General features: G+C 42.1%; 45 protein-coding genes, 1 rRNA gene and 1 pseudogene (1 of these 47 running past the window's edge). 39 read left to right on the top strand and 8 right to left on the bottom strand.

Features of this window, described 5'->3' with window-relative positions; genetic code table 11:
* Positions 1–822: pseudogene (locus ABIA61_RS13840) on the top strand (helix-turn-helix domain-containing protein) (its annotated part extends 54 nt beyond the left edge of the window); the annotation flags it as partial.
* Between the two features lie 340 nt (positions 823–1,162).
* Positions 1,163–1,522 carry a BLB8/JUQZ-1 family protein gene (locus ABIA61_RS13835; RefSeq protein ID WP_404580886.1) on the top strand — a complete coding sequence of 120 codons (360 nt, stop codon included), beginning with the start codon at positions 1,163–1,165 and terminating at the stop codon, positions 1,520–1,522.
* A 69-nt stretch (positions 1,523–1,591) separates the two neighbouring features.
* On the opposite strand, the gene ABIA61_RS13830 is transcribed toward ABIA61_RS13835, so the two are convergent.
* Both ABIA61_RS13830 and ABIA61_RS13825 read right to left on the bottom strand, forming a co-directional pair.
* A complete protein-coding gene (locus ABIA61_RS13830) occupies positions 1,592–2,728 on the bottom strand; it encodes a DUF4179 domain-containing protein (RefSeq protein WP_404580885.1) in 1,137 nt (378 codons plus the stop codon).
* Entirely contained in the window at positions 2,700–3,275 is a 576-nt protein-coding gene (locus ABIA61_RS13825; protein ID WP_404580884.1) for an RNA polymerase sigma factor, read from the bottom strand. The genes ABIA61_RS13830 and ABIA61_RS13825 overlap by 29 nt, the downstream gene beginning before the upstream one ends.
* A 298-nt stretch (positions 3,276–3,573) precedes the next feature.
* Between ABIA61_RS13825 and ABIA61_RS13820 the strand changes: the two genes are divergently transcribed.
* Positions 3,574–4,947 carry a helix-turn-helix domain-containing protein gene (locus ABIA61_RS13820; protein WP_404580883.1) on the top strand — a complete coding sequence of 458 codons (1,374 nt, stop codon included), beginning with the start codon at positions 3,574–3,576 and terminating at the stop codon, positions 4,945–4,947.
* A gap of 310 nt (positions 4,948–5,257) precedes the next feature.
* Here ABIA61_RS13820 and ABIA61_RS13815 read toward each other — a convergent pair whose 3' ends face one another.
* Positions 5,258–5,629 carry a helix-turn-helix domain-containing protein gene (locus ABIA61_RS13815; RefSeq protein WP_404581041.1) on the bottom strand — a complete coding sequence of 124 codons (372 nt, stop codon included), beginning with the start codon at positions 5,627–5,629 and terminating at the stop codon, positions 5,258–5,260.
* 257 nt (positions 5,630–5,886) lie between these two features.
* On the opposite strand from ABIA61_RS13815, the gene ABIA61_RS13810 reads away from it, so the two are divergent.
* Both ABIA61_RS13810 and ABIA61_RS13805 read left to right on the top strand, forming a co-directional pair.
* Positions 5,887–7,308 (top strand): DNA-binding protein, encoded by a 1,422-nt coding sequence (locus ABIA61_RS13810; protein WP_404519472.1) that lies wholly within the window; start codon positions 5,887–5,889, stop codon positions 7,306–7,308.
* A gap of 210 nt (positions 7,309–7,518) precedes the next feature.
* Positions 7,519–7,743, top strand: coding sequence for a Spo0E family sporulation regulatory protein-aspartic acid phosphatase (locus ABIA61_RS13805; RefSeq protein WP_404580882.1), 225 nt, complete (start codon positions 7,519–7,521; stop codon positions 7,741–7,743).
* A gap of 231 nt (positions 7,744–7,974) precedes the next feature.
* Here ABIA61_RS13805 and ABIA61_RS13800 read toward each other — a convergent pair whose 3' ends face one another.
* Together ABIA61_RS13800 and ABIA61_RS13795 are read right to left on the bottom strand one after the other, a co-directional pair.
* A complete protein-coding gene (locus tag ABIA61_RS13800; protein WP_404519473.1) occupies positions 7,975–8,787 on the bottom strand; it encodes a flagellar motor protein MotB in 813 nt (270 codons plus the stop codon).
* The gene (locus ABIA61_RS13795) at positions 8,771–9,598 is read right to left on the bottom strand and encodes a flagellar motor protein (protein WP_404519474.1); all 828 of its coding nucleotides are present in this window, start codon (positions 9,596–9,598) and stop codon (positions 8,771–8,773) included. The genes ABIA61_RS13800 and ABIA61_RS13795 overlap by 17 nt, the downstream gene beginning before the upstream one ends.
* Before the next feature lie 208 nt (positions 9,599–9,806).
* Between ABIA61_RS13795 and uvrB the strand changes: the two genes are divergently transcribed.
* From uvrB to ABIA61_RS13780, 3 genes are all read left to right on the top strand, one after another.
* A complete protein-coding gene (gene uvrB / locus ABIA61_RS13790; protein WP_404580881.1) occupies positions 9,807–11,798 on the top strand; it encodes an excinuclease ABC subunit UvrB in 1,992 nt (663 codons plus the stop codon).
* A gap of 169 nt (positions 11,799–11,967) precedes the next feature.
* The gene (uvrA, locus tag ABIA61_RS13785) at positions 11,968–14,829 is read left to right on the top strand and encodes an excinuclease ABC subunit UvrA (RefSeq protein ID WP_283653502.1); all 2,862 of its coding nucleotides are present in this window, start codon (positions 11,968–11,970) and stop codon (positions 14,827–14,829) included.
* Between the two features lie 408 nt (positions 14,830–15,237).
* Entirely contained in the window at positions 15,238–16,452 is a 1,215-nt protein-coding gene (locus tag ABIA61_RS13780; RefSeq protein WP_404580880.1) for a hypothetical protein, read from the top strand.
* A 157-nt stretch (positions 16,453–16,609) separates the two neighbouring features.
* Here the strand turns inward: ABIA61_RS13780 and ABIA61_RS13775 are convergent, their stop codons facing one another.
* Positions 16,610–18,235 carry a nitrite/sulfite reductase gene (locus ABIA61_RS13775; protein WP_283653500.1) on the bottom strand — a complete coding sequence of 542 codons (1,626 nt, stop codon included), beginning with the start codon at positions 18,233–18,235 and terminating at the stop codon, positions 16,610–16,612.
* Between the two features lie 343 nt (positions 18,236–18,578).
* On the opposite strand from ABIA61_RS13775, the gene ABIA61_RS13770 reads away from it, so the two are divergent.
* Complete coding sequence (locus tag ABIA61_RS13770) at positions 18,579–19,820, top strand: S1C family serine protease (protein ID WP_283653499.1); 1,242 nt, start codon at positions 18,579–18,581, stop codon at positions 19,818–19,820.
* A gap of 48 nt (positions 19,821–19,868) precedes the next feature.
* On the top strand, positions 19,869–21,782 hold the full coding sequence (locus ABIA61_RS13765) for a stalk domain-containing protein (RefSeq protein ID WP_283653498.1): 1,914 nt from the start codon (positions 19,869–19,871) through the stop codon (positions 21,780–21,782).
* Between the two features lie 33 nt (positions 21,783–21,815).
* Here ABIA61_RS13765 and ABIA61_RS13760 read toward each other — a convergent pair whose 3' ends face one another.
* On the bottom strand, positions 21,816–22,049 hold the full coding sequence (locus tag ABIA61_RS13760; RefSeq protein WP_404580879.1) for a hypothetical protein: 234 nt from the start codon (positions 22,047–22,049) through the stop codon (positions 21,816–21,818).
* Between the two features lie 513 nt (positions 22,050–22,562).
* Here ABIA61_RS13760 and ABIA61_RS13755 point away from each other — a divergent pair.
* Both ABIA61_RS13755 and galU read left to right on the top strand, forming a co-directional pair.
* On the top strand, positions 22,563–25,073 hold the full coding sequence (locus ABIA61_RS13755; protein WP_404580877.1) for a U32 family peptidase: 2,511 nt from the start codon (positions 22,563–22,565) through the stop codon (positions 25,071–25,073).
* A 193-nt stretch (positions 25,074–25,266) separates the two neighbouring features.
* Positions 25,267–26,148 (top strand): UTP--glucose-1-phosphate uridylyltransferase GalU, encoded by an 882-nt coding sequence (gene galU, locus ABIA61_RS13750; RefSeq protein ID WP_404519482.1) that lies wholly within the window; start codon positions 25,267–25,269, stop codon positions 26,146–26,148.
* Between the two features lie 87 nt (positions 26,149–26,235).
* Here galU and ABIA61_RS13745 read toward each other — a convergent pair whose 3' ends face one another.
* On the bottom strand, positions 26,236–28,692 hold the full coding sequence (locus tag ABIA61_RS13745; protein WP_404580876.1) for an O-antigen ligase family protein: 2,457 nt from the start codon (positions 28,690–28,692) through the stop codon (positions 26,236–26,238).
* A 176-nt stretch (positions 28,693–28,868) separates the two neighbouring features.
* Here ABIA61_RS13745 and ABIA61_RS13740 point away from each other — a divergent pair, with 176 nt between their 5' ends.
* The 27 genes from ABIA61_RS13740 to ABIA61_RS13610 all read left to right on the top strand — a co-directional run.
* A complete protein-coding gene (locus tag ABIA61_RS13740) occupies positions 28,869–30,287 on the top strand; it encodes a class I SAM-dependent methyltransferase (RefSeq protein ID WP_404519484.1) in 1,419 nt (472 codons plus the stop codon).
* 46 nt (positions 30,288–30,333) lie between these two features.
* Positions 30,334–31,269: an NAD-dependent epimerase/dehydratase family protein gene (locus tag ABIA61_RS13735; RefSeq protein WP_404580875.1), complete on the top strand. Its 936-nt coding sequence runs from the start codon at positions 30,334–30,336 to the stop codon at positions 31,267–31,269.
* A gap of 14 nt (positions 31,270–31,283) precedes the next feature.
* Complete coding sequence (locus ABIA61_RS13730; RefSeq protein WP_404580874.1) at positions 31,284–32,060, top strand: ABC transporter permease; 777 nt, start codon at positions 31,284–31,286, stop codon at positions 32,058–32,060.
* A 14-nt stretch (positions 32,061–32,074) separates the two neighbouring features.
* On the top strand, positions 32,075–32,806 hold the full coding sequence (locus ABIA61_RS13725; protein WP_404580873.1) for an ABC transporter ATP-binding protein: 732 nt from the start codon (positions 32,075–32,077) through the stop codon (positions 32,804–32,806).
* Between the two features lie 32 nt (positions 32,807–32,838).
* Positions 32,839–33,666 (top strand): glycosyltransferase, encoded by an 828-nt coding sequence (locus tag ABIA61_RS13720; protein ID WP_404580872.1) that lies wholly within the window; start codon positions 32,839–32,841, stop codon positions 33,664–33,666.
* Positions 33,667–33,713: 47 nt separating this feature from the next.
* Complete coding sequence (locus ABIA61_RS13715) at positions 33,714–35,417, top strand: glycosyltransferase (protein ID WP_404580871.1); 1,704 nt, start codon at positions 33,714–33,716, stop codon at positions 35,415–35,417.
* A 21-nt stretch (positions 35,418–35,438) separates the two neighbouring features.
* Complete coding sequence (locus tag ABIA61_RS13710; RefSeq protein ID WP_404580870.1) at positions 35,439–36,431, top strand: class I SAM-dependent methyltransferase; 993 nt, start codon at positions 35,439–35,441, stop codon at positions 36,429–36,431.
* 38 nt (positions 36,432–36,469) lie between these two features.
* Positions 36,470–38,167, top strand: coding sequence for a glycosyltransferase (locus ABIA61_RS13705; RefSeq protein WP_404580869.1), 1,698 nt, complete (start codon positions 36,470–36,472; stop codon positions 38,165–38,167).
* Positions 38,168–38,343: 176 nt separating this feature from the next.
* A complete protein-coding gene (locus ABIA61_RS13700) occupies positions 38,344–38,904 on the top strand; it encodes a hypothetical protein (protein ID WP_404580868.1) in 561 nt (186 codons plus the stop codon).
* A gap of 22 nt (positions 38,905–38,926) precedes the next feature.
* Positions 38,927–39,862 (top strand): glycosyltransferase family 2 protein, encoded by a 936-nt coding sequence (locus tag ABIA61_RS13695; RefSeq protein ID WP_404580867.1) that lies wholly within the window; start codon positions 38,927–38,929, stop codon positions 39,860–39,862.
* Entirely contained in the window at positions 39,859–41,598 is a 1,740-nt protein-coding gene (locus ABIA61_RS13690) for a DUF6020 family protein (protein WP_404580866.1), read from the top strand. Before ABIA61_RS13695 ends, ABIA61_RS13690 begins: the two co-directional genes overlap by 4 nt.
* A gap of 51 nt (positions 41,599–41,649) precedes the next feature.
* Positions 41,650–41,961, top strand: coding sequence for an EamA family transporter (locus ABIA61_RS13685; RefSeq protein ID WP_404580865.1), 312 nt, complete (start codon positions 41,650–41,652; stop codon positions 41,959–41,961).
* A complete protein-coding gene (locus ABIA61_RS13680; RefSeq protein ID WP_404580864.1) occupies positions 41,945–42,280 on the top strand; it encodes an EamA family transporter in 336 nt (111 codons plus the stop codon). The genes ABIA61_RS13685 and ABIA61_RS13680 overlap by 17 nt, the downstream gene beginning before the upstream one ends.
* Positions 42,281–42,345: 65 nt before the next feature.
* A complete protein-coding gene (locus tag ABIA61_RS13675) occupies positions 42,346–43,491 on the top strand; it encodes an acyltransferase family protein (RefSeq protein WP_404580863.1) in 1,146 nt (381 codons plus the stop codon).
* 50 nt (positions 43,492–43,541) lie between these two features.
* Entirely contained in the window at positions 43,542–44,285 is a 744-nt protein-coding gene (locus ABIA61_RS13670) for a sugar phosphate nucleotidyltransferase (RefSeq protein ID WP_404580862.1), read from the top strand.
* A 36-nt stretch (positions 44,286–44,321) separates the two neighbouring features.
* On the top strand, positions 44,322–44,870 hold the full coding sequence (gene rfbC / locus ABIA61_RS13665) for a dTDP-4-dehydrorhamnose 3,5-epimerase (RefSeq protein WP_404521875.1): 549 nt from the start codon (positions 44,322–44,324) through the stop codon (positions 44,868–44,870).
* Positions 44,871–44,965: 95 nt separating this feature from the next.
* The gene (gene rfbB / locus ABIA61_RS13660; protein ID WP_404580861.1) at positions 44,966–45,985 is read left to right on the top strand and encodes a dTDP-glucose 4,6-dehydratase; all 1,020 of its coding nucleotides are present in this window, start codon (positions 44,966–44,968) and stop codon (positions 45,983–45,985) included.
* Positions 45,986–45,987: 2 nt separating this feature from the next.
* Positions 45,988–46,857 carry a dTDP-4-dehydrorhamnose reductase gene (rfbD, locus tag ABIA61_RS13655; RefSeq protein ID WP_404580860.1) on the top strand — a complete coding sequence of 290 codons (870 nt, stop codon included), beginning with the start codon at positions 45,988–45,990 and terminating at the stop codon, positions 46,855–46,857.
* A 257-nt stretch (positions 46,858–47,114) separates the two neighbouring features.
* A complete protein-coding gene (locus ABIA61_RS13650) occupies positions 47,115–48,074 on the top strand; it encodes a glycosyltransferase family 2 protein (RefSeq protein ID WP_404580859.1) in 960 nt (319 codons plus the stop codon).
* A gap of 126 nt (positions 48,075–48,200) precedes the next feature.
* Positions 48,201–48,293, top strand: coding sequence for a putative holin-like toxin (locus ABIA61_RS13645; protein WP_219727884.1), 93 nt, complete (start codon positions 48,201–48,203; stop codon positions 48,291–48,293).
* A 307-nt stretch (positions 48,294–48,600) separates the two neighbouring features.
* Entirely contained in the window at positions 48,601–49,509 is a 909-nt protein-coding gene (locus ABIA61_RS13640) for a glycosyltransferase family 2 protein (RefSeq protein WP_404521883.1), read from the top strand.
* On the top strand, positions 49,506–50,906 hold the full coding sequence (locus ABIA61_RS13635; protein ID WP_283653481.1) for an undecaprenyl-phosphate glucose phosphotransferase: 1,401 nt from the start codon (positions 49,506–49,508) through the stop codon (positions 50,904–50,906). The genes ABIA61_RS13640 and ABIA61_RS13635 overlap by 4 nt, the downstream gene beginning before the upstream one ends.
* 106 nt (positions 50,907–51,012) lie before the next feature.
* Entirely contained in the window at positions 51,013–51,885 is an 873-nt protein-coding gene (locus ABIA61_RS13630) for a phosphatidylinositol-specific phospholipase C/glycerophosphodiester phosphodiesterase family protein (protein WP_283653480.1), read from the top strand.
* A gap of 146 nt (positions 51,886–52,031) precedes the next feature.
* Positions 52,032–52,724 carry a heptaprenylglyceryl phosphate synthase gene (gene pcrB / locus ABIA61_RS13625; RefSeq protein ID WP_483874946.1) on the top strand — a complete coding sequence of 231 codons (693 nt, stop codon included), beginning with the start codon at positions 52,032–52,034 and terminating at the stop codon, positions 52,722–52,724.
* Positions 52,725–52,765: 41 nt separating this feature from the next.
* Complete coding sequence (pcrA, locus tag ABIA61_RS13620; protein WP_404580858.1) at positions 52,766–55,090, top strand: DNA helicase PcrA; 2,325 nt, start codon at positions 52,766–52,768, stop codon at positions 55,088–55,090.
* An 88-nt stretch (positions 55,091–55,178) separates the two neighbouring features.
* Positions 55,179–57,194, top strand: a complete 2,016-nt coding sequence (gene ligA / locus ABIA61_RS13615; RefSeq protein ID WP_404580857.1) for an NAD-dependent DNA ligase LigA — start codon at positions 55,179–55,181, stop codon at positions 57,192–57,194.
* Positions 57,195–57,589: 395 nt separating this feature from the next.
* A 16S ribosomal RNA gene (locus ABIA61_RS13610) occupies positions 57,590–57,671 on the top strand; the annotation flags it as partial.

Here is a 57,671-nt window from a genome sequence, read left to right as displayed (position 1 = left end):
TTTAGTAAAATCTCCGGTATTAACCGTGGCACATTTAGCGCCATGCTGAACAGCAACCCGCCCAAGCCGATCTCCGTTCGGCAGATGGACTTGATTACTAAGGCGTTAGGGTATCCGGAAGGCTGGCTGTATGAGTTGTACATAGATGAATGCTTTTACGAAGGAAAAGGGCACTGGAAACGGATTAAGCCGTTTCTGTTGCGTTGTGTGGAATTAGGAAGACAGGACTTCGTTCAAAAGGTATTGTGGAGGCTAACAGAGGACTTGTCCTATGTTCCAACCATATTTGAGCTTGCAGAAGAATTATATTCCGAAGGCAGAGAAAAGGAAGCGATCCCTTTTTATGAATGTGTAATCGAAAATGAAAAATATCGTCATTCGGAGCGGTTGGCTATAAGCCAATATAAAAGATTTAAAGCTTATGCAATGTCTGATTTGGAAAAGAGTCTTGAGTTAGTATTGGAATTTACACCTTATCGTAATTTGCTTCCTGAGCATTATCAGTTGGAGGCGATTCATAAGATCACAAATATATATTTTTACTTACACAAATGGGATGAGGTAGAGAAGTATGGTCATGAATTAAAGAAACTGGCTAATGTAATCTATATGGATCAGCAAATAAGGAAGGAAAAAAGAAGAGCAGATCATTGCTCACGTGCAGAAAGGCACTTGGTATTTTACTACGGTTATGGATTCCTTTCTGTCTCAACAGCTTTACAAAAGAAAGGATATATTAAGGAGGCAAAGGCAGAGCTTGAGGGCTATGCAGATTTAGGCTGGTTTAAAGGGCTTGATATAGAAGGTGAAGCAGATGTAGAGCATCCTAAAAGGGCAAAAGGACACCCTTAATTATCATTATCCAAGCAAAGAAATTGGTTTAAGCCACCAGTTTCTATGGAGAGTCTTCAAAATCATATGCAATCAGATTAGGCCAATCATAAGGGATTGGTCTTTTATTGATTATTTTGTAAAAAAAGAAATGATATGTTTATTTTTATCGTTCTTGTAACACATCAAGAATTACAATGTAATTAATTAGAAGAAAGGAGGTTGGGAAATGAAGAGTTAATATCGTGAGAACAGCAAAAGCGTAGTCACAGACATAGAACAAGGCATTTAGTAGCTTAGAAAGAAGACTATTAAAGAGGAGAAATGACAAATGAAAAAAGCCATCTTAGCATTATCAATTTCTGCGTTAGCTTTATCTTTAGGGGGAGTAGCCTCCGCTTCACAGGTAAGTTCAACGACATCAGCTGTAACTCCAGCGACAGTTACGGTAACCTTTAGTCCTGCCAACGGAGAAAAGCCACCTATTAAACCACAAGACGTAGACGTACCTCTGGGTATGGGAAGTGAATACTACATGGAAGGCTCAAACTGGATGCTTTTGTATGGAAGTAACGTTATTAAGCTCACTGGTAATAAAGTTACAGTTATTGGATATGGTACAGCCCAAGTGGAAGCATATAAGTCTAATGGTGCTAAGTTGGGAGTCTATACTTTTATTGTGAAAAGATAAGTTAATGAAGAAAGTGAAAGTATATTTCACTTTCTTCACCAAGGCTGTCGAGGTTCCTCGACAGCTTTTTTATGAACTTATCGGTAAGCTGATCTCTAGATCAGAGAAATACTCCTTTATTGGGTTACCTTCCTTGTCCAATTTAAACTGACTTTTATTCCCTTCTTTAAAAATGTATTTATAAACTTTAATAGTAATAACTTTTGGAGGGGATATAAAGGGTTCAAACTGAGAATCAGTCATTAGAACATTACCGTCTGTTGCACTCCAACCTTTACCTCCAATTTGTTTTAATTCATTTCCCTTATCATCATAAAGTTCATAGTTTAGAAAAGGTAAAGTAGAGATTTTTAAGGTTTTTGGTAATTCGATTCTTGTAGTTATATTAGTTGTAATTGGGGTCAGCTCAATCTTTTCCAATGTATAATGAATTTTCTCATACTGGCGCTTAAGGTCAGGTGTCTGTACTATATTTTTTTTAGTATTCTTCTCGATAGGGATAATGATTTTGAAGGGTTGTTGAATCCCAGACACGGGCATGGAAAGTGTTAAATCAAACTTATCTGGAAAAGATTTTCCTCCTTGGTTACGTAAATCCGAAAATTGTATAATTGTTGAATTTGAATTTTTTCCAGGTATCATATAAGGATCAATGGAGTTGCTTGTGTTAGCAGGTGCATAAGAGTTTATTTCTTCTCCATTAATAGTAAGTATTACATCGTTGATCAGTGATGATACCGTTTCATTTGTAAATCTTTTATCAGTGGTTTGTCGTTCTAAGGCAATGGATACACGTGTTCCATCAAACATGACCTCCGGTACGCTGAGAGTCAGGCCATCGTGAGTGTCACTAAGATTTGGTTTTGATAGTAGCCCTTTTTCGTCCGCTGTTTGTAAACCAAGATCACCAGCTAGCTGGAATATAGAATTCATACCTGGAATTTGTTTTAAGGAGGCAGCCATTGTCGGAGAAATGAAGCCAGTACCAACCACCAGCATAAATGTCATTGCAAGCGTAATAGAAGTCACAATAATTGTATTACGTGTCCTTTTTGGTCGAATGTTAGATCGCTTATAGCGTCTTGTACCTACTTTCTCAAAGCGTTCCATCGTTTTATCAATTAAATCAACTTGTATTGGAGTATCCCGAATAAGCTCTTGTAAATGCCCGATTTCTTTATCTTCCGGTTTTAAAGGAATGTTCATACTTTTTTCCTCCCTTTTCCTTTTGGTGAATTAGTTTTTTACGGAGTCGCTCATATTTTTTTCGGATGGTCGATGGTTTTAGTTCCATAATTGTAGCAATTTCTTCATAGCTGTATTCTTCCAGTGAGCGTAACAATAAGATTTGTCGCTCTTCTAACGTTAGCTGATCCATTAACTCGTGAATTAAATCTGTATATTCGTGTATTGGTTGTTGCTTCAGTTTCAATTTATACTGGATGAAGGATTTAAACGTTCTAGTGTTTCTTTTTAATAAGTCATTACAATGATTTTGAGCAATTTTGTAAAGCCAAGCTGAAAAAGAAACTGTTGGTACGAACTGATGGATGTACTCAAGCCCTTTGATGAATATTTCTTGAGCAGCATCCTCCGCTTCTTCCTGATTTTTAAGTAAATAGTAGCAATATAAAAAGATCTGTTGTTGATAACGCCGTATGATATGTGTGTATGCTTGTTTGTCGCCCGTTTGTACTTGTTCTATTACAAGGCTGATATCTGCATCTTGCTTATTTGCATGTGGTTTTTCCATTAACTTCCCTCCTTTCTGCCTATATAACTGAAAAAGGGATGCATTTGTGACATTCAAATAAAAAAACTTGAAGACTGCTTTTAATGCTTCCCTTCATGTATTTCATTCAATTTTTCAATTATCATGGGATTCGTTTAAAAAAGACTTCTTTTTAAGGCATCATAAATTAAAGTCAGCATATAAACCATTTATTTCTCTTTTTTCACACTATTGTATTATTTTAAGATTACTTAGGGGACGTATTTTATATAAAAAGAAACATTATTCATATGATTGAAACTTATTGAGGGGGATTGACATGGAACATACACCTACGATCCGCTCAAAGATAGAGACAGAATTGAAGCAAAGGGGCTATAGCTTTAGCAGCTTCAGTAAAATATCTGGAATTAACCGCGGCACATTCAGCGCTATGCTGAACAGCAACCCGCCCAAGCCGATCTCCGTTCGGCAGATGGACCTGATTACCAAGGCATTGGGATATCCCGAGGGATGGCTGTATGAGTTGTACATAGATGAATGCTTTTACGAAGGAAAAGGACACTGGAAACGGATTAAGCCGTTTCTGTTGCGTTGTGTAGAGTTAGGAAAACGGGACTTCATCCAAAAGGTATTGTCGAGGCTAACAGAGGACTTGTCCTATGTGCCGACCATATTTGAACTTGCAGAAGAACTGCATAAAGCAGGTAAGGAAAAGGAGGCCGTTCCCTTTTACGAGTGTGTAATAGAGAATGAAAGGTATTACCATTCAGAGCGGTTGGCAATCAGCCAATATAGATTGTTTCGTATACAATTAGGTACAAACGCGGAGGAGAATTTAAAGCTAACTATTCAATTCTCACCTTTTCTATATCGTTTACCTGAGGCGTATCAGTTGGATGCACTATTGCAAATGGCTAATATTTATTCTTCTTTGCATAAATGGAGCCAAACTATTTTTCACAGTCAGAAATTGCTGGAACTCGCAACTCGTATATATGAATATAGAAAAGCCCAAGATTATAAAAAATATGATGAGCTTGAGCCATACTCTAGTGAACGTTCATTAGTGGTATATTATGGACAAGCACTATTAATGCAAGCTTATTCTCTACAGAAGCAAGAATTGTATCAGGAGGCTAAAGAAATGGTTTCCCGATATGCTGATCTAAGTTGGTTTAGAGGTTTGGACGAGATTGGCCAACGAGAAGTTGAAAAAATAAAAATGTATGCTACAGCTAATGGATATGTACTAGATTTATTAATGGGGGACAACAGGAATTTGGGGGATTATATTTTACTGCTAGAGGAAAACGAGCAAGAAATATTGCCAGGCATTCTCACATTATTAGAGGTGGCTAATAAACAGTTTTTAAATATAGACTATATATTAAATCATTTCAGTGATTACATTCGAAAATTTTCTGAAAATGAAGATGCTTTATATATGGATGATTACTGCAATTTCAACTTACAACTTTCCATTTATCGATTCAATTCTAAAAATTATACTTTAGGAATTGATACAATTCTTAGGAATTTAGAGCTTGCAACGTTATTGAATAATTCAAATGTATTTGCACAATCTATTATTTTATTTGAGAAGTACAAGGGTTTTGCTACAAAGAAACAATATGCTGAATTTACAGTTCATAAGAAGAAATTTGAAAAGGATTTTAATTTTGTGTTCTAATAGATGCCTCAACAATAAGGGAACATGTATCGTTCGAAAGTATCTGAGCAGTCTCAAAGCATCCTCACAGTTAAATGATAAGGCTTACTATATCAAGTCCATCACGCTATTGTTTGAGAAATATAAGGATCATTCGACCGAAGAACAACGGACAGAATATGAAAAAGTGATAAAAGCAGTGGAAAATAACATCAACCAAATGACTTCTTAGAACATAAAAGGGCTATGTAACCTACTACTAAGGTAGAGTAACATAGCCCTTTTGAAATATTATGTTCATGACCAATCGGGAAAAAAATCATTTTTTTCGTTATTCGCTGGACTTATCGGGGTTGCTTGCTGTAAGCCCGCTTTCTGAAGAGGTGAACAGTTCCTTCAATATTCGATATGCCTTATTTTGATCGGCTTCATTCTGCTGGGAGAGTAAATGAACACATTCCCATATCCAGGGCTGACTTTTGAGTTCTTCATATGGATTGAAGTCAAAAAATGCGAATACGTTTATTCCCAAGGCTTCGGCTATTTTCTCTAGTGTTTTGATCTGTACATTGACCTCACCACGCTCCAACTTGCCGATATAGGAACCTGTTGAATCAGATGCTTCTGCAAGCTGTTCTTGTGTAATATCACGCAATTTTCGAAATTGGCGGATTTTTACTCCTATGAGTTTTGTTGTTTCCATAGACATCCACACTCCTATAGTATGAGTGTAGACAAAGGTAGATCAAGCGTGGAGGTAATTGCATTACCTAAATAGTATAATATTAAGTCCTTGTAAAGACTATTAAACACACATTAAATTCCAATATATATTAAAACGGTGTAAAAAAAGGGGTTGACCATCATCCAGTTTATTCATATAATTTCTAGTATATTGTAATTGTTTGTCGAGGAGGGTGATTTTTTTAAATCATCTGAATACGCCGGGAGGTGTTTTTATTGGAAAATGCAACCACGATTCGTTCGGAGATTGAGAAAGAATTAAAACTTGGTGGTTACACTTTTAATAGTTTTGGACAAGCTACGGGTCTTAATCGGGGCATATTTAGTGCTATGCTTAACGGAAATCCGCCTAAACCTATCTCTGTAAGACAAATGGACTTAATTACTAAAGCGTTTAACTATCCAGAGGACTGGTTGTATGACCTTTACGTAGATGAATGCTTTTACGATGGAAGACCTCATTGGAAAAGAGTTAAGCCATTCCTGATTCGTTGTGTTGAAGTGGGGAACTTGCGGTGTGTGGAGAAAGTGCTTTCACGCCTAATGGAGGATCTTAACCACATACCAACGATCTTTGCTTTGGCAGAGGAACTGTATGAGGAAGGGAAGCTGCAAGAAGCAGTTCCTTTCTATGAATGTGTCATTGAAAATGAGAAGTACCAACATTCCGAGAGGTTGGCCATCAGTCACTATAAATTGTTTGTAGCTTCAATAGGTCAAGATTTGGAGAGGAATTTGGAATCAGTATTGAGATTCATTCCCTACCGTAATCGTTTACCTGAAAATTATCATTTAGATGCTTTACTAAAACTCGCTAACATATACTTCAACCTACACCAGTGGAAAGAGGTCGAAAGGTATGCTGACGAACTACAAAGTCTTGCAACAATAGTATACAAAAATGAAGTTCAGAAGAGAGAAAAATTCAGTAAATTTAAATCATTAGAAACTGAAAGACCAATTGTTGTTTACTATGGACAAGGTTATTTGATGAAGGGAATCGCATTGGAAAAACAAGAAAGATATGAGGAAGCCATGAAATATATTTCTGGCTACGCCGATTTGAGTTGGTTTGAAGATTTAGGGGAAATTGGGCAAAAAGAAGTGCGAAAGTTCACCCTTTGGGCAAATGCTAATCAACTTAACTTGAAAATTCTTATGGGCGATACAAGTAGTTTGCCAACGTATATTCAATTCCTGAAAAATAACCCACCTGAGATTTTGCTGGGTCTGTTAACGATAGTAGAGTCGGCTAACAAGCATGGTTTTTTAATTGAACATATTCTCCAACAGTTTTCTCATGAATTGGCCTCATTTAATAATGAGCTATCTATGGAAACCAGTTATTATAAACAATCATTTAGTTATCACACGTATGCTGATTTGTGTTATCAACTGGCAATATATATGTTTAATAACCTTTTCCATGAAAAAGGTATTTATTATGTTTTAAAAAGCTTGAAAAAATGTCTTGAAATCAATAACAAAGAAAAGTTTATGGTCTGCACAGCAATGTTTGAAAGATTTAGAGCGCAGGCAACAAAAGACCAAAAATCAGAGTATGAAAGTATCATGGAGGAGGTCTTGATAAATGCGAGTAAAAAACCTGAGATTCATTCTAATTATAGGGCTTTTTAGCTTCTTAGAATACTCTCATAACATTGTTGTGTTTGGACACGGAGTTGGAGGTTAACAGTTTTCATCAAAAACCAGTCCTAATGAGGGCTGGCTTTTTTGATTTATCCCGTTAAAGGGATGAAATGGGTTTTATTATATTATTAACCTGTAGGGAAGGTATCAGCTTGTAAACTAACTGTAAATACCATACCAAACAGGAGGTTTGTTGATGTGAAATTGCAAGAATTGGAGGACTGCATCGAAGAAAAGCGTAAGGAATTAAATGAATTGGCGAAAGAGGTGGGATTAAAGGATCGACGGGTGTTGACCAAGTCTATGGAGTTGGATCGGCTCCTTAATTTGTACAGCGATTGGAAATATAGCTACCACAAGCAAAGCATCTCCACAACTTCACCAGTGCGAGAGAAGCAACACGAGTTTGCCTTATCTTATTGATTTTCCAGCATCATGACCAGGCTTTATCTAACTTCACCTTGGCTTCTAATACATAGTGGGAATATAGACTTAAACAAAATAACCTCCCTCATCTCTCGTACGCCGCTCTATACAACGCTGTTCGTACGGTTTATTGTTCTGCGTCATCAGAGCGGAAGCCATGTAGAACTATAAAATGTATACAAAAACCTCCCGGTTCACGTTGAGTGTGACTGAGGAGGTTTTTGGCATTTACTGTTGAAGCTGGCGCAGTACGGTAATTTCGACACGGCGGTTTTTTTGTCGTCCGGCCTCGGTGGTATTATCGCCAACCGGTCGTGTATCGGCATAACCTGCGTATTGAAATTCTGTAGGAGATAATCCTTCTCTGTCTAGAAAGAATCGAAGCACGGATAGCGCCCGTGCCCCGGAAAGCTCCCAGTTGTCCTTGTAGGTCGAAGCGTTCGAAGAGCGTGTGAACGGAATATTGTCCGTATGGCCCTCGATGCTGATCGGCGTTTTCAAATCCCGGAACAGACTGGCCAGCTTGGATAACGTGTTTGCAGAGCCTTGCTTGAGTGCAGCCCTGCCCTGATCGAATAAAAAGCGGTCGTTCAGGGTGATGACAATACCACGTGGCTGATCGGATACGAAAATCTGACCTTGCAACTTATTATCCGAAATATATTGCTCAATGACGCTCATCAGATTTTGCAGTTCTTTTTCCTGCTTGCGAAATGCCTGCTCGCGTTCGGTCAGTTTGGTCGGTCCGGCTGCTTTGTTATCGGATGAAGGTTGCTTGGTTGTGGGCGGATTCTTGCTTGTGTATCGATCCGCCGTACCTGTAATGCCTGAACCTTGCTCCAAAATAGAATCGCCTTTATGGAACGTATCCTGTAGGGATTGAACAACGACATCGTATTTTTTCGCATCCAGGCTGCTCATAGCGTACATCACAACGAAAAAAATGAGCAGCAGTGTGATTAGATCGGCATAGGTAATCATCCAGCGGTCACGATGGTCTCCGCCTCCTTGATGTTGGCGGCGCTTAGCGCGCGCTCTCATGGAAGTCCTCCTTTGGAGCAGCGTCCTCTGAACGTGAGCGACGAGGCGGCTTAGACTCCAGATTTTGCTCTGAACGGATAAAGAACTCCAGTTTTTTGCGTACAAGCTTCGGATTCTCTCCGTTTTGAATGGCGAGAATGCCTTGCAGCAGTAAATCCATCGTGACCATTTCACTTTCGCTGCATGCTCTGATCTTGGATGCGATGGGCAGGAAAATCAGATTGGCGCTGGCAACGCCGTATAGTGTGGCGATAAAAGCGACAGCAATGGACGGTCCAAGCGCTGTCGGCTCGGTCAGGCTGCCGAGTACATGGATCAGGCCCATCACAGTACCGATAATCCCCATCGTAGGGGCATAGCCGCCTGCGGATTCAAATATTTTGGCATATCCTTCGTACTTATGCTCAATGGTATCTAACTCGAGTTCCAGAATTTGTTTAATTTGTTCCTGCTCGGTTCCGTCAATGACCAGTTGAAGACCTTCGCGCAGAAATGCATTCGGATGCTCTGAGGAAATACGCTCCAGCGCAAGCACTCCGGATCGGCGTGAGGTGGCTGCCATGGAAACCAAATCTTCAATATATTGCTCGGAGAGGTCGTTTTCACGGCTAAACGCCATCCGAAGGGCAGCTGGTATGGTTTTCAGCTTGGAGGCGGGATAGCTGATAACAACTGCTGCGAGCGTTCCGCCAAACACAATCAGAGCCGATGTACCCTGAAGCAGCCCTGTAAATTGTCCGCCTTCCCATAAGAAGCCACCGATTAATGCTATGATTCCGGCGATGATGCCCAACACGATGGTGATATCCAAAATTTAATTCACTCCTATTCAAGACTTATCGTTTGCATCCAAGGAAAGAAAGAGGTATAATACGGGAACAAACATTCCTATCCAACCATATTTCCCAAGTATCATTGCTCGGGAAATATCGACATAGGTTTACAGGTAAAGACGTTTCAGCTCGACTGTTGTAGAAACATGATGTTTCCATTTTAGACGATAAGGGTGATGCAGGGCAATGAGTGATATCGTTGTTAGCGATAAGACTTTTGAAATTCAGTCGGAATTCCAACCTCAAGGCGATCAGCCTCATGCCATTCTTGAACTGGTAGAGGGGATTACAAAAGGAAAAAAGCATCAAACACTGTTGGGTGCTACGGGAACGGGTAAGACGTTTACCATCGCACAGACGATTGCCAAATTGAATCGGCCTACTCTGGTTATTGCGCATAACAAGACTTTGGCTGCCCAACTGGCGAGTGAGTTTAAGGATTTTTTTCCGAATAACTCAGTCGATTATTTTGTCAGTTACTATGATTACTACCAACCGGAAGCATACATTCCGTCTTCCGATACGTATATTGAGAAGGATTCCAGCATCAACGAGGAGATTGATAAACTTCGCCACTCAGCCACAAGCTCTCTGTTTGAGCGTCGTGACGTTATTATTGTAGCGAGTGTCTCCTGCATTTATGGTCTGGGTTCCCCGAAAGAATATTCAAGCCTGCTGCTCTCGCTTAGAGTCGGCATGGAGAAACCCCGCAATCAGATTTTGTCCCGCTTGGTCGATATTCAATATCAGCGGAACGATATCAACTTCGTGCGGGGTACTTTCCGTGTACGGGGGGATGTTGTTGAAATATTCCCGGCTTCCCATGGGGAACACGCTATACGGGTAGAACTGTTCGGGGATGAAATTGAACGGATCACCGAGATTAATGTGCTTACGGGTGAATTGATCGGTGAACGTGATCATATTGCCATTTTCCCTGCATCTCACTTCGTTACTCATGAGGATACGATGAAGATAGCACTGGTCAACATTGAACGTGAGCTTGAAGAGCGGTTAGTGGAGCTGAAGGAACAAGGGAAGCTGCTGGAGGCACAACGTTTGGAGCAACGTACCCGCTATGATATCGAGATGATGAAAGAGGTTGGTTTTTGTTCCGGCGTCGAGAACTACTCAGGTCCACTGACATTCCGCGAGCGGGGGGCGACACCGTATACGTTGATGGATTATTTTCCGGATGATATGCTGATCGTGATTGATGAGTCTCATGTTACGTTGCCGCAGATTCGGGCGATGTATAATGGTGACCAGGCGCGTAAGAATGTACTGGTGGACCATGGTTTCCGTCTGCCATCTGCGTTGGATAACCGCCCGCTGAAGTTTGAAGAGTTCGAGGACAAGGTGAGTCAGATCGTCTACGTATCAGCTACACCAGGCCCCTATGAGCTGGAGAAATGCGAAACGACTGTACAACAGATCATCCGACCTACAGGCCTGCTTGATCCCATCATCGAGGTTCGTCCAAGCAAGGGACAGATCGACGATCTCATTAGCGAGATACGGCTTCGTATGGAGCGTGAGGAGCGGGTACTGGTCACCACGCTTACCAAGAAGATGTCTGAGGATCTGACCGACTATTTAAAAGAAGTGGGTATCAAGGTCCGGTATATGCATTCAGACATTAAGACACTGGAGCGGATGGCGATTTTACGGGACCTCCGCTTGGGTACCTTTGATGTACTGATTGGGATCAACCTGTTGCGGGAAGGACTGGATTTGCCAGAAGTATCACTGGTGACGATTTTGGATGCGGACAAGGAAGGTTTCCTGCGTTCCGAACGTTCGCTCATTCAAACCATTGGACGGGCAGCACGGAATAGCGATGGTCGTGTTATTATGTACGGTGACAAAATTACGGATTCTATGGATAAAGCGATAAAAGAAACCGAACGCCGCCGTGCGATTCAAATTCAGTATAATGAAGACCATGGCATTACCCCGCAAACGATTCGTAAAAAGATTCGTGATGTCATTGAAGCGACCAAGGTGGCCGAGGCACGTAATGATTACCTTCCTGGCGAGACAGGTAAACTTTCCAAGAAGGAGCGTCAGTCGCTGATTCAGCGTTTGGAAGCGGAGATGAAGGATGCCGCCAAGAATCTTCAGTTCGAACGGGCTGCCGAGTTGCGTGACGCTTTGTTGGAGCTACGGGCTGACTAAGCTTTCAGGGGCGGCTAGTAGCGCGAACACATTGAAAATGAAATGGATGATTGCTTTTGAAAATAGAGAGGGCGGCCCATGCGGTCGTTCTCTTTGCGATATATCACTTGCATGGGGTATTCCATTGCAGTATAGCATGACGTGAACTATGGCTAAGGAGATGAAACATTTGGCGAATGAAAGCATCATCATCAAAGGCGCAAGGGCGCATAATCTCAAAAATATTGACGTGACTATCCCAAGGGACAAATTTGTCGTTCTCACGGGGCTAAGTGGCTCAGGTAAATCGTCACTGGCTTTCGATACGATCTATGCAGAAGGACAGCGGCGTTATGTGGAGTCTTTATCTGCGTATGCGCGTCAGTTCCTGGGACAGATGGAGAAGCCGGACGTGGATTCCATTGACGGACTGTCTCCTGCGATTTCCATTGACCAAAAGACTACGAGCCGTAATCCGCGTTCTACTGTCGGTACGGTTACAGAGATTTATGACTATTTGCGGCTGTTGTTTGCCCGAATTGGTCACCCTCATTGTCCTGAACATGGCATTGAAATTACATCACAAACGGTTGAACAAATGGTGGACCGCATTTTGCAATACCCTGAAAAGACAAGGCTGCAGATTTTGGCCCCATTGGTTTCGGGACGCAAAGGTGAGCATAAAACGCTATTCTCGGATATTGCCAAGCAAGGCTTTGTACGGGTGCGTGTCAATGGGGAACTGCGTGAATTGTCCGAAAAGATCGAGCTGGAGAAAAACAAGAAGCATTCCATTGAAGTGGTTGTAGACCGGATCGTAGTGAAGGAGGATGTGCGTGCACGTCTGTCCGACTCTATTGAGACAGCATTGAACCTTTCAGGAGGTCAGTTGCTGGTGGACATGATGGGGCAAGAGGAGCTGCGCTTCAGTTCTAATTTTGCCTGCCCGATCTGTGGTTCCAGTATAGACGAGCTGTCGCCACGGATGTTTTCTTTTAACAGTCCGTTCGGTGCTTGCCCGGATTGTGACGGATTGGGCGTTAAAATGGTGGTCGACCCCGACCTGCTCATTCCTGATCCGGAGAAAAATGTAGAAGATGGAGCATTTCAGGCGTGGAGTGGAGGAACTTCCACCTATTATCCGCAATTTTTGCAGTCCGTATGCGAGCATTATAGTATTCCACAGAACATTCCTGTCAGCCAGCTGACCACGGAACAGATGAACACCATATTAAATGGAACGGGTGACCAGAAGATCCGATTCCGTTATGAAAATGATTTTGGACAACGCAAGGAAGCCTACGTGACCTTCGAGGGAATTATCCCGAATCTGGAGCGTCGTTATCGTGACACAGCTTCTGACGGTATCCGTGAATTTATTGAAGGATTTATGAGCGCAAAGCCGTGTAACACCTGTAAGGGACACCGTTTGAAGAAAGAAACTCTGGCGGTGACTATTCAGGAGCGTAACATTGCCTATGTAACTGATTTGTCCATCGGCGAAGCGTCTCAATTTTTCAAAACGCTGGTGTTGAGTGAGAAGGAACAGTCCATTGCCAATCTCATTTTTAAGGAAATTAACAGCCGTTTGGGATTTCTCGTTAATGTTGGATTGGAGTACCTGACCTTAAGTCGTGCAGCGGGCACGTTATCCGGTGGTGAGGCACAACGTATCCGGTTGGCGACACAGATCGGTTCCAGCCTGATGGGTGTACTGTATATTTTGGACGAGCCAAGCATCGGGTTGCATCAGCGGGATAATGACCGCCTGATTAGTGCATTGGAGCATATGCGGAATCTCGGGAATACGCTGATTGTGGTGGAGCATGACGAAGATACGATGATGGCGGCCGATTATATTATTGATATCGGTCCGGGGGCCGGAATCCACGGCGGAATGATCATGTCACAGGGGACTCCGCAGGAAGTCATGGAAGACCCGAATTCCTTAACCGGGCAATATTTGAGCGGACGCAAGTTCATTCCGGTCAATACCGAACGGCGCAAGCCTACGGATAAGTGGCTGGAGGTCCGCGGGGCCAAGGAGAACAATCTCAAAAATTTGAATGTTAAAATCCCGTTAGGTGTTTTCACGGCTGTTACTGGCGTATCCGGTTCTGGGAAGTCAACGCTGGTCAACGAAATTCTATACAAAACGCTGGCGCGCGATCTGAACCGGGCCAGAGTGCGTCCAGGTCAACATAAGGAAATTCGCGGGCTTGAAAATATCGATAAGGTCGTTGAGATTGATCAGTCTCCGATCGGCCGCACGCCGCGTTCAAATCCTGCAACCTATACCGGGGTATTTGATGATATTCGTGATTTATTTTCAAAAACAAATGAGGCCAAGGTCCGAGGCTACCAAAAAGGTCGCTTTAGCTTTAACATTAAGGGTGGTCGCTGCGAGGCTTGCAAGGGCGACGGCATTATAAAGATTGAAATGCACTTTCTGCCGGATGTATACGTTCCGTGTGAAGTATGCAAAGGTAAACGCTATAATCGGGAAACTCTTGAAGTGAAGTACAAAAGTAAAAGTATTGCCGATGTGCTGGAGATGACGGTAGAGGATGCGACAGAGTTTTTTGAAAATATTCCGAAGATTCATCGCAAGATTCAGACGCTGCTGGATGTAGGTTTGGGATATATCAAGCTGGGACAGCCTGCGACTACCTTGTCCGGGGGCGAAGCGCAGCGCGTGAAGCTGGCTTCCGAACTGTATCGTCGCAGCACGGGTAAGACGATTTACATTTTGGACGAGCCGACAACGGGGCTGCATGTTCATGATATTGACCGATTGCTGACGGTACTGCATCGTCTGGTAGATTCGGGAGAAACAGTACTGGTCATCGAGCATAATCTGGATGTGATTAAAACAGCCGATTATCTGATTGATTTGGGACCGGAAGGCGGTAGCGGCGGTGGAACGATTTTGGCTACTGGAACACCTGAGCAGCTCGTGAAGGTCGAAGAATCCTATACAGGACGGTATTTGAAGCCGATCCTTGAACGGGATACACAGCGCAGCCAGGCGCTTCAGACAGCCGATCTGTAGACGTCATTTAATGTAAGTTTTATAAGCCCCACACAGGTATGAAGGCAGAATACGAATTAGCGTATTCATTCCTTTGCCTTGGTGGGGCTTTATTTTGTAAAAAAAGAGAACTTTTATCCAAATCTTGCGTTAAAGCATGTGACACATAGTTTACCAAGCGCTGGAATAATAAATCTATACGTATATTCATCGGTAGAAAGTCTCTGAGCAGTCTCCATTTTGGAGTTTCAAATGTTTGGGCTCGGGCTTGAAGAGGTAAATATATAACTCATGATTGTATAGCATCGCATGAAGTTCCGTGCCCACGTGACAACCATTACAAGTTGAAGCGAAACCGTTTGTAGTCTTATCACATCTAAGGTTTTTAAAAACATCTCTGAGGTAAAGTCATGAAGGGAGCTGGAACGTTTGAAGGGAACGCGAAACGGGTTTCTACGAACACGTGTTTATTCATGGACAGCAGGAGTTGCTTTAGCGACATTGGTCATGGGGTTTAGCGCTATTCAGTCTTATGCATCCGAGGTGTCCGAAGCGGCCGTGCCCAAGCAAGCTGAGATTGAAACAAGCGCAGCGATTGGAAGCTTTGAGGATGAAGGGAACCCACACAATTATATTCAGCCCGCAGCGAATGGTGGATTTCTGGTACTGAACATCGAAGACAACACTGAGGCAAGCGTGGCGCATGTCACGTACGGCAAGCTGGACAGCTCGCTGGAGGGTGTGTGGAAGCATGAGCTGGATCTGAACGTGCAGTCTGGTGCAAGCAGTAGGGGAGTCCAGCGGGAGACGTCGGATGGTGGCTCGCTGTTGCTTATTGACTACACGAAGCCAGATGGGATACGGGAGTTACAGGCTTCACGGTTGAATGTGGACGGGAATGCCGTGTGGTCCAGAACATTACAAACGGATGGCTTGGCATCCCATGGACAAAACTCTCTTATAGGTTTGGAACCGCTTGCGGACGGCGGATTTCTTGTATCCTCTCTGAACCGGGATGAGCAAGCATTTACCGTACTCAAATACTCAGAAGCTGGTGAGGAGCTGTGGAATCGAACGAAGGACGGGGTGACTTCGGGTTGGTTGGTTGGCAATCACGATGGATATTATGCACTTATGAACAGTCCTCATGGCCCGGTAGGAGTACAGGCAGATGTGTACGGACGGGAAATCCGTAACATCAATTTTGACCTGGGCTCTGGTAAAGACATTGCAGAAGTACGCGAGTTGCCTGGCGGCCATATTGCCGTGACAGGGCTTAAAGGGAACAGCAAGCGTACACAGATTTTGAGCAACGGACTGCAATTGTTCGGTGATACAGAGGATTATCCGACTGACCGGGTATATCTGCCGGAGGAGCAGGTGTACGTTCGGTTTAGTGACCGATATGATCCGCTGGGAAGCACCACGAAGATGCATGGGATCACCATCACTGGCTTGAAAGGAAACGGTGCGAAGGTTTGGGAAACCACTACCCATTACAAGGAAGACAATTCCTTCGGCATCCGATATGACACAGGACTCTTATACAAAATACCGACAGGCTATGCAGTGGTGACATTCACATCCGGTGGCGCTCATAAACCGGTAGTGCTTGATTTTGCGAAAATATGGATACCGGAATAATCCGGTGTCTTTTTTTTGAAAGCGCAGAAGATGACCTTTTGCAGCCATGTTTTGACCAAAAGGAAACAGCCTGCTTGTATGCGAGATACAAACAGGCTGCCTTGGAAGGCCTATTAGGTTAAGAGAACACATTATAGAAGAGCTTTACTTACAAGCCTCAGGAAGCGACGGTGCTGGACTGCAAAATAGCAGATAGCTTTTCCTGAAAAGTCGGAATGCCTACTCGTTGTACATACGCATAAAAAGTTTCATCGGCGTTTCGATTTTCTTTGTAAAACAGAATCAGTTCTGCCAACACAGGGCCGACCTGATCACCACGTACGCGGCCTTTGAGCGCTTTATTGAACTGGGCACCCGGTCCGAGCGCTCCGCCGACAGCAATATCGAACGCGTCGACCATGCCTTCGGGTGTCTTAATAAGCGAGCCTTGCAGACCGATGTCAGCAATATGCTTTTGTCCGCAGGAATTCGGGCAGCCGATGAAATGAATGCGCACTTTTTCATCCAGCTCTACGTGCTGATCCAAATACTCGGCAACGTCAATCGCCCGCTTTTTAGTCTCCACAATCGCCAGATTGCAGAATTCATTCCCGGTGCATGAAACTGTACGGCTCATAAAATGCTTGGGCTGTGGCGTCAGGCGCTGTAGCACAGGAGCCTGTAGTAATTCATCCACCTGGTCGTCCGGGACGCCGCTCAGCAAAATATTTTGTGACATGGTGGTACGAATCTGTCCATCACCATAGCGATCAGCCAGGTCGGCCAGCTCATGCAGCTCGTCAGCATCCAGACGGCCTACGGGCACGTTCAGGCCGACATAGTTTAGACCCTGCTGCGCTTGTGGATGCACGCCGTCAAAATAAGCTGCTTGCCAGCCGATCGTTTTATCTTCGCCCCGGCCGGGCATTTCGCCGATATACTCGGTGAGCTTGGCTAAAAACTTTTCCGGGCCCCAATCGGCGATGAGGAATTTCAGGCGAGCATGGTGCCGTTTTTCCCGATAGCCGTAATCACGGAAAATGGTGGTGACTGCAATAGAAACCTTCAAAACTTCATCAGGACGGACAAACAGGTCCAGCGATTGCGCCAAATGCGGCTTGGCGGATAAGCCCCCACCGACCATCGCATGGAAGCCGATGACTTCTTTCCCGTCGATCACTTTAGTGGCTGGCGTAAAGGACAAATCGTTAATTTCAGCCTGCGCGTTATTGTACGTATTACCGGAGATGGACATTTTGTATTTACGCGGCAGATTGGAGAAGTCCCGATTTAATACGAAAAAACGGTTGACTTCATCCACAATGTCTTTGGTGTCGACCAATTCATTCGGATCAATGCCTGCCAAAGGATTGCCAACAATTGTACGCGGGCAGTCGCCACAGGCTTCAAAGGAGTACAAATCGACTTTTTCCAGCCGCTCGAAAATATCAGGTAAGTCTTGAACCGTCAGCCAGTGAAACTGAATAGCCTGACGGGTGGTAACATCAACGAGACCGCGTCCGTACAGCGTGGCTATGTCCGCCAATGCATGTGCCTGCGCTGATGTCATGATACCTGTGTTGATGCGGACACGCATCATGAAATGGCCATCCTTGGGCTTTTGCTGATACACTCCGGCCCATTTGAAACGATCCATATCGTCCGCAGTGATCGAATCGAAGCCTGCGCTCGCATAGTTTTCGATAATGGTGCGTATGACGTCGAGGCCGTCCTTTTCCAGCTTAGCAAATTCGAATTTGTTCAGTTTATCGGGATGAGCGGTCCAGATTGGTTCGTAAGCCATCCTTTTAACCTCCTTCATAAGCGTTGTTTACAGGGATTCAAAGTTATACTTTTTATTTCCGACAATAGAACTAAGATATAATGTGATGGTATCATAGTTGGTTGTGCCCGTAAACGAAGTATTGGCCCAAACGCTATAACGATTATTTATCGTATTTGCTTATTTTTTTGATATAAGGATTTGGTAATTTTATAGTATAAATGACATGAGGGGTCATGTTGGCGGCAAACATAGCTTTTTTAGAAAAAGATAGGGCTAAAAGCGATTGTATGCGTGTCTCCTCTATGGTAGATTTGGACTAGCTGATAGAACAGGGTCATGTTAGAGAGGAAAAGGTGAACATATGCGTAAGATGGGGAAAAGGGCGGTCATACTGGCTTTGGGCAGCGCTTTGTGTGTATCTGGAACAGCAGGTGCAGCCAGCAGCGGAACCGCTTTGAAGGCAAAGGTCATTAACGGCGGAGTCTATGTCAATGTAGGCGATATGAATAAAGCATTAGGAACCAGCGGCGCGTATAACAGCGCAAATGGTACATATACGTTATCGGCTGATCGTGTGCCGCAGGTGGTTAAAAACGTATCTCCCTCTGTGGTAGGCATCATCGGCCGCTCAGCAACGGGACAAGCCGTGGCAGGCGGAGATCGGTACAACCTTGCTCACGGCACAGGGGTCATCATTCGGACAGATGGATGGATTGTCACGAATGCGCACGTCATTGAAGGATTAAATGATGCTGTGGTCGTGACATCGGACGGTAAATCCTACGGGATTACAGATAGCTACAGCGATCCGGTCAGTGACCTGGCGTTGGTTAAGATCAAAGCAAGCGGCCTCAAACCTGCTACCCTAGCAGGCTCGCCGAACAATCTCCAGGTGGGAGAGCAGGTAGTGGCTATCGGAACGCCTATCTCTTTTTCCCTGCGTAATTCGGCAACTTCGGGTGTCGTCAGCGGATTGAACCGTGGCGTCAACGCTGCCTATCGACTTATCCAAAGCGATACTGCGATCAATCCTGGTAACAGTGGCGGTCCGCTTGTAAACCTCAAGGGTGAGGTAATCGGGATCAATACAATGAAATTTTCGGCTGTTGGTATTGAAAATATGGGCTTTTCGATTCCTTCGGATACAGTGAAATATGTGATTGCTCAATTTTTCAAGTATGGTGAGGTTCGGCGTGCCAGTCTTGGTCTAGGATTGGAAGAGAGCTGGTCGGCGATCGTGGGGCTGCCTACGGAGGACCCTTTGAAAGTCACAAAAATTACTTCGGCTAGTGCTCTTCAGGCCAAAATCAAGGAAGGCGACGAGCTGTATAGCATAAACGGCAAGCGTGTGGCTTCCGCTATCGACGTCAACGAGTTGCTTAAAAGCTATCAGCCTGGGCAGACGGTGAGCTTGCTTATGCAGACGGACGGCGATATTGTAAAACGCAAGCTGGTACTGTCACAGGATAATGGCGAAATCTATGAATCTATTCAGGGCGGAGAGGATTCTGCGGACTCGGATGAGTCGGCTGGTGATGGCAATGTAGCGCCTTCCAAGGAAGCATCTGAGTCAGTCCAACAGGCGGCCGTTACAGGAAAGTAATTGAAAACGGTGCGTTATGATATCAAATATAGCTAGAGGGAGATTATTGTGAAGCATATTCAAAGAAAAATGATGCATAAGCTGGGAGCTGGCGCCGTTGCATTGTCCGTTCTGCTATCTACTTTGCCGGCAGTTGCGGCGGACAGCGATAAAACGATCTTGGAGCTGCGTCTGCAAGGCGGCAGCAACACAGCCATCGTGAACGGTCAGAATGCAAGTATTGCCAAACCCTATTCGAAAAGCGGTGCACTGATGGTTCCGGCTGGTGTGTTCAAAAAAGCATTTAACAGCAAAATTCGGCTGGCTGAAGATAATGTGGTCAAAATTAGTAGTGGCGCTCACGTCGTATCGCTGACCATCGGGAGCCGCACTGCCTGGGTGAGAGGTCACAAGGTGACACTTCCGGCTCCACCGGAGATGTCATCAGGTATCCTGATGGTTCCGTTGCGTCAAGTAGCAGAAGGTCTCGGGGGCAAGCTGGAGAAGAATGGTGCGGGAATTGTCATTCGGATGGAGGCGCAAGAAGAGGCAGGTAAGGTAGCGGAAGAGACGCCAAGCATCGATAATGATGAGGGAAAGACGCAAATCGGGAACAGCTACTACGATTGGTCCATGAACTATCCGACAGGACTGGTCATCGGTCAGGGTGGCGGTGATGAGAGCATCTCTACATTTATGGACGAGAATAGTGCGTATTATCTGGAAGTGCATACGGCCTTACAGCCGGTTCCGTTGAATGCGGACGACCTTCTCCAACAATTGGTGCAAACCGCCAAGGAGACGGGAGAAATCGTTGTAGATCGAAAATCCTTCCCGAAATCGAAGGTACCTTATGCGCGTGTCATTACGAAGGATGGAGACGGCGTGCTGTGGGAAAACCGTCAGTATTATGACAACGGGCGACTGTACGTCATTTATTTTTCCGATGCCAAAGCAACGAATTATAAGGATCTCGCACAGTATGCGGGTCTGTTAAATTCCTTCAAGACTTCCTTCAATGCACAGGATAAAAGCATTAAAGACCTGTCGACCGTTGTGGGGGGAACACGTGAGGCTGGAAACCCGGACTATGGTGTGTCGCTTAGCATACCGGCAGGCTGGAAAATGGACGATCAGCGGATGCAGTACGAAAGCAACGATGGATCAAGTTTCCGCTTGAAAGTGACCTCAGCTCCGGCTGATGCCAAGTTGGAAAACTGGAGCCAACAGCTGCAAAAGTGGCTGAGTGATTCATTTGTCTCTACAGCTTATGAGGCCCAGAAGACGTATCCACTTGAGGTTGCGGGGGTTCAGGGGCTGGTTCAGGAGTATCGATACAACTTTGGCGACGGATGGGTTAAGGAATACAATGTGCTGATTCAGCAAAATGGATACCGCTATCTGGCTGAATACGCTGTGCCGGAAAAAGTGAGCAAAGGGAATGATCAGTTCAATGCGCTCATTTCCTCGCTTCAAATCGATTTCCAAACTGTAGCGAGCAACTTCGGACAACTGGAAGAGGACGACTATCTGGCAGACAAAACGAAAACGGTCAAAAAGACTTCGAAAGCCTATGAGTACACGGTGAATATTCCACGGTACTGGACAGCGATCAGTGACCAATTTGAATTGGGTGATGTGGAGTACCAGTTTACCGGAGGAAGCTTCTCCATCAAAGTCGATAATGACAAATCGTTCGAGTTAACGGTATCCCAGCTCAAGGACTTCTACGATAAGCAGGGTAAAAGCTACAAAAACCTCAAGGTTGAAGAGGTTAAGGACGTGACGTTCGCCGGGGTTCCGGCAGCTTCCTTTACATTCCACCGCGTGGAAGAAGGCATTGGCTATACAGGCCGCCAAATCGTTCTGGAGCGTGACGGAAAAACGTATACCGTGACAACGACGCTGAATGACGCGAACAATACGGGCGTGCAGTCTAATGCACTGGATTCAACGCTGAATTCGTTTATGTTTGTGAAGTAGGAGAAAGAATTAGCGAGTTATGGTGGGGGAGCGCTACGCGTGCCATTTGATCCTGCGATCGCTGTTGACCCGGAATTTTTTGATTGTATAAGGGATTGAATGGTAAAAATCCCGCAAGCGTATGCTTACGAAGTAGCCTTCCTTTGGAAAGCTTTCAGGCGAGCGCTGACGCTTCTCCGGATTCAAATGGCCCGCTCCGCTGGCACCCGCCATAAGATCGCCAATCTTTTTAAAGAGTGAAGTAAGCAGAAAGATCAAAAGCTGCACGTTTTACTAAGTTGCCTATCCTACCTACTTTTCCTTTTTTTAAGAAGTAGTCTGAGCAGCGATATTTACTTCGCTTCTTTCTAGTTTTATATGACTCACCTCCAAAGCACTGCTTGACGGATATGGAGGTGTTTTTTTGTTTTTAGTATGATATTTTTGCGAGGAATCGCTTGGAAAGTGTAGAAGCTTGGGGCGCAGTCTGGTACACTAGATTAGTTACAAGATAAGAATGATTATGCCGCAAATGTTTGTTGTGCGGATTTTTTGAGTTGGATGTAATTCATGCGAGGAACCGATGGTTCAGAGTGTGGATGATCGGACAAGATGATAGAAACAGATAGGATTTAAAAATGTGATTCTTAATAGACTTTGATTTCCCTGACTCAGCATGATCAGCTTTGGAATGAGTCGATGAATTACTCATAAGATTACCAGGTAAGCAGCATAGCTGCCCTGAAAACAACGATTAGCCAATAGGCGATCATTCGTTTTCAGCATATAGGGAGGACAATGATGAAATTAGCAGTACGAAGAGAAGATGTCGAGCTTCTGGCGCCGGCCGGTGACTGGGATTGTATGCGTGCGGCGGTGGCGAATGGAGCCGATGCGATCTTTTTCGGAGTAGAAAAGTTCAATGCACGGGCGCGGGCGAACAATTTCCGTATGGAGGAACTGCCTGAAATTATGGCGTTTTTGCATAGCTATGGGGTTAAAGGCTTTTTGACATTCAATATATTGGTGTTTGAAAACGAGCTGGAGGACGCCAAGGAGTTGGTCGATGCTTGCGTGGATGCAGGTGTGGATGCGTTGCTTGCACAGGATATGGGCTTGGTGAAAATGATCCGCGATATTTCGCCGGATTTTCCGATCCATGGCTCTACCCAGATGACGATTACCTCGCCAGAGGCAGTAGAGTTTACAAAACCGTACAACATTGAGCGGGTCGTGCTCGGACGTGAAAATAACTTAAAACAGATTCAAAAAATAGGAGAGCAAGCGAGACTTCCGATGGAAGTATTCGTGCATGGCGCGTTATGTGTATCTTACTCGGGTCAATGCTTGACTTCTGAAATGTGGGGCGGACGTTCTGCGAACCGTGGCGAATGTGCACAGGCATGCCGTTTGCCTTACGATCTGATGGTGGATGGCGTGCAAAAGCCGATGGCTGATGTGACGTATCTGCTGTCACCCAAGGACTTGGCTGCCATTGATCTGCTGCCGGAGTTGATTGGTGCAGGTGTCATTTCTTTTAAAATCGAAGGACGACTAAAAACGCCTGAATATGTAGCGAACGTGGTCAGCAAGTACCGTAAGGCGATTGATAAGTATTTCGAAGGTGATACTTCCAAGACCAGCAAAGAAGATATCCGCGAGCTTCAGCAAAGCTTTTCACGCGGCTTTACGCACGGTTTTCTGGAAGGAACGAATAACAAAAAGCTGGTTGACGGTACGTTCCCGAAAAGCCGGGGCGTGTATCTGGGCCGGGTGGAACAAATCCTTCGTGACGGCGTAGTGTGCCGTATTGATGCGCCGCTGAAGCGTGGCGACGGTATTGTATTCGATGCGGGAGATCCCACGCAAAAAGAAGAAGGTGGCCGCGTATACGATATCCGCCGCAAGGGTGTAAAGATCGAGGGCGAAGCCGGAGAAGGCTGGATCATCGACATCGTAGCGGGACGCAACGATGTGGATTTGCGCCGTGTACATGTCGGCGACCGCATTTGGAAGACCAACGACCCGGCGCTGGACAAGCGTCTGCGCCAGACGTACGACACCGACAAGCCGTACCGGGTCTTCCCGGTACATGTGCGTGTCAGCGGCTCTCCAGGGCAGCCGCTGTCGACCTGGTGGACCGATGTGCAGAAAGGCACGACGGTCCGTGTGGATTCCGAGCTGGAACTTGAAATCGCCCAGAAGCGTCCAATGACGCGCGAACTGCTTGAGGAGCAGTTCGGCCGACTGGGCGGAACAGTGTTCCAGCTGGAAGAAATGGACGTCCACCTGCATGGGGACGTCATCGTGCCGATGCGCGAGCTGAACAGTATCCGCCGTCAGGCGGTGGAATTGCTCGCGGGCGAGCGCCCCAAACCGCCCGTGTACACGAAGCGGGCGGTAGAGGTGTATGGCGATGCATCGGTTCCTGCATCGCCAGTGGCACGCGGTCAGGCAGAACTGACCGCGCTGTGCCGCAGCCTCCCGCAGGTTGAGGCTGCGCTGGAGGCCGGCGTGGAGTTCATCTACGCCGACTTCGAGTTCATCAAGCAATTCCCGGCAGCCGTGGAGGCTGTACACGCTGCAGGGCGCCGAATTGCGCTAGCGACCCCGCGTATTCACATGCCGGGTGAAAACGGCTACCACAACAACATCCTGCGCCTAAAGCCAGATGCTGTGCTGGTACGCAATCCGGGGGCGCTGTATTTCTACATGCGTCATCGGTTGGAAAATCCGGATGCACATCATCCGCAGTTGATCGGTGACTTCTCGTTGAATGTAGCCAACCACAAAGCGGCTGATTTGTTCCTGGATTCAGGCTGCGACTTGGTTACGCCGTCGTATGATCTGAACATCCAGCAAATGGTCGATATGCTCAGACGCACGCGTACCGATAAGCTGGAGATCGTGATTCAGCAGCATATGCCGATGTTCCATACCGAACATTGCGTATACTGCACCTTCATGAGCGAAGGCACGGACTACACCAACTGCGGACGTCCATGTGAGGACCATCGCGCATCCCTGCGCGACCGTATTGGTATGTCTCACCCCGTTCGCGTGGACGAAGGCTGCCGCAACACGGTATACAACGCCATCGAGCAATCAGGTGCCGAGTATCTGTCCAACTTTATGGAGCTGGGCGTGTCCCGCTACCGCGTGGAGTTTTTGGAGGAGACACCGGAGCAGGTGCATGAGGTGATTGACCTCTACAACCGTGCCTTGCGCGGAGAGATCAGTGGTACGCAGGTCTGGAAGACGCTTAAAGCGACGAATCAACTTGGGGTTACACGCGGGCAACTGGTCAAGTAAATAACTGTATATTTGTCTGGAGCTAAAAATATTACAGAAGCATAATATGTTCATATAGCAAGCTAGTGATTGGAGGACATTTTCTCTTTGAGGGAAGATGTCTTCTTCTTTAGCCTATTAAATTAATCCACCTTCCTGTTATAATCATAGAAGTATATCTATCCGTTATATTGAAGACAAAGGAGATTAACCCATGAAAATACGTAAAGCGATTATTCCTGCTGCAGGCTTAGGAACCCGTTTTCTACCTGCTACCAAAGCGATGCCTAAGGAAATGCTTCCGATTGTAGATAAGCCAACCATTCAATATATTATCGAAGAGGCTGTAGCATCTGGAATTGAAGATATTATTATCGTAACAGGTAAAGGTAAAAGAGCGATTGAGGATCATTTTGATTACTCATTTGAGCTGGAGCATAATCTGGCCGCCAAGGAAAAATGGAATCTGCTCAATGAGGTGCGCAAGCCATCAGAAATGGCAGACATACACTACATCCGTCAAAAGGAGCCCAAAGGTTTAGGTCACGCTATATGGTGTGCACGTAAATTCATAGGGGATGAGCCTTTTGCTGTACTTTTAGGTGATGACATCGTTGAGTCTGAGAATCCATGTCTCAAACAGATGATCGACGTTTTCGACGAGTATCAGCGCTCTGTTGTAGGTGTAAAGCAAGTGGATTGGGACGAGGTTCATCGTTACGGGATTGTTGAGGGTCATGCACTTACCACCAAAATCTCGGAAGCAGAACGTCTGGTAGAAAAGCCGAAAAAGGAAGAAGCAACCTCCAACCTGGCGATCATGGGACGCTATATCTTGACGCCCGATATTTTTGATATCCTTGGGCAGCAATCCGCTGGAGTAGGCGGGGAGATTCAATTGACGGATGCATTGTCCAAACTGGGTGAAAAGAATCCGATCCTGGCCTACGAATTTGATGGAAATCGCCATGACGTTGGAGAAAAGCTGGGGTTCATTGAAACAACCATTCATTATGCTCTGCAGCATAACGAAATTAAAGATGAAGTGCTGGCTTATATGAGACGGGTTATTGAGGAAATTGATCAACAAAAATAGGACGTAGCTTCAATATGTTCTCTCTTGCTTAGTATGAAAAAGAGACTGCCAAATGATGTGATATCATGGCAGTCTCTTTGTGTTGCTCTATTTCTCCGATTTCAACTGATCAATTTGCTCTTTCTCCTTCGGATCAGCTTTTATCAGCTTATCGTACAAAGCTTTGTCATCCTGTCCCTGCTTTTGCAGAGCGACGATATAATAACGAGCCACCTCACGATTCGTAGCATCACTCAGATCGTCCTTCAAGCCGTTTTTGAGGATGTTGGCAGCCTCTGCAGGCTTACCTGACATGAACTCAATTTTGCCAGCACTGAGCGCAATGCTTGGGGTTACTTCAAAAGTACGTGTCAATTGAATTTCAGGTGGAACCGTCTTAATATGAGCTATCCCATCCAGAACCTGCTGGTAAGCAGCAAGACCTGCCTGGAAATATTTCTGCTCCTTGGCCGTGTCCTTTTGCTCACGTGCCTTATCACCAAGAGAATAAGCTTGAGTGATCAACATATTGTACCAGTCATTGTCCCATCTAAAGTTGGAGATGTTATTTTCCAAAATGCTGAGGGCTTGCTCATTCTCACCCTTTATTTGTAAAAGGTTAATTTTGGAGCTAAACATGAATTTATTATACGGTTCTGCTTTCAGGCCCGTATTTAGAACCTCTATTGCAGCATTATAAAATTCCTCTTTTTTCGTTTGCTGATAAACACTCTTGTACAGTGCAGCCAGTCTTATAACCGAATCCGGATGTGTAGGACGAAGTTCAAGATCTTTATTAATAGCACTTTGAATTTCCTCATATGATGTGCTGACCGCCATGATCTGTTTGCCATATGTGGCAGCATTAGCCGATTGCACGAAGCGAAGACCTGCAAATAGCAGCACAATGCTCAGGATACCAATGACTCCACTGTACGTGATCCGGAAACCGGAAGCGCTCATGGATAGGCGTTTAAGCGGCTTGCTGTCCATAGCAGCGGCCATACCACCGAGACTCATAAATACCAGTATGCCCATGAACACGTAACTGAGATTAAAGTCCAACAAGCTATGAAGTAAGATCGAGAGTGCCAAAATAAGATACAAAAAGTGAGAATCCCGATCTTCATCATTTTGTCTAATATAGCTACGAATATATTTGTAGAAAATATATAAGATGAATGACATGAAAATCACGAAACCGAGAATACCCACTTCAACTAAATACTGCATGAAAAAGTTATGGGCCTGACGGCTAGTATAAGGATAATCTTGATACTTTTCATACAAAGTAGCCCAACCGCCCCCACCGGTTCCAATGACAGGGTGATCTTTAATCAATTTGGCAGCATCCTGATAGAATACAAGCCGCTCCAGTACACTATGCTGGCGGAAGTTGATGTTTTCTAACCGGACCTGGACGTTATCAGGCAGTACGCTGCGCAGGCCAGTTCCAATAAACAGAAAAGCCAGCAAGCCAATTACTACAACTGATCCGACAGGCAGCCACAGGTTGGATAACTTCCGGGAGGTCCAGCCTTTGAGGGCATTCTCCAGCTTTGGTGCCAGATAACGTTCAACAAGCCACAGAACGACAGCTACAGCAAGGGAGACACCAATAAGCAATCCCCAGGCTTTGGCCGCCTCTCCACCGTTGTAGGTCTTATTGAGTTGTAATCCCATATTTGTAATCGGAGTCAAGATAGATATTGACGCTACACCAGCAATGGCGCAATGCAAAATCCATATAATTTGGCGTGCAGGTTTAAAGAAAAGCAAGAGCAGCACGAATACGACTGGCAGCATAACCAGACCGCCCCGTGACAGGGTCAGGAATAGCGAGACCAGAATTGGTACCAACATGAAGCCATGAGTAGCTTTGCCATACCATGATTTTGATTTCATCAGACAAAAAACGGCTGCGAATAGGAAAGCCATTAGAAAGGCGGCATATGTATTCGCATATTGAAACACTGATGTCAGCCGGAGCCCATTTGTATCTGTCATGACTGCATTGGTATAGCGGTCATTATAAACATATTGGCTAAGCCAGCCCACCAGCTTGCCGGCAAGTACCCACTGTCCGAACCAGTTGATAAAGCCAAAGCCGACAATGACATAAGCAACGGTCATAATCACATTGTGAATAATCTTATTGCCTAACCGATCCTGAAGTAGATAAATTGAGATGATAAACAGAGCGGCATAGATACACTGCACTACTACCATATTCATCGCGAGATAATGAGAAGCAGCGGAAGTTAGCGAAAGGACATAAGTCAGGGGAAGCAGCAGTACCAATACAGCCAGCCAATCCCTTTGCTCTTCCAGCTTGAATTTCTTATAATAGGTTATGATTCCTAAAATCAATAGAATCGTGCTGATGATCAAAGCCCAATACAAAGGCTTCTCAAAATCGAGCATTTGCCCATTAAAAAGTGCAGCCTGGAAGGGGGCCCAAGCTAAAAACAGAATGATGCCAACAATTAACACCCAAAATATAGCCGGCCTTTTATCGTCACGGGTCGACGTTTTGGCCTGTTTCCCGTATACTGGATTCGACAAGGTTTACAATCTCCTTTTCTTGTAGATACGTCAATATTTTAGCATAAAAATTTGCTTCTACATAGCTATGCTCCTAGACAGTGTAGATAATGATAGAACTTGGGGACATTTGTGTCCCATCTATACTAAACTTTATTAAAGGTAGATCTGTTCAAATAACGAGGATATTATGCTTAATGATTGTATTGAAAAATAAAGCTCTGCTTGGAGATGGGGTTAACTTTATGTTAAAGAAAATAGCAAAAAAAATTCCACAATTAAACAAGATAGTCGATGAGAGAAATAGATATGCTCTTGATAGCGAAAAAAAATATGAGAAGATTTTAGAATTGGAACGTATTAACGCAGACTTAGTGTCTAGAATTGCATCGGATAGGAGCCTCAAAGATGACTTGTTGAAGCAAAATGAAATTGTTAACTGGAAGTGTAAAGCGAAAAGGTTTGAAAATCAAATTTCAAGCTATTTAGACGGGGACGGGAGTATCATAGATCATTCCTTCATTAGACTTGCAGAAGATCAACATGTTGTTGCGTTCATTCCAGTTGAGCTACTTTTCACAGAAGACAAAATTACGGCATATTCCAAAGTGGATCAAATAACGGCGGACTGGAAGCATCAAAACACAGTTTGGGAAAATATTAATTTGGTTAGATTAAAACCTCATCGGGACCTGATGAATTTTTTTAAAGGCCTTGAAAAGAGCCCTGATGCCTATATTAAATGGTTTGAAAACTTATTTTCTTCAAGAGGGCTAATTGCGGAATCTTCAATAGCTGTAATAGATAGACGTCATAGAGAATTTCAATGCATGAGCAAGGAGCTAAATAAAGGAATTGATTTTTTTACTGATAATCCAATAGAGGTCAGATGGAATCCTAGCGGTTATTTTAATATAATCGATGGTCACCATCGCGCAATGTTTCTTTACTGTTCTGGAATGAGGTTGATTCCAGCAAAAGTTAGCGTCCAAGAATTTATAAATTGGATAAATAAAGAAAAAGCTTTGGAATGTCTTGAATTAATTAATGATCAGGTAAGAAGCGAGTTTTATACACCTATTTGTAATCCGTATTTTTATGATAGGCCTGCTTATCGTGATAATTCGTATAAATCAAGATTAGACCATATACTTGAATTTTTCAATTCGAAGAGGTTTAGTAATTATAAGATCTTAGATATTGGTTCAAACCTAGGATATTATTCACAATTTTTTAGTAGAGAAGGAGCAAAAGTTACTGCTTTGGAACCTGATAAACAACACTATGATTTAGCAAAATTATTAACGGAGCTTACACATACAAATATTACGTTACTTCAAGATAAAATTGAAGAGTATGAAACGAGTGAAACTTACGATGTTGCGATATTTTTAACTGTTTTTTATCATTTTTTCGAAGACAAAAGAGAACTTATTATCAAGAATCTTGATAAGTTGATCACTTCATTTATTATCTGGGAATCTGGCGATAATCCTCAAATGGAGATCGATTACATTACTCAGAACTCTAAATTTACTTATTACAAACAGATTGGCGACACATATGGGACGGATAAAATTAGGGAGTTGGGTATTTTTTCTGTGAGTCCTTTTTGAGTAATAATGAGCGCATAAAGTACAATTTTGTTATGGAGTGATTGATATGAAGATACTAATAACTGGTGGGGCAGGATTTATAGGGTCAACTGTTGCTGAACAATTGCTAAATTTAGGCCATAATGTTTTTGTGATTGACAATTTATCTACTGGTCACCTAAGCAATTTAGATGAAAGAGCTGTTTTTTTTGAAGCTGATATTAAATCTGACCAACTGAATAACTTATTCAATCAGATTAAGCCTGATCAAGTATTACATTTTGCGGCTCAAGTAAATGTGAATAGATCGATTGAAGACCCTTTGCTGGATGAAGAGACTAATATTAAAGGAACAGTTAACATACTGGAAAATTGCAAGAAGCATGGTGTTAAAAAGATTATATATGCTTCTTCTGCGGCGGTTTACGGTGTTCCTCAAAACTTACCTATTGCTGAGAATCATACTATTGACCCTATCTCTTTTTATGGTATATCCAAGTTTGTACCTGAACAGTATATCAAAACTTATGCTGCTCTTTATGGACTTAAATATACTATTTTAAGGTATTCTAACGTTTTTGGACCTAAACAAGATCATGTTGGAGAAGGAGGAGTAGTCTCTATTTTCATAAACAAGATGTTAAAAAACGAATCTCTTATTATTTATGGTAATGGAGAGCAGACAAGAGATTTTATTTACGTCCAAGATGTTGTTAATGCTAATATCGCAGCTATTGATAGCGAGATTAATGGGGTATTTAATGTGAGTACAAATACTACAATTAGTTTGAATGAACTTGTGAGGATTATGTCCGAGTTTAATTCTAAAAAAGTAGAATTGACCTATCAAGAAAATAGAGTAGGGGATATTATCCATAGCTGTCTTGATAATAGTTCGGCTATTTTGCATCTTAGCTGGAAGCCTAAATACTCTTTAGAAGAGGCATTGAAAGAAACTTTTGATTATTACAGAAGCGAAGCATTTAATAATGAGTTTGTATGATGAGAGGGCTTTTAATGAAAACTTATTGGCAAAATTTTTCGAAATATAGATTTCTTCTACGTGAATTAGTTGTTAATGATATTAAGCTAAGATATCGGAAATCTGTTTTGGGTATTGTTTGGAGCGTGCTTCATCCTCTATTGATGATGTTTGTTCTTACGATGGTTTTCTCTAACTTGTTCAAAAGTGATGTTCCGTATTTTCCGGTATATGTTTTTACAGGTAGAATTATATGGGATATGTATTCACAATGCACGAGCATGTCTATGAATTCAATTGTAGGAAACGCATCCCTAATAAAAAAAGTATATATTCCTAAATATATTTTCCCTCTTGCTAAATGTCTATCAACATTGGCCAATTCAGGATTCTCGTTAATAGCTTTATTGGTTGTTATGCTATTTGTAGGTGTGAAAATAACTCCTGTGCTTCTATTGGTTCCATTAGCTATATTTTACGTTTTCTTATTCGCGACAGGAGTAGGTTTATTGTTGTCTGCCTATACAGTGTTTTTCAGAGATATTAGTTATTTATACGAAGTTTTGCTGACGGCTTGGATGTACTTCACTCCATTATTTTATCCTGCATCTGTACTTCCTGAGAATTATCAGTTTATTTTTTATATAAATCCGTTATACTATATGGTTGATTTTTTTAGGCAGATTGTAATGTATCAAACTTTTCCGAGTATCTATGAAAATATGATCTGTTTCTTGTTCGGATTTATTACTTTTATCGTTGGCTTTTATGTTTTTTATAAGAAACAAGATAAATTTATTTTACATGTATAGTAGGGAGAAAATTAATGAAGGAATCTATTATAGAGGTCGAAAATGTTTCCATGTTGTTTAATTTGAGCTCGGAAAAAATTGATAACTTCAAAGAATACTTTGTAAAGTTAGTTAAAAGACAATTGTTTTTTAATGAGTTTATTGCTCTTGAAGATGTGTCATTTAAAGTGGAGAAGGGCGATGTCTTAGGTCTTGTTGGGTTAAATGGTGCAGGGAAAAGTACACTCTTAAAAATTATTGCGGGAGTACTTAAACCTACAACGGGAAGTGTTTCTGTTAAAGGTAATATGGCACCGTTAATAGAGTTAGGCGCCGGTTTTAATCTTGATCTTTCTGCAGAAGAGAATATTTATCTCAATGGTGCAGTGTTGGGATACTCTAGAGACTTTATGAAATTGAAATACAATGAGATTGTTGATTTTTCTGAACTGCATGAATTTATGAATGTGCCTATAAAAAATTATTCTTCGGGAATGATTGCCAGGCTGGCGTTTTCAATCGCAACTATAATTGAGCCTGATATACTTATAGTAGATGAAGTTTTAGCCGTTGGTGACTATAAGTTTCAGGAGAAGTGTAAAACTAAGATAAATAGTTTGCTTAGTAGAGGAACAACGGTATTATTTGTTTCACATTCTTCTGCACAGGTAAAAGAGATTTGTAATAAGGCGATCTGGATTGAAAAGGGCAAAGTCAGAATGGTAGGTACGGCTGATGAGGTAGTTGATCAATACTCAATGGTCTAATGTCAAAGAGTTGTTTTAGAGGAGTGTATTGAGTGGAAGCTAAAGTAGCCATCATTATGAGAACCAAAAACAGACCTATCTTATTAAAACGTGCAGTTCAGAGTGTCATGAATCAGACCTATGGCAATTGGGAGATTCAATTGATTAATAATGGTGGTGACATTAAGCAACTTCAACATCTTCTAAAACAATATAGTTCTGATCTTCTTAGAAAAATAAAAGTTAGTCATACTAAAAAAGATTTATATATGGAAGTTGCTACAAATATTGGCTTAGCTAATAGCCAAACTGAGTATGTTACTTTATTGGATGACGATGATACATGGAGTCCTGATTTTTTGAGTATTTGTATAGAAAATCTAGAAAAAAATATAGAATATGATGGAGTTATAACTTCAACCTATCTAATTCATGAAGAAATATCCAATGAAAAGATAATCCAGAAGTCTAAAGTTGTATTTAACCCAAACCTAAAAAAGTTGACACTATTAAAAATTGCAAAAGGCAACTTGTTTACTACAAATTCTTTTGTATATAGAAGAGACTCTTTGGTTGGAGTTGGAAATTATAGAGAGGATTTACCTGTTTTGGGTGATTGGGAATTTAACATTAGATTTATTATGAATTGTAATGTGGGGTTTATAGCCGAACCGCTTTCTAATTATCACAAAAGAATTATGGATGGAAAATCAAATTATAATAATTCGAATTTAAAGCAGCATATTCAGTATGACTACAAAATAAGAATGGAATATTTTCGTAGGGGCTTTAAAAACAGACGTTTTATGTTGGGTTTTACAATGTTATTGTTTTGGCTCATCAATTCATTTAAGAGATTAGTAAAAAAAATAATTTATTAGATCCATTCTTAATAAACTCTGAATATAAATAGTAAGTAGGCGGTGTAATGGACAGAGAAGTAAAGGTATCAGTTATTGTACCAGTTTATAATGTAGAGAAATACCTGCGGAAATGTTTGGAGTCATTAGTTAGTCAAACACTAGAAAGTATTGAAATTATTGTGGTGAATGATGGGAGTACGGACCAATCATCCGGAATCATAAAAGAATTTGAAGTAGCATACCCTGGCAAGATTGTGTCATTGACAAAACCCAACGGTGGATTGGGTGATACGCGTAATTATGGACTGAAATTTGCTAAAGGGGAATACATCGGATTTGTAGATTCGGATGACTGGGTAGATCGGAAGATGTTTGAAGCGATGTATGGGATGACTCAACAAGGACATGATATCGTTTTATGTGACTTTATGGTCGTACAGGATGGATGGGAAACAGGTCATGTAGCCAAAGGGTTTAGGGGAGTACATTTCAATCCCCAGGAAATCGTTATTAATTCAATTGACCCGGCAACAGCCTGCAACAAATTATATCACAGGAAATTTTTTCAGATCGCTGAGTTTACTGATGGATGGTATGAAGATATCGGAACGACTCCAATCTTACTTTCCTATGCTCATAGTGTGGGATATTTGGAATTAGCTTTGTATAATTATAGACAGCGAAGTGGCTCAATCACTTATAGTGCAGATGAAAGAACAAAGGATGTAATTAGCTCTTGGCAACGAGTACTAGATAACGCTCACGCTAATTACAGGAGAGAAGCAGTATTTGCAGTATATAAGAGTATAGTTACATTTATAGAATTCAAGCCAGCATTTGCGGATGATTTTTTGGAATACGCCTATCAGAACCAGGAGCTATTTCAAAAGAATGAGTACTATCAAAAGAGTATACGAAGTAAGTCGATAAATGACTTATTTCAGATGAAATTAATTCCTAAGAAGCTACATTATTTCTGGTTTGGGCATGGACAGAAGAGTGAATTAATTGAACGTTGCATAGAATCTTGGAAAAAGCATGCAGGCGGATATGAAATTGTGGAATGGAATGAAAGTAATTGTGACATTAATGAAAGCCAATTTGTAAAAGAGGCGTACGAGGCGAAGAAATGGGCATTTGTAGCAGATTATTTTCGAATTAAGGTGATACATGAACAAGGGGGGTTCTATATGGACACGGACGTAGAGCTTAAGGCCCCTCTTGACTCCTTAAGAATAAGTAATTTCTTTTTTGCTTTTGAAACGAAAGATAATATCAATGCGGCTATTTTTGGAGGAATACCAGGCTTTGAGTTAGCAAGAAAATGGTTGGAGACGTATCAGCACGACACATTTAAAAAGGAAGATGGGACGTACAATATGAGTAACAATATTGTAATTCGTCTTACAGGATTGTTGAAAAAAGACTATAACATAAAATTAAATGGGAAGATGCAGACCTTGAAGGATAATGTTAAAATTTATCCTGCAAATAAGCTAACCATTGATGTATATGATGGTAAAAATTTAGCAGTACACCATTTTGATGCTTCGTGGTGGGATGTAAAAGATGAAGTATCCTATAAAAATGTTGTTTTACAAGATTATTTTAATCAAGGTTTTTTTAATTGGGAGTATCCTAGAGGGGTGCTAAAAAGTGTTTACCATCAGTTAAAAAATAGAATTTCAACTAACTCTGATATAATATCTAGAATATTAGGTTCCATTTTACAGGTTTTATTTAAAATTTATAAAAGGATTTTTAAATGATGAGAGGGAGGCTTGAAAGATTTGAATATAAAGAAAATAATTATTAAATCAGTACCTCCTCTAAAAAAGGTTATTGATGAGAGGGAAACTTATTATATATCTTCTAATAATTATTACCAATTACTTGAACAAAAAAAAATAGCTTATGAGCAACTCGTCAATGATAATAGATTATTGGAAAATAGTATAAGAACACTAACTTGCCAAAACGAAAACTTAACAAAGCAGAATAGTACTCTTTCCGAAGAGAAAACCTATCTTTTAAAAGAAAAAAGTAATTTTGAAGAAAAGTATGAGTTGCTTTTACAAGATAAAAATAATCTGTTGAATAATGTGGAGAGTTTATCAGCCATTAATGAGGAACTAAGTCAAGAAAATATCAAACTAAAACAACAAGAAAAGAAAATGTTGGAGATAAGCTCAAGTGAGTTTTGGGATAGTCATTATAAAGATGGATTTACATCTGGGACGGGTTCCTATGATCATCTTGCTGAGTTCAAAGCAAGTATAATAAATGAATTTGTTGAAAGTCATCGAATTGAATCTGTTATTGAGTTTGGTTGCGGTGATGGAAATCAACTTTCTCTTATGAACTACCCAGTGTATGTAGGAGTGGATGTTTCTGAAACGATTATAAAAAAAAATAAAGATAAATTTGCAGATTATGATAATAGAGCTTTTTTTCACAGAGGTGAAAAAAACAATTATATGAATAAAAAATATGATCTTGCTCTGTCTTTAGATGTAATCTTTCACTTGGTTGAAGATACGGTATATATAGAATATATGAAAGATTTGTTCAAGGCATCTAGTAAGTACGTGATAATTTATTCCAGTAATCATGAAGAATTCACGAGATGGCCAGAATTTAGAAATCGAAAATTTATGAAGTATGTTCAAGAAAATGAGAGTGATTGGAAACTAGTTGATTTTGTTGCTAATAAATATCCCTTTGAGTTAGGCAATGAAGATATGACCTCTCCATCTGATTTTTATATTTTCGAAAAAATGTAAATTAAGCAGGGCTATGACGATTAGAATAGGCGGTTATTATGAGAAATGATATTAAGGTATCAGTTATTGTACCAGTTTATAATGTAGAGAAATACCTGCGGAAATGTTTGGAGTCATTAGTTAGTCAAACACTAGAAAGTATTGAAATTATTGTGGTGAATGATGGGAGTACGGACCAATCATCCGGAATCATAAAAGAATTTGAAGTAGCATACCCTGGCAAGATTGTGTCATTGACAAAACCCAACGGTGGATTGGGTGATACGCGTAATTATGGACTGAAATTTGCTAAAGGGGAATACATCGGATTTGTAGATTCGGATGACTGGGTAGATCGGAAGATGTTTGAAGCGATGTATGGGATGACTCAACAAGGACATGATATCGTTTTATGTGACTTTATGGTCGTACAGGATGGATGGGAAACAGGTCATGTAGCCAAAGGGTTTAGGGGAGTACATTTCAATCCCCAGGAAATCGTTATTAATTCAATTGACCCGGCAACAGCCTGCAACAAATTATATCACAGGAAATTTTTTCAGATCGCTGAGTTTACTGATGGATGGTATGAAGATATCGGAACGACTCCAATCTTACTTTCCTATGCTCATAGTGTGGGATATTTGGAATTAGCTTTGTATAATTATAGACAGCGAAGTGGCTCAATCACTTATAGTGCAGATGAAAGAACAAAGGATGTAATTAGCTCTTGGCAACGAGTACTAGATAACGCTCACGCTAATTACAGGAGAGAAGCAGTATTTGCAGTATATAAGAGTATAGTTACATTTATAGAATTCAAGCCAGCATTTGCGGATGATTTTTTGGAATACGCCTATCAGAACCAGGAGCTATTTCAAAAGAATGAGTACTATCAAAAGAGTATACGAAGTAAGTCGATAAATGACTTATTTCAGATGAAATTAATTCCTAAGAAGCTACATTATTTCTGGTTTGGGCATGGACAGAAGAGTGAATTAATTGAACGTTGCATAGAATCTTGGAAAAAGCATGCAGGCGGATATGAAATTGTGGAATGGAATGAAAGTAATTGTGACATTAATGAAAGCCAATTTGTAAAAGAGGCGTACGAGGCGAAGAAATGGGCATTTGTAGCAGATTATTTTCGAATTAAGGTGATACATGAACAAGGGGGGTTCTATATGGACACGGACGTAGAGCTTAAGGCCCCTCTTGACTCCTTAAGAATAAGTAATTTCTTTTTTGCTTTTGAAACGAAAGATAATATCAATGCGGCTATTTTTGGAGGAATACCAGGCTTTGAGTTAGCAAGAAAATGGTTGGAGACGTATCAGCACGACACATTTAAAAAGGAAGATGGGACGTACAATATGAGTAACAATATTGTAATTCGTCTTACAGGATTGTTGAAAAAAGACTATAACATAAAATTAAATGGGAAGATGCAGACCTTGAAGGATAATGTTAAAATTTATCCTGCAAATAAGCTAACCATTGATGTATATGATGGTAAAAATTTAGCAGTACACCATTTTGATGCTTCGTGGTGGGATGTAAAAGATGAAGTATCCTATAAAAATGTTGTTTTACAAGATTATTTTAGGAATGAAGCCTCCATTTTTGCTTCGTCAGATATACAAAGCGAACTTCAAAAATATCAGAAGCTTATTAATGCGTATGAAAATACATTATCTTGGAAAATTACCTATCCATTAAGGAAAATTAGAGCTTTGATAAGGAAGATAAAAAAATGATGGTTAAAAAATATGGTTTACAAATCATGTTTCTTTTTTTGATAATATTAATTAATTCGATTTATTTAACGGATATGTTAACTCGATTTACTATTAATTCGAGGTTACAGTATATTTTTGTTTTATTTTATTTTTTCTTGTTTTTTTCTATTTTATTTTACTTTTCCATTAGAAAAATGAAGAAAAGCTCTATTCGTTTAAATTATCGGAAAAGATTTATATTTTCTATACTAATTGCAGGTGTAATACTTGTACTTGGGAATTCCTTGCTAGTAAATCATGCGTATAAGCCATCAACTCTTGAAATAGTAGCAAGTGGAAAAAAAAATGTGGAATCTAAATCAGCAGAAGTATGGGTTACGGACATTTTTGTTAATGGAGATAAAGTTAATTTTGATTATTTGCCTTGGAGTGGTGGTTGGCAACTTAAAGACAAAGCCTTATTAAGTTCTGCGGAAGAATCTCAATCATTAAAGATCAGATTACCAGCTTCAAAAAATATAAAAGTAAAATTTCTGAAACATGAATGGTCAGGCATTGTTGTGATTAAAGATGGCGGCAAAGAGCAAACGTTGGATCTTTATTCTTCAAAAACATCTAGTTATGAATACGAAATAAATGGAAATAAGAATCATCCTTCTGGTATAAGAAGAATTTCCGATTTATTTATGGCTTTTGTTTTATTATTAAGTATTTCTTTTTTGGTTAGCATTTATATAAAAAAAACTAGTTTATAACATCTTAAGGGGACCTATTTACATGGAAATTGCAGTTTTGATTCCTTGCTACAATGAAGAGCAAACGATTGGAAAAGTCATACGGGATTTTAGAAAAGAATTACCCTCTTCGAAGATTTATGTTTATGATAATAACTCTAAAGATAAAACTGTGAAGGTCGCGCTTGAAAATGGAGCCATTGTAAAACATGAATATAGGCAAGGTAAAGGTAGTGTAGTACGATCTATGTTTATGGATATTGAGGCCGATTATTATGTTATGGTTGACGGAGATGATACTTACCCGGCTGAGTATGTCCATAGTTTAATCGAGCCATTGAAAGAGTATAAAGCAGACATGGTTATCGGAGATAGACTTTCAAATGGGACATATGCGAATGAAAATAAACGGAAACTCCATAATTTCGGTAATGATTTGGTCAAAAATATGATAAATTTTCTTTATAAAAGTAATGTTAATGATATTATGACAGGTTATAGAGCTTTTAATAAATTTTTTGTTAAATCATTTCCGGTTATGAGCCCTGGATTTGAAATTGAAACAGAACTAACAATTCATACATTGGATAAACGTTTTTCACTAAAAGAAGTTCAGATTGATTATAGAGATAGACCAGAAGGTAGCGAATCTAAATTAAATACATTAAAGGATGGCTATAAAGTTCTGAAAACAATACTAATGCTTTTTAAAGAGTTTAAACCTTTATTTTTTTTCAATATATGGTCTGCTCTTCTTCTCTTATTAGGTCTTCTAGTGGGAACTCCTGTTATTGTTGAATATATTTATACGAGTTTTGTTAGTAAATTACCATCAGCTGTTTTAGCAGTAGGTTTTGTTTTGTTGTCTATCATTAGTTTTACTTGTGGCTTAATATTAGATACGGTGGTTGCAAACTATAGAAAACAGTATGAATTGGAGTTGCATCGTATTAAGCAAGAGGTAGGTATAAAGGTATGATTTTGTTTAATAAATTTGCGACTAAGATAAAATTATTTTCTTTAGTTCTGTCTATAGCTTTAGGTAGCGGTTTAGTGTATTTTCTTACGACAAATGTTTCATTTATGAAGTGGATCGTAAGCGTCGTTATTATTTTCACTACATTAATTTACCTTGCTATCAGTATAGATTCAGATAAATTGGGAAAAAAGTTATTGTTAAATTCATGGTATAAATATATCTTTAGTGCAGTTCTTACTCTTTTTTTATTTGTTAGTCTTATGGGGTCTTTTTTTAAACGTGGACACGATTTATTTGGAATTATGCTCATAAGTATTACTGCGTGTATAGCTTTGTTCTGCATTGTGCTCTCTGTAACTCAATTTTTAATGAAATCTGGTGTAGAGGTTTCTACAAATAAAAACAATAAATTTAGGATTTTGTATTATGCTACACCATCATTCGTGATTTTTTTAGTTTACTTAATAGCATTCTACCCTGGTGTTTTATCACCGGATTCCTTAGACCAATGGTCTCAAATATTTACCCGAAAATTTGATGATTGGCATCCAGTAGCACATACATGGTTTATCATGTTTACCACTCTTTTATGGAAGTCACCGGCTGCTTTCTCAATTATTCAAGTAATTATCATGTCCTTGATAATAGGATACTGTGGATATACTTTTGAAAATTATGGTGTGAAGAAATTTTTTATTTATCTATCCGTTATTTTCCTATCACTAGTACCTATTAATGCAATCTATTCCATTACGATGTGGAAGGATGTTTTGTACAGTGGTCTTCTCTGTTTAGTAAGCATATATATTGCTAATATTGTTATTTCTGAGGGATTTTGGTTTAATTCTAAAATAAACGGTTTTTTATTCGTTATTTCTTCAGTAGGAGTAACACTCTTCCGACATAATGGGTTTATAATATTTTCATTAACAATACTTATTTCCATTATGATATTTAAAAAGAAGCTTATGAAATTATATTTATGGTCAGTACCTGTAATAATAATTTATTTTATTGTTACAATTCCTGTTTTTAATATATTGAAAGTCACTCCTTCAGACCCTAATGAAGCACTTGCAATCCCCACGCAACAAATTGCAAGTGTTATTGCTCTGGATGGTAAAATGACCACTGAACAATTACAATTCTTCGAAAATATATTACCAATAAAAGTTTGGAAAGATCAATATAATCCATATACAGTAGACCCTTTAAAATTCAATAATCAATTTAATAGAGGATTTCTTAGAGAAAATAGAAGTGATTTTCTTAAGAATTGGTTAACATTATGCATACAAAACCCTAATATAGTCATAAAAAGTTACTTAAAACAAGTTTCAAATGTTTGGCAAATAAAGCAATTTGATGACGGGATTACATCTCTATATTCAACATCAATAACTGAAAATAGTAACTCGCTTAAATATGGTTTATCGAACCAAATCATTAGCGCTAAATTGACAGAAACTTTATCTCAGATTTTAAATTTATCGCGAGATAGTATTATATGGCGAGCTGCTTTGTACAATGTTTTGATTGTGTTATCCTTATTTATAGTTATATGGCGTAGAAACTATAAGTTAGTCATTGTAGCACTGCCTATAACGCTTAATACACTAACCATTATGGCGGCAACGCCGGCTCAGGATTTCAGATATTTATATGCAAATTTACTTGTTTCTATTGTTGTTTTTCTAGTTTCTTTTTTGAAATTAGAAAAACACACAGTTCGTTAAGGAGGCGGGGTTGCAATTAAAAAATATGGCACCTTTTATGGAAATAGTAGTTTGGGAATAATATTTATTTTATTCTCTGCGTTGTTTACTGCTGTTGGACAGGCATTATGGAAAGTTTCTGACACCAATAATATGTATATTTTAGCCTTGGGATTAATCCTCTACGTGTGTGGTGCTGCTTTAATGATGATTGCTTTTAAGTTTGGGGATTTATCGGTTCTTCATCCGCTATTAAGTTTTGGGTATATATTTGCTATATTAATAGGCAATTTTTTTTTAAAGGAGCAAGTGGGGTTCAAAGAAATCATAGGTATAATTTTGATAGTTTTGGGGGCTGTCTTAATCAGTGTGGAAAGAAAATGAAATAATACTCCTTATTTTAATGACCATGTGCGGTGCTTTGGGAGGACTTTTTCTAAAAAAACTCTCTTTGTACACAATAGGTATAAATAGACCTTTTTTAACGCACTTATTTTGGGCAGGGCTTCTTTACATTTTGGGTGCGTTACTTAATATTTTATTGTTGAAATATCTTCCGTATACAGTTGTATATCCTTTAACCTCTATTACTTATATATGGACATTAATCTTTTCAAAAATATATTTAAAAGAAACTATAAGTGCTAGAAAGATCGGGGGGGTACTTTTGATTATTTGCGGAGCGTTTATTTTAATTCTTTAAGAGTACATTGTTATTATCAGTTATGGATTCTTTTTGCATACATTGTAGAAGAGGATGGATAATTTTTGACTGTAAAAGATGGGAAAATCGATTTTATTCAGATGTTACGAGGGATTGCTGCTGTTTCTGTAACAATATTTCATGCGAGAGGCCATCTTCCTAGTCAATCGCCTTTTTCCCAGGGGCTGTTTTCTGCAGCATCGTCTGGTGTAGATATATTTTTTATGATTAGTGGCTTTATTATGGTGTATACAACAAGGAATAGTAACGGTTCTTTTTTGTATTTTTCTAAATTTATGCTAAAAAGATTTGCGAGAATTTGGCCTATGTATCTTGTATTGACTTTTTTATACATAATACTTATGCTGCTAAGTGCTTACATTATTAACCGAGTGGATGTCGATCCTTCAGTAACAGACATACTTAAATCCCTATTCTTTATTCCATTAATTTTAGACAAAAGTGACGGGCCTTTCTGGGGAGGTTCTGTTCTTCATACGGGATGGACTCTTAATTTTGAGATGTACTTTTATTCATTCTTTGCAATATCGTTACTGTTTGGAAGGTATAAATGGCTATTGTTTTTTTCTTGGGTAATATTTACTCTAATACTACTTCCGAGTATGGCAGGGAACATTTCTTTAGATCCCAAGCACTATTATGGTTGGGACTGGGGATATCTTAATTTAATCACTTCCCCTTTGATTTGGGAATTTGTTGTAGGCGTCATCATAGGGTTGATATATTTTTCTAAAATCAGAATAAAAAACACTAAAATATGTTGGTTGCTCTGTTTACTGGCTTTATCCTTTACAATGTGGTATTTTCTTGGTGGTATTAACCCTGGCTTTGGAATAATTAATTGGGGACTGCCTTACGTAATTTTGTTTTCTATTTTGGTGATCTCAAGCAAAAGTATCGAGATTAAAAGCCCTTATTTTTTAGTGTGGCTTGGTAATATTTCTTTTTCATTATATCTAATCCATCCTTTAGTAATTCATCCTCTTGCCAATATTGCATGGGAGTTTGAATCGCTAAGAAATTCTTTACAGGATATGTCATATATCATTTTTCTAACTGTTCTAAGTATTTGTTTTGCGGCAGTTGCTCACGAATTTTTAGAGAAAAGGCTCTCAAATTGGTTCCGTGATAAACTTTTTACTTTACTAAAAATTAAGCCTGAAGGTCGTAAAGATATTTCATCTAATTAATTTTTTTCTGAAAATCGTATTAATATATGTATTGGTACAAGGAGGGCACTATGAAAGGTATAATTCTTGCGGGCGGGACTGGTTCTCGCCTTTTTCCTTTAACCAAGGTAACCAATAAGCATTTACTTCCTGTCGGTAAGTATCCCATGATCTTTTATTCCATATATAAGTTGAAACAAGCTGGCATTACGGACATCCTTATCGTGACAGGTAAAGAACATATGGGGGATGTTGTAAATCTGCTTGGAAGCGGTCGTGATATGGGCGTGACCTTTACATATAAGGTACAGGATGAAGCGGGTGGTATTGCGCAGGCGTTAGATCTGGCAGAGCATTTCGTCGGTAAAGATCAAATGGTCGTTATTCTGGGGGACAATGTGTTTGAGGATGATATTTCTCCGTTTGTGCAAAATTTTCGTAAACAGGATACCGGAGCTAAATTATTATTGCAAAAGGTTCATGATCCGCACCGATTTGGTGTGGCAGAACTTCATGAGGAACGTATTGTATCAATAGAAGAAAAACCTCAGCTACCTAAAAGTGATTATGCAGTTACGGGGATTTACATGTTTGATCATAATGTTTTTAATATTGTGAAAACCCTAAAACCTTCGACACGTGGAGAATTGGAGATTACAGATGTTAATAATGCGTATATTGCTAACGGAACATTGACCTATGATATTCTTCAAGGTTGGTGGACGGATGCAGGAACGCATACTTCGCTTGCCAGAGCAAATGAACTCGCTCAAAACATTATATTCGGTGAGGAATTTGGTAAGTTAAAGTTGTAAAGCAAAGTTTCCAGCATTGAGGGAAGGACGTAGAACATGAAGGTGATACCTTTAAGATTGACAGGCGCGAGTGTAATAGAGCCAATTGTTCATGGTGATCAACGCGGTTTTTTTATGGAAAGTTATAATCAACAGGTTATGCAAGATGTGGGGATTACCCATACGTTTGTTCAGGATAACCACTCTCTTTCTGCTGAGACAGGGGTTATACGTGGGTTACATTACCAATTAAATCCGAAAGCTCAAACGAAACTCATCAGGGTGCTTAGAGGTGCGATCTATGATGTGATTTTGGACATTCGAAAAAGTTCCCCTACGTTTGGCCAATGGATGAGTGTCATTCTAAGTGAGTATAATCATCGCCAGTTACTGGTGCCTAAGGGGTTTGCTCATGGTTTCTGCACGCTTGTTCCAAATACTCAGGTGTTGTATAAGGTTGATGAATATTACTCTCCTTTGCACGACAGAGGGATACTATGGGATGACCCTGCATTGAGTATTGACTGGCCCACCTCCAAGGCGATACTGTCAGATAAGGATAAACAGCAGCCGGTTCTGACAGATGCGGAAATCAATTTTGATTAGAAGCCAGTACAAATTGATATTTTTATGCTTTTAAGTTAAGAAAATGAGTAATGGGTCTAATATACTTTAGGCATTGCTCAGCTTAGGAGGTCTTTATGAAACTTCTTGTCACCGGCGGTGCCGGGTTTATTGGCAGTAACTTTGTATTGTACATGTTAAAGCAGCACCCAGATTACGAAATTGTGAATATAGATGCGCTTACGTATGCAGGTAACCTGGAAAACTTGAAATCCATCGAAACTCACCCTAAACATACCTTCGTGAAAGCAGATATTACCGACGCCCAAGCGATTGACCAGCTGATGCAGCAGGGAATTGACGTGGTGGTGAATTTTGCAGCGGAGTCACATGTGGATCGAAGTATTCTGGAACCGGAAGTGTTTGTGAAAACAAACGTATTGGGTACGCAAGTGCTATTGGACGCAGCCAAGAAATATAACGTGACCAAGTTTGTACAGGTATCGACAGATGAGGTGTATGGCTCTCTGGGTGAAACTGGCTTGTTTACGGAGGAAACTCCACTGCAACCTAACAGCCCTTACTCTGCTTCGAAGACAGGCGGAGATCTGCTAGTTCGTGCCTATCACGAAACGTTTGGTTTGCCTGTGAACATCACACGCTGTTCCAACAACTATGGCCCATACCAGTTCCCGGAAAAGCTGATCCCGCTGATGATCTCACGTGCGTTGAGCGACCAGCAGCTTCCTGTGTACGGAGATGGCTTGAACATCCGAGATTGGTTGTATGTGGAGGATCATTGCAGTGCAATTGATCTGGTCATTCATCAAGGGAAACTTGGTGAGGTATACAATATCGGGGGCAATAATGAGCGAACCAATGTACACATTGTCAAAACGGTATTGGAGGAGCTGGGCAAGCCAGAATCTCTAATTTCGTATGTACAGGATCGTCCAGGACATGACCGTCGTTACGGTATTGACCCGACCAAAACGATGAACGAGCTGGGCTGGAAGCCAAGACACTCTTTTGAAACCGGCATTAAAGAAACGATTCGTTGGTACTTGGACAACAAAGAATGGTGGACTCGTATTCAGTCCGGCGAATACCAACAATATTATACTAAGCAGTATGGTTCCCGCTTGGGGGATGCGTAAAGATGAAGGTACTGGTTACTGGAGCATCCGGTCAACTCGGTAAAGACGTAGTAAAGGTTTTCCAGGAGCAAGGACATCATGTCCTTGGATACGATCGGGAACAGCTGGATATAACGAATTTGGAGCAAGCTGTGAAGATCATAGGACAATATCAACCTGACGCTGTCATCCACTGTGCAGCGTATACGGCAGTGGATGCAGCGGAGTCCGATGTAGATGGGGCTTATCAAGTAAATGCGGCAGGAACACGTAATATGGCACTGGCTGCTGAAAAAGCAGGAGCCAAGCTGGTTTATATCAGCACGGATTACGTGTTCGATGGAACAGCGGAGCACCCTTACCATGAGTATGACAATACGAATCCGCAGAGCATCTATGGAAAGTCCAAACGGGCGGGCGAGATATTGACCCAAACACTTTCCTCCAGGTACTTTATTGTTCGTACATCTTGGGTGTATGGACTGCATGGTAATAATTTTGTTAAAACGATGTTGAAGCTTGGGCAGGAAAAGCCGCAGCTTCAGGTTGTGAACGACCAGAAGGGTTCACCTACCTATACGGTGGATTTGGCCCGCTTTTTAGCGGAGTTGGTTCAAACCGAGAAGTACGGTGTATATCATGCTTCCAACAGCGGCGCTTGTACCTGGTATGAGTTTACCCAAGCCATTTTGCAGGATGCGGCGGAAATATTAGGTGCCAAGATCACAGCAAAACTGGAGCCATGCAGTACGGAGCAATTCTCCAGACCAGCAGCACGCCCGCGTAATTCCGTGATGGAGCACATTGCGATCCGAACAAATGGGCTAAATGACTTGCCCGCTTGGCGTGAGGGACTACGGGATTTTCTACAGAAATATAGCAGCCAATCATAAGGAAATACTTCACTGTTCCCATTAAGAGGTTGGGACCAGACTAAATATTTGGCCCTAATTACTTAATAAAAAAGTCGAGTTGATACTCGACTTTTTTATTTTATTGAAACATTTTCCATGTCGCTGCGTCTATTAGTGTACATAACAATTTACAGACTGTAATAGCTCTTTGAAACTATACAGCTTTGCTCTATGATAGGAATAAGTACATTTGGAGTAAATACGCCAAAATCCTATAAACGAGGAACTTGTAATCTATGACTAAATCCGTAAGTGTTCATATTGTAACGTATAACAGTGAAAAAGATATCAAAGAGTGCTTAAAGGCTGTCAGCAAGCAAAGCCACCCCCTACAAGCGTTGGTTATAATAGATAATCAATCCAAGGATCAGACGGGGGAACAAGTTAAAGAAATAGCTCATTTGTTTGGTTCAAAACTCAAGTTTATCTCCAATGTCCAAAATGTCGGTTTTGCTCCTGGTCATAATCAAGCAATAGCGTTGAACGATACGGACTATGTACTTGTACTAAACCCAGACGTTACTATAGAACCTGATTACATTGAGCGACTGGTTGCGGTGATGGAGCATAATCAGCACATAGGCAGCGCTACAGGTCAATTGCTGCGTAAAGCGAACCGGGAGATGATCGATAGCACGGGTATTGTTATGAATTCAGCTAGAAGAGCCTTTGATCGGGGAACAGGAGAGTCTTCAGTTCAGTGGTCAGAGTCAGGAAAGGTATTTGGTGTTTCTGGTGCAGCAGCCATGTATTCGCGGAGAATGATTAACGACATTGGTCTAAATGGTGAGTTTTATGATGGAAGCTTTTTTGCATACAAAGAAGATGTGGATGTGGCTTGGCGAGCAGCCTTGCTTGGCTGGGAGGCATATTATGATGCTGGGGCCATAGCCTACCATGAACGTGGCTGGAAGGAAACGAGCCGTATATCCCAACCGTTGTTTGTACGAAGGCTTTCATATATTAATCGTTATAAAATGATGTACAAAAATGATACTCTCTCTGAATGGATGAAAAATATTATTTCTCTCCTACCGTATGAGATAGCAAGCAATCTGTACTTTCTTTTAAGAGAGCCAAAAGTGTTTGGAGCTTGGAAGGCTTTTTTCAAAGAACTGCCTGAGCTTCGAGAAAAAAGAAGACAACTTAGAAAGAAGATTGCCCTTCGTCATCATCAAAATAAATCAAAAGCTTAATAAAATATTGAATTCACGGAAAAAACCATCGAATGCATGTTCCTTTATGGAAAAATATAGTATAATTGAAAAGTGCAACCGATATAGGCTGGCAAGGGCGGTCGGCTAACTCTCCCGAGGAGGGGGGTGAAGCCTGTGACAGTGTTTGAGGCGCTCAGTTTAATGCTGACGTTCGGGGCGTTGATCGTCACACTGTTAGAGTTTAACAAACGAAAATAGACCGCCCCCGCAAGGAAGGGTCTATTTTCGGCCTGATGTTCCAAAACCGTCCGCTCTTGGAGCGTTGGTTGCGCAGGGGCTGGCTGGCACCAGCCCTTTTTCCATGTATATCTTACCACGATGATTTTTATACCTCAACCGAGGATTTTACAAAAATCTAATAAGCGGCTGGAATCGAATTTTGCAAAATCCTGCTAACTGTGTAAGGTAACAAGTTATGTGGTTTTTTGCGCCCCGTGATCTGTTGGGTATGTTATAATAGTCGATAGTAGAATAGATTACTGAATTTGTCAGGAGCGTTTTAAATATGGATGTAAGCATACTGGTTGTCAACTATAATACATGCCGTTTGACGCTGGATTGTTTGCAGTCGGTGTATGCGTCAGAGACGCAATATCGATATGAAGTGATTGTTATCGACAATCACTCCAATGATGGGTCTGTGGAAGCCATTCGTGTTGCATATCCGGAGATTACGTTGATTGCCAATGAGGATAACACGGGTTTTGCCAAGGCAAACAATCAGGGCATCGAGGTAGCGGGCGGGCGTTATGTATTACTGCTGAATTCTGATACGTTGGTGCAGCCGGACACGCTGGATACGATGATTCGGTTCATGGATACACATCCGGAGATAGGAGCATCGGGCTGCAAGGTTATTTTGCCAGATGGTTCGCTGGATAAGGCCTGTAAGCGCGGGTTTCCTACGCCTTCTGCATCCTTTTACTACGCCTTCGGCTGGTCGAAGCGTTACCCGGATAACCCGAAGTACAATCAATACCAGCTCGGGCATTTAAGCCCGGATGATGAGTATCCAGTGGATGTGCTGGTGGGTGCTTTTATGCTGGTGCGCCGGGAGACGATTGAGCAGGTCGGCGGCTTGGACGAAACCTTTTTCATGTATGGTGAGGACATTGACTGGTGTTACCGGATTAAGCAGGCGGGATGGGGCATTTACTACTATCCGCGCACATATATTATTCATATCAAAGGAGGCAGCGCTCGTCGTCGTCCTTTGAAAATTATTTACGAGTTTCATAGAGCCATGTGGGTATTTCACCGCAAGCATTATAAACAGCAGTATAGCTGGATCACGAACATGGCTGTATACGCGGGAATTACAGTGAAATTTGGAATGGCCTTTTTGAAAAATAAGCTCACTGCACCGGCCAAGCCGGACAGTGGCGAACAATCTCGTACCGAGGTGAAAGTATGATACGCAGAAATCAACGTTTTTTAACCCAATTGTATATTGTGGCGGATTTCGCGGTCATTCAGTTATCCTTTCTGATCGCCTGGTTCTTCAAATTTGAAAGTGAATGGATTACCTATCAAGAGCCGCTTCCTATTCAAGTATATGGAGGCTGGAGCTTAATCTACGGTCTGATTGCCGTGGTGCTGGGGATGTTATTCTCTCTCTATTCACCCAAACGTAAAAAACGGTTTGCAGACGACGTATTTCGCGTCACCCAGATTCATATTGTTGGCCTGTTCGTGCTGTTGAGTGTCATGTTCTTCGTGAAGCAAATCGACATTTCACGGTCCTATCTGGCGATCTATATGATTGGGAACGTACTGCTTATTTTATTTTATCGGTATTTTTTGAAACAGGTACTTAAAGCTCTCCGCCAAAAAGGCTATAACAAGCAGTTCATGCTCATTCTCGGGGCGGGTACTCTGGGCCAACGCTTTTATCATAATCTTGGACAGTATCCTGATCTGGGATATGAAGTGGTGGGATTCCTCGATGATAAACGCCACTGGGATGAAGAGGAAGAAGCGCATTTTCGCCCGATTCTTGGAGGGTTGGATCAGTTAGAAGCTACGCTGTCGCGTATGATGATTGACGAGGTCATTTTGGCTCTTCCGCTGGATGCACATGATAAGTATCCCAAGATTATCAACATGTGTGAAAAGGCAGGGGTACGTACGCTCATTATTCCTGACTTTTTCGATTATCTGCCAGCTCGACCGTATTTTGATAACTTTGCAGGCATGCCAATGATCAATGTACGGGATATTCCGCTGGATGTGGCGGGGAACCGATTGTTTAAGCGTTCGTTCGATATTCTGTTCTCATTGTTCGCTATTATTCTGACTTCTCCGGTTATGCTGGCAGTGGCAATTGGCGTGATGACGACATCGAGAGGCCCAGTCATTTTCAAACAGGAGCGGGTGGGCTTGAATCGGCGTACCTTCATGATGTACAAATTCCGCTCAATGAAGGTACTACCACCCGGGACTGACGATACAGGCTGGACGACGGCCAATGACCCACGTCGAACGCGTTTTGGCACCTTTATTCGTAAAACGAGTCTCGATGAGCTGCCACAGTTTTTCAATGTGTTGCTAGGAGATATGAGTGTTGTCGGCCCCCGCCCGGAACGTCCGTATTACGTGGATCAGTTCCGCGAGGAAATCCCAAAATATATGGTGAAGCACCATGTTCGTCCTGGTATTACAGGCTGGGCACAGAGCAACGGGTTGCGTGGTGACACGTCCATTGAGGAACGGATTAAGCATGATATTTTCTATATTGAGAATTGGTCGCTCTTATTCGATATTAAAATTATTTTCCGTACCATCCGCAACGGTTTCAAGAATGCGTATTAATCCAGATTCACCCTTCGGTTCAGCCGGAGGGTGTTTTTGTGTCTAGAAGTTGTTTTAAGTGTGCGCATGCAGGGTATTGACCTGTACGAAAAGGATGTGACACCCTATGAAACGACTGATTGCGGCGGTAATTCTATTAATGTTGATTGGCACGTTTTTATTGGCTTACAGAGGGCAATCCACGGAGGAGCATACCGGTTTTACCACCCATCGTGTGATTTCGCATGCTATGGGAGCCGTTGACGGTTTAGCCTATACCAATGCGCGTGAAGCATTTGTGAATAATTATAAAAAAGGCAGCCGCGTATTTGAGGTCGACCTGATGTTTACTTCGGACGGACATTTGGTGGCGCGCCATGAATGGACGGAGTCTTTTACAGAGCAAATGCAGCAGAAGCAGGTAGTTAGTACAGAACAGGGCGGGAAGCCCTGGAGCTACGAGCAATTCAAAAACACCCCCATACATGGTTCCTACACCCCGGTGGACTGGAATGATGCATTGGATCTGTTGGAGAAATACCCGGATGCCTATGTTGTGACGGATACGAAAGAACAGGACCCGGCCCAAATAAAACAGTTATTTGCGCAACTGACCCGTCAGGCACAGGACAAAAATCCGAATCTTTTGTCCCGCATTGTCCCGCAAATTTATGACGAAGAAATGCTGCGAACGCTGCGGAGCATCTATCCCTATACCTCCATTATTTATACGCTTTATGCGACACAAGATACGGACGACCAAATCATCCGGTTTGTACAACAAAACGATATAACAGCAGTGACTTTACCGGAGAACAGAGTTAGTGGTGCTTTAGTGGAAAGCTTGCGGCAGGCGGGGGCGGTGTGCTACGTAAATACAATTAACGATCTAAAAGATGCCGCTGACTACGAACAGATGGGTGTGCGCGGATTCTATACGGATGTTTTAACGGAAAAGGAACTCCAAAAACGCAGTTGGCTGTATGCGTTACGGCCCTGAGATGTGTGAACGGAGTGTTCCCATCGAATACGAACATTGACACCTTTTGTGCACTGTCATAGACTTAGCATAGAACGCTTTTGGATATTAGAATCCGGTTAGACCGGATCGTGGCAAAAGCACAATGGATGCTGGAGGAATGTGTGTTGGCAGATTCAATTCAATCATGGAGGCATGTATTTAAGCTGGACCCTGACAAGGAACTGGACGATGAGGGACTGGATGCCGTGTGCATGTCTGGTACGGATGCCATTATGGTAGGAGGCTCGTCGGGCGTTACCTATGAAAATACGGTGGATTTGCTGTCGCGGATCCGGCGTTATGAGGTACTGTGTGTGCTTGAAGTGTCTGATCTGGAGGCTGTGGTGCCCGGGTTTGATCTGTATATGATTCCAATGGTGCTCAATACAACGGACAGTAATTGGATCGTAGGACAGCACCAGCGTGCGATTGAGCAGTTTGGTTATATGATCCCTTGGGATTTACTTGTGACAGAAGGATATATTGTTTTGAATGGTGATTCCACGGTGGCCAAGCTTACCGGAGCGGATGCATCACTCGATGCTTCATCTGCCGCTTCATATGCAGAGGTTGCTGACAAGCTCATGCATCTGCCGATTGTATATGTGGAGTATAGCGGTGCCTTTGGAGATATGGAACTGGTACAAAAAATACATCGCAGTACGGAGCGCGCCCGTGTCCTATATGGAGGGGGTATCGTGGATAAATCTACCGCGTTACAAGCGGCTGCCGTTTGTGACACCATTGTAGTAGGGAACATCATTTACCGTGACTTGGCGAAAGCACTGGAGACGGTAGCTGTGAAGTTGGAAGTATAGAACGTGATTTTATGGAAGCTTGTAGAAAGGAGCATGCACGCATGCAATCAATAGATATACACGAGGCTGTAGCCCGCCTCAATCCGCCTCAGCGTCAGGCAGTGGAGGCGATAGACGGACCGTTGCTGATTATGGCTGGCGCAGGCAGTGGAAAGACCCGGGTGCTCACGCACCGGATTGCCTACCTCATCGCGACCCGCAAGACGGCTCCATGGGGCATTTTGGCAATTACCTTTACGAACAAGGCCGCGCGTGAAATGCAGGATCGCGTATCCAGGCTGATTGGCCCGCAGGGGAGAGATGTGTGGGTATCCACCTTTCACTCCATGTGTGTGCGTATTTTGCGTCGAGATATCGAGCGGATCGGATTTACCTCCAATTTCAGTATTCTCGATTCTACAGATCAGTTGTCTGTTATTCGGAACTGCATGAAGGATCTGAACATAGACACCAAAAAATTCGAACCCAAAGCGGTTCAGTCCATGATGAGCACAGCTAAAAATGAACTGGTCACTCCTGAAATGTATGAGCGCAAGATTGGCGACTATTTTGAGGGGATTGTGGCGAAGGTATATACCAAATACCAACAACGTCTCAAAAATAACAACTCTCTGGATTTTGATGATCTGATTATGGCAACGATTCAACTATTTAAAGAAGTGCCTGAGGTACTGGATTTCTATCAGAAGAAATTCCAATACATTCATGTCGATGAATATCAGGATACGAACCGTGCGCAGTACATGCTGTGTAAAATGCTGGCTGACCAGCATCACCGAATTTGCGTAGTAGGTGACAGCGATCAGTCCATCTATCGTTGGCGCGGGGCGGATATCAGCAACATTTTGAACTTTGAAGAGGACTACCCGGAAGCACGTACCATTTTGCTGGAGCAAAACTATCGGTCAACCTCGAATATTCTGAATGCCGCCAATGAAGTGATTGGGCAAAATACGGGCCGCAAGCCGAAGAAACTATGGACCGACAAAGAAGGCGGGGCCAAGATTAAAGTTTACCGGGCTGACTCGGAGCATGATGAGGGCTATTTTATCGCCTCCGAAATTCATAAAAATATCAATGCAAGCAAAACCTATAGCCATCATGCTATTTTGTACCGTACCAATGCCCAGTCGCGGGTGGTCGAGGAAATTTTGATCAAATCGGATATTCCGTACCAGATCGTTGGCGGCATCAAGTTCTATGATCGTAAAGAGATTAAGGACTTGCTGGCGTACCTTCGCCTGCTCTCCAATCCTGATGACGATATCAGCTTGATCCGAATCATTAATGTGCCAAAACGCAGTATTGGGGATACAACGGTCGGTAAATTGCAAGCAGCTGCAGCGGAGCGTGGAGTTTCTATTTTCCGAGTTTTGCAGGTGGTAGACGATTTGGGCTTTGCCGGACGTACGCGCAATGCGCTTGTAGAGTTTTACGATATGATCGAAGGCTTGAGTCGGATGGTGGACTATCTCTCGGTCACCGAGTTAACGGAAAAAATGCTGGAAACCAGCCAATATCGACTGGAGCTGCAAAACGAGAATACGCTTGAATCACGCTCACGTCTGGAGAATATTGATGAGTTCCTGTCGGTAACGATGGAATTTGAAAAAGGAGCGGAGGACAAGTCACTCGTCTCCTTCCTGACCGATCTTGCTCTTATCGCGGATATTGATTCCATGAATGACGATGAAGAGGAACAAAGCGATGCGGTTGTATTGATGACCATGCATAGCGCAAAAGGACTGGAGTTTCCGATTGTATTTATTGTCGGTATGGAGGAGGGAGTATTCCCTCACAGTCGGGCCTTTTTGGATAATGAAGAGCTGGAGGAAGAGCGCAGATTGGCGTATGTTGGGATTACCCGTGCAGAGGAGCAACTGTTTCTTACATGCGCACAGATGCGCACGCTGTTTGGCCGTACCACCGCTAATCCGCCTTCCCGCTTTCTTGAAGAGATTCCGGAAGAGCTCAAAGAGGATACAATTATCAAACGTGACCGCTATCGCCGCTCCGGCAATGTAGGCGGCTCTTATGGCGGACGTGGACTGGGTAAAACCAACGGTAGTAACTTTGGCGGAGAACGTTCCTTTGATACGATGAGCCGCAGTGGTTCGTCGGCTTCCGCGTCTCCCCGCGTAACCGTTACAACATCTTCATCCGCGAAACCAACTCCGGCTGCTTCGGCAGGAGGCCCCTCCATTTTTGCTGCCGGAGACAAGGTGCAGCATGGCAAGTGGGGAATTGGAACCATTGTAGCTGTAAAAGGTACAGGCAATGATATGGAGCTTCAGATTGCTTTCCCGGCTCCAGTAGGGGTTAAACGCCTGCTGGCTGGCTTTGCACCGATTACAAAAGTAGAATAAATCTCAAACATCATTAAATCTCGAACCTCACAGCGGCAGCCTGGCTTAGGCTTCTGCCCTGATGAAGTTCCCGGAGGGATACGCCTGCATGAACCCAATGCACAGGATGGAGCAGCTTGTTGCTGAGCTGAACACATATAATTATCATTACTACACACTGGATGAGCCCAAGATCAGCGACAAAGAATATGATGTGCTTTATGACGAGCTGGTAGCGCTTGAACAGACGAGCGGTCTTGTGCTGCCGGATTCGCCGACACAGCGTGTGGGCGGGGAGTTACTCAAAGGCTTCACACCGCATCGCCATCTGGCCCCGTTATGGAGCTTGGATAAAGCACAGAATGTGGAGCAGCTGCGTGCCTGGAACGTGCGTGTCGTGAAGCTGGTCAACGATTACAACACCAAGAACCCGGAGCAGCCTTTACCGCCTCCAGGATATGCGATAGAGCTTAAATTTGATGGACTGACGCTGAACCTGACTTATACCGACGGGAAGTTGGTACAGGCTTCTACACGCGGCAATGGCGTGGTGGGCGAGGGAATATTGGTACAGGTGAAGACCATTAAATCCGTGCCGCTAACGATTCCTTTTCAGGATGGGACCATTGAAGTACAGGGAGAAGGCATTATGAATCTGTCTGTGCTGACCAAATATAATGAGACCGCTGTGGACCCTCTTAAAAATGCACGCAACGCCGCAGCAGGTGCTCTGCGTAATTTGAATCCCAAAACAACAGCAGAGCGACGGCTGAATGCATTTTTCTACAATGTGGGCTACGCGGACCGAATCCAGTTTAGTAGCCACCTGGAGATGATGACTTTCCTGCGTGACAATCATTTTAAGGTGAATCCGTATCTGACTTACTTTGACGATTTTGATGATGCTATGGAACAACTGGCTGATATCGAAGAGTCTCGTGCCGGACTGGATTATCTCATTGACGGGGCGGTACTCAAAATTACAGATATGCGCACGCGTGAGGTTCTAGGCTACACTGATAAATTTCCGCGCTGGGCGGTGGCTTATAAGTTCGAGGCGGAGGAAACGACCACGGTGCTTAACTCTGTTGAGTGGAATGTAGGTCGCACAGGTAAAATTACTCCACTGGCAAGGGTAGAAGCGGTAGAACTGGCGGGAGTCACCGTACAAAATTGTACACTGAACAATGCTGGGGATATCGAGCGGAAAAATCTGAAGTTCGCATTGGGTGCTCGTGTGTTTATCCGCCGTTCGAATGATGTCATTCCGGAAATTTTGGGAAAAGTTACGTCTGAGGACGACGGAGAGGAAATTATCGTACCGGATCATTGTCCGGCCTGTGGATTCCCGTTGCAGCAGCGAGGGGCTCATTTATTCTGCGATAATAAGCTGGGGTGTAAGCCACAAATTGTGGCTCGTATTTCTCATTTTGCGTCACGTGATGCCATGGATATTGAAACCTTCAGCGACAAAACGGCAATCCAGTTGCATGACGAACTGGAAGTGCGCGAGCCTGCGGATCTGTATACACTTCAATTCGATGATCTTGTGAAGCTGGAGCGATTTGGTGAGAAAAAAGCCAATAACCTTCTGACAGCGCTTGAGCAGAGTAAAGAGAGGGATTTGGCTTCATTCCTTTATTCCCTTGGTATACCGAATACCGGTAAAGCGACTACACGCATGTTGGCTGATCATTACCGTGATTTGCACAAGGTCATGTCCGCTACGGTAGAGGAATTAATAGAATTGCCGGATGTGGGCGGGATTGTAGCTGAGAGTATCGTTGCCTTCTTTGCTGATCCATTCACCCAAGCGGGGATTGAAAAGATGTTATCCCTAGGGGTAAAGGCTCAGGCTCCCCAAGCTCCACAGGAGAAGAAGACAGACAGCTTTTTCAGTGGCAAAACGGTTGTGCTTACAGGTACCCTGCATCAACTTACGCGTGATGAAGCTGCTGCCAAGCTGGAGGCACTGGGCGCCCATGTGACCGGGTCTGTATCGAAAAAGACGGATCTAGTCATAGCTGGTGAAAAGGCAGGAAGTAAGCTGGCCAAGGCCCAACAGCTCGGAATTGATACCATAGAAGATGAGGATGAATTCATCAGACTGCTGGAGCAAGAATAATTAGATTGCAAGAGTACAGCCATTCCGTTCTATTACGGGGTGGCTGTTTTGTTATCTACTGTTTATAGTAGGAGGTATTATAGCTGTGGGAAAAAGAAATTAAAAAAATGCTTGCTAAATAACTTTAGGCATGTTACATTATTAGACGTTGCTTTGAGAATAACATTTCTCGAAGCGGAGGATGCTGAAAAGAAAATCAAAAAAAGATTTGACAAGAAAGCAACCAACATGATATGATCTAATTCCTGACTCGTTGAAGAAACGAGGACAGACAAGTTCTTTGAAAACTGAACAAATGGATGATGAAAATAAAGATTTCTTCTTTATATAAAGAAGAATCGCTAGCATTAAAAATGAGCGAATCGCTCTTTCTATAAACCAACTTCGGTTGGTCTTTAATGGAGAGTTTGATCCTGGCTCAGGACGAACGCTGGCGGCGTGCCTAATACATGCAAGTCGAGCGGGGTTGTTTTAAAA

Source organism: Paenibacillus sp. RC21 (assembly GCF_044907935.1).
GTDB classification, from domain to species: domain Bacteria; phylum Bacillota; class Bacilli; order Paenibacillales; family Paenibacillaceae; genus Paenibacillus; species Paenibacillus terrae_A.
This window is presented reverse-complemented; position numbering and strand designations above follow the sequence as displayed.

Bases quoted from the DNA above. Each gene is read 5' to 3' on its own strand.
- ABIA61_RS13695 (WP_404580867.1), top strand. From the start codon at position 38,927: ATGGAAATTGCAGTTTTGATTCCTTGCTACAATGAAGAGCAAACGATT.
- galU (WP_404519482.1), top strand. From the start codon at position 25,267: ATGAAAATACGTAAAGCGATTATTCCTGCTGCAGGCTTAGGAACCCGT.
- ABIA61_RS13690 (WP_404580866.1), top strand. From the start codon at position 39,859: ATGATTTTGTTTAATAAATTTGCGACTAAGATAAAATTATTTTCTTTA.
- ABIA61_RS13640 (WP_404521883.1), top strand. From the start codon at position 48,601: ATGGATGTAAGCATACTGGTTGTCAACTATAATACATGCCGTTTGACG.
- ABIA61_RS13705 (WP_404580869.1), top strand. From the start codon at position 36,470: ATGAGAAATGATATTAAGGTATCAGTTATTGTACCAGTTTATAATGTA.
- ABIA61_RS13755 (WP_404580877.1), top strand. From the start codon at position 22,563: ATGAAATTAGCAGTACGAAGAGAAGATGTCGAGCTTCTGGCGCCGGCC.
- ABIA61_RS13775 (WP_283653500.1), bottom strand. From the start codon at position 18,235: ATGGCTTACGAACCAATCTGGACCGCTCATCCCGATAAACTGAACAAA.
- ABIA61_RS13825 (WP_404580884.1), bottom strand. From the start codon at position 3,275: ATGGAAAAACCACATGCAAATAAGCAAGATGCAGATATCAGCCTTGTA.
- rfbC (WP_404521875.1), top strand. From the start codon at position 44,322: ATGAAGGTGATACCTTTAAGATTGACAGGCGCGAGTGTAATAGAGCCA.
- ABIA61_RS13815 (WP_404581041.1), bottom strand. From the start codon at position 5,629: ATGGAAACAACAAAACTCATAGGAGTAAAAATCCGCCAATTTCGAAAA.
- ABIA61_RS13650 (WP_404580859.1), top strand. From the start codon at position 47,115: ATGACTAAATCCGTAAGTGTTCATATTGTAACGTATAACAGTGAAAAA.
- ABIA61_RS13725 (WP_404580873.1), top strand. From the start codon at position 32,075: ATGAAGGAATCTATTATAGAGGTCGAAAATGTTTCCATGTTGTTTAAT.
- ABIA61_RS13800 (WP_404519473.1), bottom strand. From the start codon at position 8,787: ATGAGAGCGCGCGCTAAGCGCCGCCAACATCAAGGAGGCGGAGACCAT.
- ABIA61_RS13630 (WP_283653480.1), top strand. From the start codon at position 51,013: ATGAAACGACTGATTGCGGCGGTAATTCTATTAATGTTGATTGGCACG.
- ABIA61_RS13740 (WP_404519484.1), top strand. From the start codon at position 28,869: ATGATTGTATTGAAAAATAAAGCTCTGCTTGGAGATGGGGTTAACTTT.
- ligA (WP_404580857.1), top strand. From the start codon at position 55,179: ATGAACCCAATGCACAGGATGGAGCAGCTTGTTGCTGAGCTGAACACA.
- ABIA61_RS13820 (WP_404580883.1), top strand. From the start codon at position 3,574: ATGGAACATACACCTACGATCCGCTCAAAGATAGAGACAGAATTGAAG.
- pcrA (WP_404580858.1), top strand. From the start codon at position 52,766: ATGCAATCAATAGATATACACGAGGCTGTAGCCCGCCTCAATCCGCCT.
- ABIA61_RS13830 (WP_404580885.1), bottom strand. From the start codon at position 2,728: ATGAACATTCCTTTAAAACCGGAAGATAAAGAAATCGGGCATTTACAA.
- ABIA61_RS13770 (WP_283653499.1), top strand. From the start codon at position 18,579: ATGCGTAAGATGGGGAAAAGGGCGGTCATACTGGCTTTGGGCAGCGCT.
- ABIA61_RS13735 (WP_404580875.1), top strand. From the start codon at position 30,334: ATGAAGATACTAATAACTGGTGGGGCAGGATTTATAGGGTCAACTGTT.
- ABIA61_RS13635 (WP_283653481.1), top strand. From the start codon at position 49,506: ATGATACGCAGAAATCAACGTTTTTTAACCCAATTGTATATTGTGGCG.
- ABIA61_RS13730 (WP_404580874.1), top strand. From the start codon at position 31,284: ATGAAAACTTATTGGCAAAATTTTTCGAAATATAGATTTCTTCTACGT.
- uvrB (WP_404580881.1), top strand. From the start codon at position 9,807: ATGAGTGATATCGTTGTTAGCGATAAGACTTTTGAAATTCAGTCGGAA.
- ABIA61_RS13715 (WP_404580871.1), top strand. From the start codon at position 33,714: ATGGACAGAGAAGTAAAGGTATCAGTTATTGTACCAGTTTATAATGTA.
- rfbD (WP_404580860.1), top strand. From the start codon at position 45,988: ATGAAGGTACTGGTTACTGGAGCATCCGGTCAACTCGGTAAAGACGTA.
- rfbB (WP_404580861.1), top strand. From the start codon at position 44,966: ATGAAACTTCTTGTCACCGGCGGTGCCGGGTTTATTGGCAGTAACTTT.
- ABIA61_RS13670 (WP_404580862.1), top strand. From the start codon at position 43,542: ATGAAAGGTATAATTCTTGCGGGCGGGACTGGTTCTCGCCTTTTTCCT.
- ABIA61_RS13700 (WP_404580868.1), top strand. From the start codon at position 38,344: ATGAAGAAAAGCTCTATTCGTTTAAATTATCGGAAAAGATTTATATTT.
- ABIA61_RS13835 (WP_404580886.1), top strand. From the start codon at position 1,163: ATGAAAAAAGCCATCTTAGCATTATCAATTTCTGCGTTAGCTTTATCT.